At 52.5% G+C, this 57,671-nt stretch carries 43 protein-coding genes and 1 riboswitch (1 of these 44 running past the window's edge); of the genes, 28 read left to right on the forward strand and 15 right to left on the reverse strand.

The features are described 5' to 3' along the window. Window positions 1-404 precede the first annotated feature (404 nt). Window positions 405-1,286, reverse strand: a complete 882-nt coding sequence (locus tag PsAD46_RS09250) for a LysR family transcriptional regulator (RefSeq protein WP_063292241.1) — start codon at window positions 1,284-1,286, stop codon at window positions 405-407. A 105-nt stretch (window positions 1,287-1,391) separates the two neighbouring features. On the opposite strand from PsAD46_RS09250, the gene PsAD46_RS09255 reads away from it, so the two are divergent. From PsAD46_RS09255 to PsAD46_RS09280, 6 genes are all read left to right on the forward strand, one after another. Further along, window positions 1,392-2,843, forward strand: coding sequence for an aldehyde dehydrogenase family protein (locus PsAD46_RS09255; RefSeq protein WP_063292240.1), 1,452 nt, complete (start codon window positions 1,392-1,394; stop codon window positions 2,841-2,843). Then, on the forward strand, window positions 2,843-3,874 hold the full coding sequence (locus PsAD46_RS09260; RefSeq protein WP_063292239.1) for a membrane dipeptidase: 1,032 nt from the start codon (window positions 2,843-2,845) through the stop codon (window positions 3,872-3,874). Before PsAD46_RS09255 ends, PsAD46_RS09260 begins: the two co-directional genes overlap by 1 nt. A 37-nt stretch (window positions 3,875-3,911) precedes the next feature. After that, the gene (locus PsAD46_RS09265) at window positions 3,912-5,456 is read left to right on the forward strand and encodes a BCCT family transporter (protein WP_063292238.1); all 1,545 of its coding nucleotides are present in this window, start codon (window positions 3,912-3,914) and stop codon (window positions 5,454-5,456) included. A 76-nt stretch (window positions 5,457-5,532) separates the two neighbouring features. Further along, window positions 5,533-7,227: a hypothetical protein gene (locus PsAD46_RS09270; RefSeq protein WP_244273189.1), complete on the forward strand. Its 1,695-nt coding sequence runs from the start codon at window positions 5,533-5,535 to the stop codon at window positions 7,225-7,227. Continuing rightward, window positions 7,228-7,875 (forward strand): DUF3726 domain-containing protein, encoded by a 648-nt coding sequence (locus tag PsAD46_RS09275; RefSeq protein WP_063306661.1) that lies wholly within the window; start codon window positions 7,228-7,230, stop codon window positions 7,873-7,875. Window positions 7,876-7,968: 93 nt separating this feature from the next. After that, on the forward strand, window positions 7,969-8,325 hold the full coding sequence (locus tag PsAD46_RS09280) for a RidA family protein (RefSeq protein ID WP_063306662.1): 357 nt from the start codon (window positions 7,969-7,971) through the stop codon (window positions 8,323-8,325). Between the two features lie 46 nt (window positions 8,326-8,371). On the opposite strand, the gene dpaL is transcribed toward PsAD46_RS09280, so the two are convergent. The 3 genes from dpaL to PsAD46_RS09295 form a co-directional block, all read right to left on the reverse strand. Further along, window positions 8,372-9,553, reverse strand: coding sequence for a diaminopropionate ammonia-lyase (dpaL, locus tag PsAD46_RS09285; protein ID WP_063306820.1), 1,182 nt, complete (start codon window positions 9,551-9,553; stop codon window positions 8,372-8,374). A 98-nt stretch (window positions 9,554-9,651) separates the two neighbouring features. Continuing rightward, window positions 9,652-10,035 carry a RidA family protein gene (locus PsAD46_RS09290; RefSeq protein WP_057464574.1) on the reverse strand — a complete coding sequence of 128 codons (384 nt, stop codon included), beginning with the start codon at window positions 10,033-10,035 and terminating at the stop codon, window positions 9,652-9,654. Window positions 10,036-10,040: 5 nt separating this feature from the next. Next, window positions 10,041-10,739 (reverse strand): PAS domain-containing protein, encoded by a 699-nt coding sequence (locus tag PsAD46_RS09295; protein WP_014283993.1) that lies wholly within the window; start codon window positions 10,737-10,739, stop codon window positions 10,041-10,043. Between the two features lie 323 nt (window positions 10,740-11,062). Here PsAD46_RS09295 and PsAD46_RS09300 point away from each other — a divergent pair, with 323 nt between their 5' ends. From PsAD46_RS09300 to PsAD46_RS09310, 3 genes are all read left to right on the forward strand, one after another. Then, window positions 11,063-12,229: a Xaa-Pro peptidase family protein gene (locus PsAD46_RS09300; protein WP_063306663.1), complete on the forward strand. Its 1,167-nt coding sequence runs from the start codon at window positions 11,063-11,065 to the stop codon at window positions 12,227-12,229. 115 nt (window positions 12,230-12,344) lie between these two features. Then, window positions 12,345-13,907: a BCCT family transporter gene (locus PsAD46_RS09305; protein ID WP_208981750.1), complete on the forward strand. Its 1,563-nt coding sequence runs from the start codon at window positions 12,345-12,347 to the stop codon at window positions 13,905-13,907. A gap of 76 nt (window positions 13,908-13,983) precedes the next feature. Beyond that, window positions 13,984-15,147, forward strand: coding sequence for a M20 aminoacylase family protein (locus PsAD46_RS09310; protein ID WP_057464580.1), 1,164 nt, complete (start codon window positions 13,984-13,986; stop codon window positions 15,145-15,147). A gap of 689 nt (window positions 15,148-15,836) precedes the next feature. Here PsAD46_RS09310 and ptsG read toward each other — a convergent pair. From ptsG to PsAD46_RS09340, 6 genes are all read right to left on the reverse strand, one after another. Next, entirely contained in the window at window positions 15,837-17,546 is a 1,710-nt protein-coding gene (gene ptsG / locus PsAD46_RS09315; protein WP_057464597.1) for a PTS glucose transporter subunit IIBC, read from the reverse strand. A gap of 100 nt (window positions 17,547-17,646) precedes the next feature. Beyond that, entirely contained in the window at window positions 17,647-20,199 is a 2,553-nt protein-coding gene (gene ptsP / locus PsAD46_RS09320) for a phosphoenolpyruvate--protein phosphotransferase (protein ID WP_063292232.1), read from the reverse strand. 580 nt (window positions 20,200-20,779) lie between these two features. Beyond that, complete coding sequence (locus tag PsAD46_RS09325; protein ID WP_063292231.1) at window positions 20,780-21,820, reverse strand: oxidoreductase; 1,041 nt, start codon at window positions 21,818-21,820, stop codon at window positions 20,780-20,782. Window position 21,821: 1 nt separating this feature from the next. Beyond that, entirely contained in the window at window positions 21,822-22,718 is an 897-nt protein-coding gene (locus tag PsAD46_RS09330) for a sugar kinase (protein ID WP_063306664.1), read from the reverse strand. 215 nt (window positions 22,719-22,933) lie between these two features. Then, complete coding sequence (locus tag PsAD46_RS09335; protein ID WP_063306665.1) at window positions 22,934-24,346, reverse strand: HAMP domain-containing sensor histidine kinase; 1,413 nt, start codon at window positions 24,344-24,346, stop codon at window positions 22,934-22,936. A gap of 27 nt (window positions 24,347-24,373) precedes the next feature. Beyond that, the gene (locus tag PsAD46_RS09340) at window positions 24,374-25,093 is read right to left on the reverse strand and encodes a response regulator (RefSeq protein WP_063306666.1); all 720 of its coding nucleotides are present in this window, start codon (window positions 25,091-25,093) and stop codon (window positions 24,374-24,376) included. A 201-nt stretch (window positions 25,094-25,294) separates the two neighbouring features. Between PsAD46_RS09340 and PsAD46_RS09345 the strand changes: the two genes are divergently transcribed. From PsAD46_RS09345 to PsAD46_RS09360, 4 genes are all read left to right on the forward strand, one after another. Beyond that, window positions 25,295-26,542: an ABC transporter substrate-binding protein gene (locus tag PsAD46_RS09345; RefSeq protein ID WP_063306667.1), complete on the forward strand. Its 1,248-nt coding sequence runs from the start codon at window positions 25,295-25,297 to the stop codon at window positions 26,540-26,542. A gap of 72 nt (window positions 26,543-26,614) precedes the next feature. Beyond that, entirely contained in the window at window positions 26,615-27,526 is a 912-nt protein-coding gene (locus PsAD46_RS09350) for a sugar ABC transporter permease (RefSeq protein ID WP_063292227.1), read from the forward strand. Then, on the forward strand, window positions 27,519-28,406 hold the full coding sequence (locus PsAD46_RS09355; protein WP_063292226.1) for a carbohydrate ABC transporter permease: 888 nt from the start codon (window positions 27,519-27,521) through the stop codon (window positions 28,404-28,406). The genes PsAD46_RS09350 and PsAD46_RS09355 overlap by 8 nt, the downstream gene beginning before the upstream one ends. Before the next feature lie 10 nt (window positions 28,407-28,416). Next, window positions 28,417-29,529 (forward strand): ABC transporter ATP-binding protein, encoded by a 1,113-nt coding sequence (locus tag PsAD46_RS09360; RefSeq protein ID WP_063306668.1) that lies wholly within the window; start codon window positions 28,417-28,419, stop codon window positions 29,527-29,529. A gap of 60 nt (window positions 29,530-29,589) precedes the next feature. Here the strand turns inward: PsAD46_RS09360 and PsAD46_RS09365 are convergent, their stop codons facing one another. Together PsAD46_RS09365 and PsAD46_RS09370 are read right to left on the reverse strand one after the other, a co-directional pair. Further along, entirely contained in the window at window positions 29,590-34,899 is a 5,310-nt protein-coding gene (locus tag PsAD46_RS09365) for an autotransporter domain-containing protein (protein WP_063306669.1), read from the reverse strand. A 341-nt stretch (window positions 34,900-35,240) separates the two neighbouring features. Beyond that, entirely contained in the window at window positions 35,241-35,687 is a 447-nt protein-coding gene (locus PsAD46_RS09370) for an Rrf2 family transcriptional regulator (RefSeq protein WP_084404379.1), read from the reverse strand. A 353-nt stretch (window positions 35,688-36,040) separates the two neighbouring features. Between PsAD46_RS09370 and PsAD46_RS09375 the strand changes: the two genes are divergently transcribed. Beyond that, on the forward strand, window positions 36,041-36,262 hold the full coding sequence (locus tag PsAD46_RS09375; RefSeq protein WP_063306670.1) for a hypothetical protein: 222 nt from the start codon (window positions 36,041-36,043) through the stop codon (window positions 36,260-36,262). Window positions 36,263-36,713: 451 nt separating this feature from the next. On the opposite strand, the gene PsAD46_RS09380 is transcribed toward PsAD46_RS09375, so the two are convergent. Continuing rightward, a complete protein-coding gene (locus PsAD46_RS09380) occupies window positions 36,714-38,273 on the reverse strand; it encodes an L-serine ammonia-lyase, iron-sulfur-dependent, subunit alpha (protein WP_063306671.1) in 1,560 nt (519 codons plus the stop codon). Between the two features lie 326 nt (window positions 38,274-38,599). Here PsAD46_RS09380 and katG point away from each other — a divergent pair, with 326 nt between their 5' ends. The 4 genes from katG (at window position 38,600) to PsAD46_RS09400 (ending at window position 44,216) form a co-directional block, all read left to right on the forward strand. Next, window positions 38,600-40,777, forward strand: coding sequence for a catalase/peroxidase HPI (gene katG / locus PsAD46_RS09385; RefSeq protein ID WP_063306672.1), 2,178 nt, complete (start codon window positions 38,600-38,602; stop codon window positions 40,775-40,777). Window positions 40,778-40,893: 116 nt separating this feature from the next. Then, window positions 40,894-41,000, forward strand: a riboswitch (TPP riboswitch). Window positions 41,001-41,033: 33 nt separating this feature from the next. Beyond that, a complete protein-coding gene (thiB, locus tag PsAD46_RS09390) occupies window positions 41,034-42,014 on the forward strand; it encodes a thiamine ABC transporter substrate binding subunit (RefSeq protein ID WP_063306823.1) in 981 nt (326 codons plus the stop codon). Further along, a complete protein-coding gene (locus tag PsAD46_RS09395) occupies window positions 41,990-43,537 on the forward strand; it encodes an ABC transporter permease subunit (protein ID WP_063306673.1) in 1,548 nt (515 codons plus the stop codon). The genes thiB and PsAD46_RS09395 overlap by 25 nt, the downstream gene beginning before the upstream one ends. Next, window positions 43,524-44,216, forward strand: a complete 693-nt coding sequence (locus tag PsAD46_RS09400; RefSeq protein ID WP_063306674.1) for an ATP-binding cassette domain-containing protein — start codon at window positions 43,524-43,526, stop codon at window positions 44,214-44,216. The genes PsAD46_RS09395 and PsAD46_RS09400 overlap by 14 nt, the downstream gene beginning before the upstream one ends. Window positions 44,217-44,222: 6 nt before the next feature. On the opposite strand, the gene PsAD46_RS09405 is transcribed toward PsAD46_RS09400, so the two are convergent. Both PsAD46_RS09405 and PsAD46_RS09410 read right to left on the reverse strand, forming a co-directional pair. After that, window positions 44,223-44,513 carry a DUF1330 domain-containing protein gene (locus PsAD46_RS09405; RefSeq protein WP_063306675.1) on the reverse strand — a complete coding sequence of 97 codons (291 nt, stop codon included), beginning with the start codon at window positions 44,511-44,513 and terminating at the stop codon, window positions 44,223-44,225. Next, window positions 44,513-45,211 (reverse strand): GntR family transcriptional regulator, encoded by a 699-nt coding sequence (locus PsAD46_RS09410; protein ID WP_057464606.1) that lies wholly within the window; start codon window positions 45,209-45,211, stop codon window positions 44,513-44,515. The genes PsAD46_RS09405 and PsAD46_RS09410 overlap by 1 nt, the downstream gene beginning before the upstream one ends. Before the next feature lie 111 nt (window positions 45,212-45,322). Here PsAD46_RS09410 and PsAD46_RS09415 point away from each other — a divergent pair, with 111 nt between their 5' ends. From PsAD46_RS09415 to PsAD46_RS09460, 10 genes are all read left to right on the forward strand, one after another. Further along, complete coding sequence (locus PsAD46_RS09415) at window positions 45,323-45,931, forward strand: amino acid synthesis family protein (protein ID WP_057464621.1); 609 nt, start codon at window positions 45,323-45,325, stop codon at window positions 45,929-45,931. Then, the gene (locus PsAD46_RS09420) at window positions 45,897-46,703 is read left to right on the forward strand and encodes an alpha/beta hydrolase (protein WP_063306676.1); all 807 of its coding nucleotides are present in this window, start codon (window positions 45,897-45,899) and stop codon (window positions 46,701-46,703) included. Before PsAD46_RS09415 ends, PsAD46_RS09420 begins: the two co-directional genes overlap by 35 nt. A gap of 17 nt (window positions 46,704-46,720) precedes the next feature. After that, entirely contained in the window at window positions 46,721-47,638 is a 918-nt protein-coding gene (locus PsAD46_RS09425; protein WP_063306677.1) for a flavin reductase, read from the forward strand. A gap of 3 nt (window positions 47,639-47,641) precedes the next feature. Beyond that, on the forward strand, window positions 47,642-48,688 hold the full coding sequence (locus PsAD46_RS09430; protein WP_063306678.1) for an LLM class flavin-dependent oxidoreductase: 1,047 nt from the start codon (window positions 47,642-47,644) through the stop codon (window positions 48,686-48,688). Further along, window positions 48,688-50,154, forward strand: coding sequence for an aldehyde dehydrogenase (locus PsAD46_RS09435; protein WP_063306679.1), 1,467 nt, complete (start codon window positions 48,688-48,690; stop codon window positions 50,152-50,154). Before PsAD46_RS09430 ends, PsAD46_RS09435 begins: the two co-directional genes overlap by 1 nt. 110 nt (window positions 50,155-50,264) lie before the next feature. Further along, complete coding sequence (locus PsAD46_RS09440; protein ID WP_057464610.1) at window positions 50,265-51,938, forward strand: BCCT family transporter; 1,674 nt, start codon at window positions 50,265-50,267, stop codon at window positions 51,936-51,938. A 108-nt stretch (window positions 51,939-52,046) separates the two neighbouring features. Further along, the gene (locus tag PsAD46_RS09445; RefSeq protein WP_063292215.1) at window positions 52,047-53,498 is read left to right on the forward strand and encodes an NAD-dependent succinate-semialdehyde dehydrogenase; all 1,452 of its coding nucleotides are present in this window, start codon (window positions 52,047-52,049) and stop codon (window positions 53,496-53,498) included. Window positions 53,499-53,512: 14 nt separating this feature from the next. After that, window positions 53,513-53,890, forward strand: coding sequence for a carboxymuconolactone decarboxylase family protein (locus tag PsAD46_RS09450; RefSeq protein ID WP_063292214.1), 378 nt, complete (start codon window positions 53,513-53,515; stop codon window positions 53,888-53,890). 277 nt (window positions 53,891-54,167) lie between these two features. Then, entirely contained in the window at window positions 54,168-55,676 is a 1,509-nt protein-coding gene (locus tag PsAD46_RS09455) for an efflux RND transporter periplasmic adaptor subunit (RefSeq protein WP_063306680.1), read from the forward strand. Next, on the forward strand, window positions 55,673-57,671 hold the 5' portion of the coding sequence (locus tag PsAD46_RS09460; protein ID WP_063306681.1) for an efflux RND transporter permease subunit. Its footprint extends 1,181 nt past the window's final position; the window shows 1,999 of its 3,180 coding nt (coding positions 1-1,999); it begins with the start codon at window positions 55,673-55,675; its stop codon lies off the right edge, out of view. The genes PsAD46_RS09455 and PsAD46_RS09460 overlap by 4 nt, the downstream gene beginning before the upstream one ends.

The following is a 57,671-nucleotide window of genomic DNA, read 5'->3' on the forward strand; positions in this document are numbered from 1 at the left end:
AACGCAGAACTATTCAAAACCGACGCTTGCGCTACCACGCACAAGCCGCTTAACATCAACACGCAATTGGGCCAGACACTCCACTAATCGAAAGCCAATTTTGTCCAACTATCTTTGACGACGGACAGTCTGAAGGCTCTTCAGTGATGGGGAAATGCTTGGGTACACTCTGACCATTGCATTCCTTTTGTAACTCTTCCTTCAAGAGCCAACGGTTGTCTCTCACTCATGTTTTGAGAGCAAGATCTTATACTGAGATGAACTTGGATGTTTGCTTGAGTATCTGCAGTGCAGCTCCCGGCACACGAGTCTCAAAGCCGAAGTTTAAGCTTTTGCAGTGTGTTGCGGCTGCTAATGAGCGAACTTGGATAATTTGAGCGATGAACTCTAATTACCAAGATCAGTCATCCTCTTTCCTTCACAAACATCAAAATCGCCCGCTCCAGTTCTTGTGCTGCCGGAGATGGTGGGGTGTCGGATTTTCGGATGAGTTGGATCTCGCGTTGGATGTTGGTTTCGGGAAGGGGGATGAAGCTGATTTCTTCTGAGTTGGGCATTTGTACGGTGGTTTCGGGGAGGATCGTGATGCCGACTTTATTGCGGATCATAGCCATCAAAGATGTGATGTTGTGTACTTTTAGGCCCGCGTTTGCGTGGAGTTGTTGGCAGTCGGGGATATGGATAGATTGAGAGAGATTGTTGGCAATCAGACGTTCGTGTTGAAGGTCAGCCCAACGCAGCTTGTCTCCTAACTTTAAGAGCTTACTCGACTTGTGGCAAAGAATACCAAAGCGATCTGAGAAGAGAGTTTGAGTGTGGAATGAAGTGGCGTGCCCCTGTGTAGAGGCAATGCCCAAATCAATCCGGTCTTTTGCCAGCTCGCGCAGGATGGACGCAGAATCCATGTCTCGGAGCTCGATGTGAACGTCTGGGCGCGCAGAGAGATATTGGGCGATGACTTCAGGCATGATTGTGTTTGCAACGGATGGCACAGCAGCCAATCGCACTTTTCCGCTTTTTGCTTTTGCGAAGTTCACAATATCCTGCACCATGCCGTCAAATTGATAAAGCTCCCGCTCTGCCTGCTCCAGAACGAAAGATCCAAGCGCTGAGAGCCGGTTCTTACGATCGGTCTCAAACAAAGATTGTCCTAGATTTTCTTCCAGTTGTTTCAGCATCATGGAGAGCGCTGAAGGTGTGCGCCCAAGAACCTCGGCTGCATCACTAAGGTTGCCGGTTCGCGCAACTGCAACGAAGCAACGAAGCATCTCAATCTTGATCTGCATTTCAATTTTCCTGAAACAAATTACAGAAGTTTGATTTTGACTGAAATTGCATCATGTGTCCATAGTCTGCTCAGTAATTCTACGGGCGAATAGGCAGCAGATCACATGGTCGACACACAACTGAATCTCATTGCAGGAAACTGGACCGCTGGCACAAGCGAAGTTGAGAACCGGAACCCATCGGATCTGAGTGATCTTGTTGGTCTGTTTGCGCAGGCATCCGCTGGTCAGCTGGAAGCGACCTTGGACCAGGCACGCATTGCTCAGGCGGAATGGGCTGCTTATGGCATTGAGCGCAAATACAACGTGCTGAATGCGATTGGGACTGAGATGATGGCGCGTGCGGAGGAACTCGGTACGCTGCTTTCTCGTGAAGAGGGCAAACCTTTCGCGGAGGGTAAAGGAGAGGTTTACCGAGCGGGTCAGTTCTTCACCTACTATGCAGCTGAAACATTACGTCAGATTGGCGAAAACGCAGATTCTGTGCGGGACCGAATTGAGGTTGATGTTCGCCGAGAAGCGGTCGGTGTTGTTGCAGTTATCTCTCCGTGGAACTTCCCAACAGCAACAGCGTCCTGGAAGATTGCACCAGCGCTCGCATTTGGAAACGCAGTTGTCTGGAAACCAGCAAACCTGACACCAGCCTCTGCGGTTGCACTGACAGAGATTATTGAGCGACAAGACATACCCAAAGGCCTCTTCTCATTGGTTATGGGATCTGGCCGTGACATCGGCCAACGTTTGGTTGAGAGCCCGAAAGTTGATGCAATTTCCTTCACAGGGTCTGTTCCGGTAGGCCGGGGCATTGCATCTGCTGCTGTTCAGAACTTCACGCGAGTTCAGATGGAAATGGGCTCCAAAAACGCTCTTGCTGTTATGGATGATGCTGACCTTGATCTGGCTGCAACTTTAGCAATCGGTGGTGCGTTTGGCGGAACTGGTCAGAAGTGTACAGCGTCTTCCCGTCTGGTTGTCCACGAAGCCATTCATGACGCGTTTGTTGAGAAGTTCATTGCTGGCACAAAAGCCATGAAGGTTGGTCATGCATTGCAGGCGGGTACTCAGATTGGTCCGGTTGTCTCTGAGCAGCAGCTCAACGAAAATCTGGCCTATGTGGAGCTTGGTAAATCCGAAGGTGCAGAGCTCGCATGTGGTGGACAACGTCTGGAGATGCCAACACAGGGCTTCTATATGTCTCCCGGTGTCTTCCTGAACTCGACCAACTCCATGAAAATCAACCGTGAAGAGATGTTTGCTCCATTGGCGGCAGTCATTAAGGTTGGCAGTTATGATGAAGCTCTCGCGATAGTCAATGACACCAACTTCGGACTGACTTCGGGCATCGTGACGCAAAACCTCGCAAGGGCAACCCATTTCCGTAGAAACGCGCGTACTGGGTGTGTGATGGTTAATCTACCGACAGCTGGCACCGACTATCACGTTCCATTTGGTGGTCGTGGAGACAGCTCATACGGCCCACGAGAGCAGGGCTCCCACGCGAAGGACTTCTACACCATCGTCAAAACCTCCTACATCTCATCCGGAGTTCCTGTGTGATGTGGATCGACAATCTTCAATATGCCAACTGGTCTGAGAAAATCTTTCGGCAAATGCGGGCGGGGGGATTAGACGCTGTTCATGTAACGATCGCGTATCATGAGAATTTTCGCGAGACAGTGCTCAATTTTGAGCAGTGGAACCGCTGGTTTGAGCAATACTCTGACCTCATTATGCCCGCTTATGTGGCCGCTGATATTGATGTTGCACGCGAAACCAATCGCACAGCAATCCTCTTTGGGTTCCAGAACCCAAGCCCGATTGAAGACGATATCGGCCTCGTTGAGATTGTGCACCGCCTTGGTGCACGGTTCATGCAGCTGACATACAACAACCAGTCGTTGCTTGCCACAGGTTGCTATGAAGCTGAAGATACCGGCCTCACCCGGATGGGCAAACAGGTTGTCAGGGAGATGAACCGGGTCGGGCTTGTTGTGGATATGAGCCATTCTGCCGATCGGTCAACGATTGAGGCTGCGGATTACTCTGAAAGGCCAATCGCAATCACGCATGCCAATCCGTTTGATTGGGCGCCTGCGCTGCGCAACAAAAAAGATGATGTCATTCGGGCTGTCGTAGAAAATGGCGGAATGCTGGGCTTCTCGCTTTATCCGCATCACCTCAAAGACAAATCGGCGTGCACGCTTGAAAGCTTCTGCACGATGATTGCGCGGACCGCAGAAAAGTTTGGTGCGCAGCATTTGGGAGTAGGCTCTGACCTTTGCCAGGACCAGCCAGATAGCATCGTGGAATGGATGCGCATGGGGCGTTGGACAAAAGAGACGGACTATGGCGAGGGCTCGGCGAGTGCACCGGGTTTCCCGCCAATGCCTAAATGGTTCGAGAACAACAAAGATTTTGGCAACCTTGAAAGAGGTTTGCGAACTGTCGGTTTCAATGAGGAGGAAACTGCAGGGATCATGGGCCGAAATTGGTACTGCTTTTACGAAAGCAGTTTTCACGCAGCACCAGCCGAAAAGAGGCTGCTTAACTCACCCCCATTGGAGTTGAAGAAGAACTGTTCAGCTTAACTGAACATGCTGCATTGCCGTCACCAGGGAGGGAAACATGACGGACATTACCAAGCAATCTGTAGAGGATACGAACGATACCAATATGCCGCTGCTTGCGATTACAGGTGGCTTTATCGTGCTCTTCTGCTTAGTCGCACTCATCAATCTCGATGTATTATCGGCATTTGTTGATTGGGGCTTCAATATTTCAGCAACATACTTCGGCTTGTTTTGGCAGGTACTGCTTCTGTCAACGTTTCTTCTGGGCTTGATCCTTTGTGTATTGCCGGGCGGTAAGGCGATCATGGGCAACCTTGCAAAGCCCGAGTTTACTGTCTTCCAGTGGGGCGCAATGATCATGTGCACCCTGTTGGCAGGTGGTGGCGTCTTTTGGGCTGCGGGTGAGCCAATGGCACACTTCCTGTCATCGCCTCCACTGTTTGGCGCAGAAGCCGGCACGGATGCTGCCGTGGATGCAGCCATGGCACAAAGCTTTATGCATTGGGGCTTTTTGGCCTGGGCGATCCTTGGCTCATTGAGCACCGTCATGCTGATGCATTATCACTATGAAAAGGGATTACCACTCGCCCCGCGGACATTGCTTTACCCGGTATTCGGTGACAAAGCGATCAACGGTCCAATTGGCCTCATAGCAGATGCGTCAAGTATCATTGCTGTGGTTGCTGGAACCGTGGGTCCGATTGGCTTCCTAGGGTTGCAAGTCAGTTACGGTCTGAGTGATCTGTTTGGCATTCCAGATGGGTTTACAACACAAGCTGTTGTGATTGCTGGCCTGGTCGCGCTCTATACGATTTCAGCCATCTCCGGTCTTTCCAGAGGTATCCAGCTTCTGAGCCGCCTGAATGTCATTCTGGCTGCCGGTCTGCTGCTTTTCGTCTTGCTCGCTGGCCCAACAGCCTTCATCTTCAACAGCTTCTTCTCAGGCTTTGCAACATATCTTGGCAACTTCTTCGGCATGGCGCTTTACCGCGGTGAAGCTGGTGTCTTTGGTGAGCCGGGTTGGCTTGGCTGGTGGACTGTGTTCTTCTGGGGCTGGTTCATGGGATATGGCCCGTTGATGGCAATGTTCATCGCGCGTGTATCTCGTGGTAGATCCATTCGCTCTATCGTGATCATGCTGTCCATTGTCGCGCCAATTGTCACAAACTTCTGGTTCACCATTGTTGGTGGTTCTGGGATTGCATTTGAACTTCAGCAGGCTGGCTCTATTGCGACTGCTTTTGAAGGTTTCAACCTTCCAGCTGCACTCTTGGCGATTACACAGCAGCTGCCGCTCGGCTTCTTTGTCTCTCTCCTCTTCTTGGTTTTGACAACGATTTTCGTAGCGACAACAGGTGACTCTATGACCTACGTCATCTCTGTCACCATGTCCAAGAGCGGAACACCATCTATGGCAGTTCGTGTGTTCTGGGGCATTGCAATGGGCATGATGGCAATAATCCTGATTTCAGTAGGGTCTGGCGGCGTCTCAAAGTTGCAAAGCTTTATCGTCATCACCGCAGTACCAGTATCCTTGCTACTCATTCCGTCACTTTGGGATGCATTGCGCATCACAATAGCGAAAGGAAGAGACAGCTAAGCATATTGCCCGAGCACATATATCCAATATGGCTCGGGCAATTTAAGCTTCGGATTGTCCAGAGGATGAGATGATTATGAGTGTTTGCGAAACCGATGCAATCCAACTGCGTTCACCTGATAAGGTGATGAAGTTGAGCCGGCTCGGTTCAATCCATCAATCGCGCCTATCCTTCATGCGTATTCTTCTAAGACGCATGCAGAATGAAAATTGGCGATTTGACCGACCTGTCTTTGAAATGGATGAATGCGGTGTTAGGCACGCTGTCTATTGCGCTCATGGTCCGGACCGAACCTACTCTCTTGTTGCCTTCTCGCATGATCTTCCAGCTGAGAAACGGTCAGATCGTGTGATTGCCGATGCCTGGGACGCTACGTTCACTCTTTTTGACGGTATTCCAACCTCTGAGGATATTGAACGTCTTTCTCGCAACGTACCTTTGCAAGAGGCTGGGCGCATTTGTGAGACAGAACTATCACTGTCACGCGCCAACCGTTCGGCGCGATTGTGGGAGCACATTGTAACGGCTCTGGCAAAGGGAGAGCAGCCGGATCTCCAAAAGATCGAAGCCGTCGGCTATCTCATGCGCACCACCGCTGTTTATGGGTCAGGCAAGTTTGGGGCGGCGGATCGCGAAATGATCGCGGACCGTCCTGAGTTTCAAAGTCCGTTCCAGGTGGAGATGCTTTCCGTCTTTCTGACACGCGCTTTTGTGCGCGACCTTGTCGAGTATATGGCGCGAATGAAGGGGGGAGAAAAAGCTGTAAAGTTGGATCCTGCTATCGCCCGTTCTATGGGCATTGGGAATTCAACTGGCCTCGGAATGGCGCCATTTCTGCTCAATCACCCTGTACTGTTTAACAACTGGATTGCTGCGCGGGAACAAGCGGCTGCACGCGTACGTGCACTCCCTCGGGCAAGTGAACAAGAGATTGAACTCTTTCGTGAGTTGTTGGCGCGCAGCATTTTATTGACTGCGTCCTGGACAACGGACCATCAGATCCAATCTGAAAAGACTGAAGGGCTCAAGCGTGACCTTGTATCGTTGCAGCAGCAGGCCGAAAACATCTCTGATGCAAGTGATCACCCTTGGAAACAGCTAAATACCTGGGCAGAAAAGGAACTATCTCTGGAAGGGCAGGAGTGCCTGACTTCCTTGATGCTGGAGCCTTATGGGGCACTTGTTGATGATCTTGCAAACACCATGGCCGCTGACAACACGCCAACATTCCGCATTGCTGGAGCGATGACACTGCAGGATCTGCGAGAAGTTCTTGAACGGGTCTATGGTTGGGCATTGGAAATTGATTGGAGTGATCAGCAGAACAAAGCAAAGGCCTGGTATGTCTCAGAGGAGAAGCTGGAGCCACGTCTGGGTGAACGCTTTGAAGAGCCGATTGAAGAATACGAGCAACCTTTAGCGCCCGGACGAGATGCAGCTGCGCTTTATCATGCTCTGGGCCACTGGCCAGAAGACAAAAACATCGCTCAGTTTCTGCTGAGGCATCCTGAATACCGTCACATCGTTCGCCGCGCTCAGATTGTCAATCAGGCACCCTATGCTGAAATCCGCGACAATACGATTGCAAGCGATGTTCTGCCGATCGATATGCTGAGATGTAAACTCGCCTTTTTCGGCGCAGTGCAATTCGATCCGCGCTCTGATCGTTGGGTACGCATCAACATGTATGCAAACGCGCCTTATCCGGAGGAGTTGGCGTCACAATCTGATGATTTCTGGGTCTATCCAGCACTGAGCAGAGGCAACTAGATGAGTTATTCTCTCAATGAAATCGAAGCGATGTGCAAGCGTGCTTCTCGCGGTGCAGGGTTGCCATGGGGCTTATGTGAGGAGGCCGCCAAAGGAACGCGCTGGCTCGCGTCCTTTGGATTTCCTGGACCGGATTTGCTGGTCTCACTCTTAGATTTGAATGACAGGCTGCCAGCGGTTGATCTGTCTCCAGTGGCACTTCAAGGCATCTGGCGTGCTCCAGCGGGCAGGCTAAGCCCACTCATTGCAGGCGCAGCGATGAGTGACTGTGCGATCAAAATGGAGCTGGGCAATATCATAACAATGCTGGAAGTTGACTACCCGTTGCTGGTTGTTCCTTTCGCGTCCGGTGCAGCCCTTCGTCTTGGTCAGCCAGTTGCTGTGGAGTGGGAAGGTACGCGCATGGTTACCAACGGCAAGGAACTCTGCGTTCAGGGCAATTCTGAGGCAATTTTATCTTCTCACGCCAAACGAGTTGAATGCTCAGCGCCAGCACAAATGCTCTCGCAAAGCAAACCTATCCATAGAGCGGTTGTTGGGGATGCATGTTGGATGCGGCTTGGAGCATTTGCACAGCGAACCTTTGCTCCGGCGACAGAAGCATCCCGCCTACGTGGAGCTGGAGCTGGTTTGACAGACAACGACTAACCAGCCGTTGCTCCTAAATCTCAAAATCACGAAATCCAATGCAAGAGATCAGGTGTTTGATGAACACGCTGACTGATAAAAACTGGAGTAAAAATGAGCTCAGAACTCAAAAAACTAGGCGGTTCAAAGCGCTTTTCTGCAATCGCAATTCACAATGATGTCGTTCACTTGGCAGGTCAGGTGTCTCAGCTGGTTGAAGGTGACATCGCCGAACAGTCAAAAGACGTTTTCGCAAAAGTCGACAGCTTGCTTGCTGAGGCAGGGACAACTCGTGAAAACGTATTTTCCGTCCAGATCTGGCTGGCAGACATGCGTGAATATGATGGGATGAATAACGTCTGGGATGAGTGGGTCGCTGATCTCAACGCAGCCCCAACACGAGTTTGCGTCGAAGCCCGTATGGCGAAACCTCACTACAAAATCGAGGTTCTGGTGCTCGCGGCGCTTTAAGGGAAGACCCAAACAGAGCAACGGCCCTGTTTGGGTTCATAAGCGGTTAAAGAGGTAAGGCGCCTTCCCAGACGATTTTTCTGTAACGTTCAGGATTGGTGTCGCCCTCGGTGTTGAAGATCAACACAACACTCTCTTCGTTGATACCAGCTTTTTGTGCCAGTTCGGCGTACTCTGCTTTTGACTTCATCGCGTAAAGCAGGCCGATGTTCAAAGCACCGGACTCGCCGCCTGTGATCGCAGGGTCCCCTTTGAGTGGGTTACCAAGAATGCGCATGCCGGTGGCGGCAATGTTATCTGTGGCTGAGATGAAGTGATCGCCGCAGTCTCTTAGGATTAGCCATGTGATCGGATTTGGTTCGCCGCAGGCAAGACCAGCCATAATGGAAGTCAGGTCACCCTCAACCGCAGTCATCTCACCATTTTCGCTGGAAACAGATTGATAAAGGCAATCTGCAGCGCGCGGCTCGCTGATCACAGACGTGAAGTTCTCAGGTCCGTACGCATCAGCAAGATAGCCCAGAACACCGCCTGCCATAGCTCCGACACCAGCCTGAAGCATAACGTGAGTTGGTTGAGCATCGTCCAGCTTGGCGAGTTGGTCAGCTGCTTCTCCAGCCATCGTCATGTAACCCTGGGAGATCCAGGTTGGTATCTCTTCGTAGCCATCCCAGGCAGTGTCCTGAACAAGCTCCCAGCCGTTCTCTTCCGCTGTTTTATTCGCTAGTCGAACGGTGTCATCGTAGTTCACATCGGTCACAATGCAGTCTGCACCCAAACCCCGGATGCGCTCGACAGCTGACTGAGGTGAACCTTTGGGCATGTAAACAACAGCCTTTTGTCCCATAGCGCGCGCAGCCCATGCGACACCGGTCCCATGGTTGCCAGCAGTTGCTGTTGTAAAGACCATAGGGCGCTCAAACTTTTGAGAAACAGTCTGTAGGTCGATTTCCGAAATATCGAGATCAAGCTTCTTCGCAAGCAAGCGACCAAGGGCATAGGAGCCACCAAGCACCTTAAAGGCATTTAGTCCGAAACGATGAGACTCATCCTTCACGTAAATCGCCTTGACGCCCAGCACCTTTGCTAAGGCGGGAAGGCTGGTGAGGGGAGTTGGTTCATAACCTTGGATCTGACTATGAAACTCACGCGTTTTCTCTGCAACTTCAGTCGTGAACAGTGGACTGGTTTCACCTGTGCGGAAACGATTGCTGCGTATCTTAAGCATCTTGGTCTCTTCAACAGCTTGGGCAAGGGGAGGAGAGCTGCGCTCGAAGAGAGTGGGGAACTCTATCTCAGAGCGCAGCAACAGGAGTGTCGTGCAGCTTACTTGACGTACGCGATTGCTTCGACTTCAACCAGCGCGTCTTTCGGCAGGCGGCCTGCCTGGATGCAAGAGCGCGCAGGTGCACCTTCAGTGCCAAAGACTTCCGTGTAAACTTCGTTGAACGCTGCAAAGTCTTCCATTTTAGCGAGGAAACATGTGGTTTTCACCACGCTGTCGATACCAGCACCAGCCTCTTCCAACACAGCCTTCAAGTTGGCCAGTGACATTCTGGCCTGCTCGGTGATGCCACCTTCAGGGAATGCCATTGTTTTTGGATCAAGCGGCAATTGGCCAGAGGTGAAAACGAGGTTCTCTAAAACAGTTCCCTGAGAATACGGTCCGATTGCAGCTGGAGCGTTTTCTGTAGCAACTAACTTTTTCATTTTACTTACTCTTTGCTAGTGATCTGAGTTTTTGATTCTCGGATGTACTTGTAGATGGCATGTCGCGTGATCCCGAGTTTTTCCGCCACAAGCACGGTTGCTTCTTTGAACTCGAAAATGTCGCGTTCAAGAAGCAGTTTGGTGACAGCCTTGTTGCTGGCTTTTTGTGTCACCGATGGGTCTGCCTCCACATCTCTGATCGCCTGTTCCAAGGCACCCAAAATGACCTCAGTTGAGTTGGTGCTGAAGCGCTCTGGTGTTGTTTTCTCTGCAACCTCAGCAGCATCTGGAGTGAACGTGCTGATGATCTCTGAGAAGGGCAGGGATAGATTGATGTTCAGGCAGAACAAACCAATCGGTTTGCCTGAAGCGCCAAGGATAATCGTCGTTGCTGATTTTAGCAGCTGTCCCTCAGCATTATGCGTGAAGTAGGCTTTCGGTGTCAGATTGCCTGTCTCCTGATAAACCCGCAGCATCTTCAAACCGAGGTCTGTTATGGGAGACCCGATCGTCCGACCCGTCATGTGTCCGTTGACGATCTTGGCAACAGATGTTTCCAGGTTTTTGAGAGAATGCACCACAACCTCACAGTGTGGCCCGATCAAATCCGCGACTGTTTCTGCAATGCGAAAGTAGTTTGCAAGACGATCATCATCATCTTCAAAGAGACATTCTACATTTGTGAAGTCATTGAGGTTGATCATAGCTGTTTTCTCAAAGCTCGCCTGAATACGTAATAGGTTCCTTGTGTTGGTAACCACGTTTCCCGGTGTTTGCAATGAAAAGTTCACTTCATTTAACTGTAAATGCTAATTTTGAGCCGAAATGCGTAATGGTACTGATATTTTATCCACTAAAGAGGACGGAAATCTAGAAATATATATGTATGAATGCCTATTACAGTCTAATATTGTTGACTGAAATGATATTGTATTAAATATGTAACTCAAAGGTTGGTTGAACCCATTTGCGTTCACAAATTTGCAATTTCGGGTCCGGCCACTCTGTCATAAAACGGGAGCACATCATGTCAGAGTTTTCTTTGAGGGGCTTTGAAGTTTCAGAATTTGAAAGCCGGACAGCACGCCTGCAAAAGGTGATGCATGAGCAAAAAGTGGACGCTGTCCTTTTCACGACAGAACCCAATGTCCGCTACTTCTCTGGTTTCTTCACTCAGTTTTGGCACAGTCCAACACGTCCATGGTTTCTGATTGTGCCTCTTGAAGGCAAGCCAATCGCGGTTATTCCAGAGATTGGCGCCACTGGAATGGCGGCAACATGGATCGATGATATCCGTACCTGGGCATCACCATGCCCTGAGGACGATGGCATTTCTCTGGTTGCCAAGGCCATGAATGACCTGCCTAAAAAGTACGGTCGTGTGGGTGCAACGCTTGGGATTGAATCCTACCTGCGTATGCCAACAAACAACTTCCTGGAACTACGTGACAAGGTTGAATCAGAATTTGTTGACGTTGCGCTTGCAATTCACAATCTTCGCCAGATCAAATCCGCAGCTGAAATCAGCAAGACCCGCCAAATCTGCCGTATCACCAATCAAGCCTTCGACCTCATTCCAAACTACGCAAAAACTGGAATGACCGAGCGGGAAATCTGCAAACAGTTCAGAATTGATATGCTGAGTGCAGGTGCGGATGAATGTCCTTACATTATCGCAGGGTCCGGCCCTGATGGATATGACAGCATCATCATGGGCCCAACTGACCGCGCATTGAATGACGGTGATGTTCTCATCATTGACACAGGCGCAGTCAGAGATGGCTACTTCTCAGACTTTGACCGCAACTGGGCGTTTGGCTCTGCAAGTGAAGAGACACTTGCTGCCTATCGCGCAACATGGGAAGCAACGACCAAGGGCTTTGAAGCTGCCAAGCCGGGCAACACGACTACAGACATCTACAATGCAATGTGGAGTGTCCTGGAAGCTGCCGGTGCTCTTGGCAATGATGTAGGCCGCATTGGCCACGGCCTTGGCATGGAGCTGACAGAGCGCCCATCTCACACAGCAACCGACAATACTTTGCTAGTGCCAGGTATGGTTCTGACTTTGGAACCGGGCATGAACTACGCGCCAGGTAAGCAGATGGTTCATGAAGAAAACATCGTCATCACAGAAGACGGTGCAGAGTGGCTCACTGAGCGCGCAGCACCGGAAATGATCATCATTAAATAACAAGCATGAGCCGTCCCCTCGGGGCAGGGAGACGGCTTCCCTCCTATGCAGTCAGGATAAATTGCTTCGGCATTGTTTATCCTTAGCGCTGTAGCGGTTAACTCAGGGGAGAGTTATGAGTAACCAAGCTGTACAACAACTAAAACAAGGTAAGATGCTCTTTGCCAGCACGATGACATTCATTGTTGTCGTGGTTTTGTCAGGCATCCTGTTCCCGGATCAACTGTTTAATGTCGGTGTAAGCACCATGAACTATCTGACCGATAAATTCGGTTGGATCTACATGGCGGGCTCCTTTGCCTATGTCATGGTGATGTTCTTCTTCGCCTTCAGTAAATACGGTAACATCCGCTTTGGGTCGGATGACTCCAGACCAGAATTCAGCACCTTCTCATGGATTGCGATGCTGTTCTCCGCTGGTATGGGTACCGTAATGCTCTATTGGGGTGTTGCAGAGCCAGTTTACCACTACATGAACCCGTTAGAGACAACCGGTATTGCTGCACAAACACCTGCAGCAGCTGAGTTTGCGATGAAGCAGAGCTTCATTCACCAGGGCATTCAGGCCTGGGCTGCATTCTCCGTGGTTGGTCTGATCCTCGGTTATCTGATGTACCGTAAAGGCGAAAGCGGCCTGATCAGTAACATTTTGCTCCCATGGGGCCGTGATAAAGCAAATGGTGGCTGGGGCAAACTGATCAATCTGGTTTGTGTGTTTGGCGCCATCGCAGGTATCTCTACCTCTCTTGGTCAAACTGGCCTTTCCCTGTCCATCAGCTCCTCTTACCTGATCGGCACGCCGGACGGCCCGCTGACAAAAATCATCCTTGTTGCTGCGATCACAGTAATCACCATTCTGTGCACCACCACAGGCCTTGAAAAAGGCATCAAGATCCTTTCCGATTACAACGCCTACCTTCTTGTTGGTTTGATTGTACTCGTCGGAGCGCTTGGCCCAACCACCCAGATGATCAATGTTTACTTTGATACAATGGGTAACTACATGAACGACTTCTTTACTGATGCGTTAATGTTGCCAACCTTCGCTGCGGATAAAGAAACCTCGTGGATCGGTGGCTGGCCAATTTACTACTATGCATGGGCAATCGCCTGGGCACCGTTTGTTGGTCCGTTTATCGCGCGTGTCTCCAAAGGCCGCACAGTCCGTGAGTTCATCCTTGGATCCATGATCCTGCCATGCCTCGGTATCTTCCTCTGGGTTGCGTTCTTCGGCACAATCGGCCTTGAAGCGTCTCCGGAAGCATTGGAAGCTGCAGCAGCGTCTTCTAAAGCTGCAACCTTCATCGTGCTGGAAGACTTCCCGCTCGGTACCGTCATCTCCATTGGTGTTGTGATTGCTCTGTTCACCTGCTTCATCACATCCATGAACAGCTCAACCTTCACACTCAGCTCCATGAGTGAAGATGGCTCCCTGAACCCAAGCAATAAGCAGAAGGTTATGTGGACCATTGCACAGGGCGCTATGGCTTTGACACTGATGCTGGCAACAAAATCTGGTATCGATTTGTTGCAGTCCATCAGCTTGATTTTCGCTCTGCCATTGATGTTTGTGCTCTTCGTGGCAATGATTAGTACATTCAAGATGTTCCGCGCAGAATTTGCTGATGAAAAGCAAGCGGAAGAAGACGTGCCAGCAATCAAACAAGCTGCCGAATAAAAACAAATAAAGCGAAGAGGCAGCCGCTCCAGGGCTGCCTCCTTGTAAGTTTCTTAAAGGAGGTAAGGGAACTTCAATGAGCAAAATCGAAGAACAAGTCATTGCGTGGCGCCAGCACTTGCATCAAATGCCAGAATTTGGCTTTGAAGAAGTGAAAACATCCGAGTTCATCGCCCAGAAGCTGGAAGAATTCGGCATTGAAGTTCACCGCAATATCGGTCGCACCGGCTTGGTTGGCGTGCTTAAATGTGGTGATAGCGATCGCACAATTGGCCTGCGTGCAGACATGGACGCCCTCAAAATCACCGAGGAAAATGACTTCGCCTATAAATCCCAAAACGATGGGATGATGCATGCGTGTGGTCATGACGGACACACCACCATGCTATTGGGTGCAGCTCATGAGCTTGCCAGGCATAAGAATTTCGATGGCACGGTCTATTTCATCTTTCAGCCGGGTGAAGAGCACGGCGTCGGCGCAAAAGCAATGATCGAAGATGGCCTGTTTGACCGCTTCAAGATGGATGCCATCTACGCCATGCATAACTTGCCGGGCGTTCCGGAAGGCCATTTTGTAACCAATCCGGGCTCGATCATGGCATCGGAAAGTGGCTTTGAAATCGAGATCCTCGCGACAGGCGGTCACGCTGCAATGCCTCACATGGGCACTGACCCAATCGTGGTTGGCGCGCAGATCATATTGGCCCTGCAAACGGTCACCAGCCGTAATTTGAGTTCAATTCATGAACCTGCCGTGATCTCGGTGACGGAGTTCACCACCAACGGCACAACCAACGTTATTCCATCGTCCGCAACTATCAAAGGCGACACCCGCTGCTTTACTGATGAAGCGCTGGCAAAGATTGAAGCTGCCATCGAAAGAGTGGCTGCTGGTCAGTGTGTTTCAGCCGGCGTTGAATACAAATATAAGTTCACCAACACATTCCTCTCCACGATCAACACGCCAAAGGAAACAGCCGTTGCCGTTCGGGTTGCCAAAGCAATCGCCGGAGAAGAAAACGTAGACGGCGAAGCTCCTCCCTTCACCATCTCAGAGGATTTTTCGTACATGCAACGCAAAGTCCCAAGTTGCTACATTCTCGTCGGCAATGGAAAAGTAGGCGAAAAAGGCGGCACAGCCCTCCACAAACCCTTCTACGACTTCAACGACAACATCCTCATGACCGGCGCCCGCTTCTGGACCGAACTCGTAAAAGACCAACTCCCAGCTAACGCCTAACTATCAGCCACAACCAGTTCCCACCCAACCTCCCTGTTTCCTTCCTCCAGAATGAGAAGCAGGGAGGCGATCGACTGATGAAATGAATGTATTCCGGCGTGCAATGGACATACTCGCAATATTATCCAGGTGCATCTGTGTTAATTAATGCGTTAGTTTTGCCATGTGAGGTCAGGGTTGTCCGGATTCAATCCATCGAACTAAAACGGTTCTCGCTGTGGCTACCGCTGGCTTTCCTTGAAGACACTCAGACCATGCGATCTTGGATGTAGTGTTCGGAGAATTTTGGTAGGGGCTGGCAATCCTAGGGATAATGTCCGCCCTAGTGAAGCGCTTCAAATCAACTCATCAAGTGTGTCCTGACGATGAGGGATATCTTGCATTTCATACTACTGACAGCTGTTCTGGGGGCGGATTGTGGCTCTTGAGGTTCGAGTTCCTTCCTGCGACTTTATTGCGTGCTTTCTCAAATAAAAGGTTGTTTCGTCTCATCTATTCCGATTGATGAATTACTGAAAGAGTTATGTCTAATCATCTCTCCTACCGCCTGATTATCAAAGAAGATTAGAAAAGATCGGCAATGTAAAAAAGCAGCACTCGCCGGGCGGGGAGTGCTGCTTTTGGTGGTGGGTGCCCCTGAAGGTTCGGGAGGAGGGTAAACCTTCAAAGGCACCTTATGTCTCTGTCAGTTAAATCTGAGCAGAGAGATCCTTGGCGAGTTTGGTGTACTTGTCGCCAACGATGAGGTGGAGCGCTTTGTCTCCCGCTTTCATGACCTGAATACCAGCCTGTGACAGCTCTGGCATGGACACGCCGGCGATATCGCGCAGTTCCACGCGTACGCGGGTATTTGCAACAGCTTCAACAGCTACCACGTTATCCTTGCCGCCAAGCTGACCAAAGATGGCTGCAGCATCGAGACTTTGCTCGGCAGCAGGTTGCGCAGAGGCACCGCCACCTTGCAGGTAGATCTCCATATCGGTCTTCAGGTTCTCAGAAGCCGTTCCGAAGATGGCCTGAGCACCATTACCAACGCGGATCACACCGCGCGCGCCGAGGGCTTTCAACGCAGCATCATCAACCTTGGAGACATCAGCGGTGCTGACACGCAGACGGGTGATACATGCATCCAGATTGGTGATGTTGTCTGCACCGCCGAAGGCTTTCACAAGCGCTGCGGACATTGCATCTTCATCGCCGCTGGCAACAGCTGCGGAGGCTTCAGTTGCAGCTTCGCGGCCTGGAGTTTTCAGGTTCAGGGCTACAATGAGAACACGGAATACAGCGTAGTACAGAGCTGCGTAACCCAGACCAAACACGACCAACATCCAGCCGTTGGAAGACAGTGGGTAAAGCAGAACGTAATCGATGAAACCGTGTGAGAAGGTCATGCCGTGCTTGATGCCGAGCATGATCATCAGGGAGTAGCCAACACCTGCCAGAATGGCGTGTGCGATGTAAAGAACTGGCGCAACGAACAGGAACGCAAATTCAATTGGCTCGGTGATACCGGTCAGGAAAGAGGTCAGCGCTGCGGAGATCATGATACCGCCAACCATAGTGCGGTTTTCAGGCTTCGCGCAGTGCCAGATTGCCAGAGCAGCAGCAGGCAGACCCCACATTTTGAAGAGGTAGCCACCAGCCATGTTACCAGCAGTCGGGTCACCAGCAAGGTAGCGCTGGATTTCACCAGTCACAGCCTGACCAGTTGCCGGATCAATGTAGGAACCAGCTTCAAAGAAGAATGGAACGTTCCAGATGTGGTGCAGGCCAAATGGGATCAGCGCACGCTCAATCACACCGTAGATGAAGAACGCAACTTCTGGGTTTTCTTCTGCTGCCCAACGGGAGAACGCGTTGATGGCACCACCGATTGGAGGCCACACGAACGACAGGATAACACCGAGGAAAATACAGGCAAACGCGGTGATGATCGGCACAAAGCGCTTACCCGCGAAGAAACCGAGATAATCCGGTAACTTGATGCGGTAGAACTTGTTGAACATGAACGCAGCCAGCGCGCCCACGAGGATGCCACCGAACACGCCGGTATCAATGGAGGTGATCCCGAGGATCGGCTTGGTTTCGATCGCAAGTGTCTCAGCAACAACGCCCATTGTTGCAAGAAGAACACCGTAACCAACCACGGCTGCAAGGCCGGCAACACCATCGTTTTTGGCGAAGCCGAGTGCAACGGCAACTGCGAAGATGATTGGCAGGTTACCGAAGATCGAGCCACCAGCCTGAGCCATCAGGTGGTTGATGAATTCCGGAATGAACGGCAGGTCAGCTGCGCCGACGCCGAGAAGGATACCAGCAGCTGGAAGAACCGATACTGGCAGCATCAGGGACTTACCAACCTTCTGTAAGGCTCCAAATGCGTTTGAGAATGTACTCATTGTTTTTCCCCCAGAGTTGCATGGTGTGCGAGCACGCCATGCCCCCTGATTTTGTTAGGTATTCCCGACTGGAACACCAACTCCCACATTTACTCCTGCATCACTGCTGTGATTTGAGGAGATCTTTCACGTCACTGGTATCCGCGCAGTCCAAAGCTGCTTGCGCGAGCTTGCGGGACTCCTCCATGGATACAGTGCGAACTGTATGTTTCACTTCCGGCAGAGCAGGTACGCTGACGGAGAGTTCTTTGATGCCGAGGCCAATAAGGATCGGCACGGCTTCAATCTGACTGGCAAGACCACCGCAAACGCCAACCCATTTGCCTGCATCTTCTACAGCGCGAACGGTGAGTTCGATCATGCGCAGAACGGCTGGGTGCAGCGCATCCGCACGGGATGCGAGGCCCGGATGGCCGCGATCGATCGCCATGACGTACTGGGTGAGGTCATTGGTGCCGATGGAGAAGAAATCCACTTCGGGTGCAAGCTTGTCGGCCATAAGAGCAGCGGACGGCACCTCGATCATGATGCCGACTTCAACGTGCTCAACACCAAGGTTCTTCTGCTCTTCACGCACCAGCGCGTTGACAGCACGCAGCTCGTCTAATGCACTGATCATTGGGTACATGATGCGTGCATGGCCTTTGTGCGCCTGAGAGAGAATGGCGCGGACCTGACGGCGCAGGATGCTTGGACGCTCGATGCCGATGCGCACACCGCGAACGCCGAGGAATGGGTTTTCTTCATGCGGCATAGGCATGTAAGGCAAAGGCTTGTCGCCGCCGACATCCAGTGTGCGGATGATGACAGGGCGTTCCTTGCCCATAACCTCAAGAATTGCGCCAACTTTTTCGGCTTGCTCTTCTTCGGTTGGCTCACTGAGGCGCTCCATGTAGAGGAACTCGGACCGCAGCAGACCAACAGCTTCAGCACCAGCTGCAACAGCCTTTTCAGCATCTTCTACGCTGCCGATGTTGGCTGCAATTTCCACCCGAAAACCGTCTTTGGTGATGGCTGGTTTATGAGCATCGCGCTGGTATTCTTCGGCTTGTTTGGCTGCGTTTTCGATCTTCTTGGTGAAGGCAGCTTGCTCGGCGTCAGTCGGAGAAACTTTGATTTTGCCGCGCTTTGCATCCAGAAGAAGGACAGTGCCGTCTTCCAGATCCTTCATGGCGTCTTCAACATTGACGAGGTAAGGCAAGTCGTTAGAGCGAGCGATGATGGCCGCGTGAGAAGAAGATCCGCCATGGGTGGTACACAGACCGACGATCCTGGTGAGGTCCAGAGCAACGATCTCGGAAGGTGTGACGTCTTCCTGAAGAAGGATGGTGCCTTCCTCTAAAATCTCACCGCCGTCATCAACGCCAAGCAGCTTTTTCAGTACGCGCAGGCCGATGTCGCGGACGTCAACGGCGCGGCCAGCGAGCAGCGGGTCGTCCATTTTGGCGAGGGTTTCAGCCTGTGCTTCGTAAGCCAGCTTCCAGCTCCAGGCTGCGCCTTGGCCCTTGGCGATATCTGCCAGTGGCTTTTCGGAGAGTTCCGGATCGGAGAGCAGCTCGATGTGGGCGTTGAAGACCTCGGCCAGTTCTTCCTGACTGTTGTTGTTCAGGCGGTCGATGATGCTTTGCAGGTCTGCGATGGAGGATTTGACGGAGGCTTTGAACGCGGCACGCTCTTCAGCAGGGCCGATGCTTTCGCGAGTGACCTCTGGTAGAGCCTTGTTGTGCTTGACCAATTTACCGATAGCGCGGCCCGGAGAGGCGGTGAAGCCGATAAGAACACCATCTTCGCCGGATTTGACCTGAAGCAGAGGCGCTTCCTCGATCACGTCTTCCTGCGGAGCCTCGGAGAAGCTGGTGATTTCTTCGCCAAGACCAGCTTTCACAGCAGCGATAACATCTGCCACAACTTGCTGTGCGTCTGGACCAACAGCTTCAATCTCCAGCTCGTCACCCAGCTTTGTTTTCAAAGACATAATGCCGGTTACGGAAGAGCCGCTGCAGGTTTTGCCGTTGACGGTAAAGGTGACTTTCGCATCCGCTTTGCGCACTTCAACAGCCAAACGGGCGGCTGGACGGGCGTGGAGGCCGGTGGCGTTGGGGATCTTGATGGAGCCGGTGATGGCTGGGCCGGTTGGCTCAGTGGCGGTTTCCTGCGCCGGAGCGGTGGTACCTTGAGGATCATTGCTGCTTGGGACAGTGAAGACGACCTGATTGAGGTCTGTCTGAACGGTGCCGAGAGGAGCGAGGGTCGTGATTTCCTGACCGCTGGTGATGACGATTGCGGATTGAACGGAAACACATTCGCGGGCGATGAGGTCGACGTCGAAGGTGATAAGGGGTTGACCTTGCTCGACCTGATCTCCCTCAGCGACGTGCAATTCGAAGCCGCGGCCTTTCAGGGCGACGGTGTCGAGGCCGATATGCATCAACAGTTCAACGTCGCCTTGTTGTAGCGTAACTGCATGATGTGAATTATGAATTTGAGTTATCTTGCCAGCGAATGGGGCGTAAAGAACATTGTCTGTCGGGTCGATGGAAACACCATCACCCATCATCTTTTCGGCAAACACCGGATCGGGCAGGTCGGTGACAGCCTGAACAATGCCCTTCAAAGGCAAATTGATGGAAAATTTGTTTTTTGGATCCTTCACCGTTTTATCTCCCGATTATATTAGGTGAATGCGCGCCTTCTTAAGCTTCGGCTAAGTCTTGAAGAGACAAGAGGCGATTTTTACGCGAGGATCATTTGCGTAAGGCCGCACAACAATACGTAAAAAGACTAGTGTTACGGGGTGTTACGAATTGTTACAAAGGGAAATGTTTCTCATTACATAGAGAATGACTTACTGATGGAAATCAGTGCTAATCGACTTGATGTATAGATAAGATTAACTCGAATTATATACTAATATACATCATGCAATTACATGCAGTCGGCGGCACCCTCCCATACATTTGCAACAATGCTGTAACAACAGCTTGATACATTACAGAACCGCCAATCCGGGCTGTTTCACCTGTAATGACGATCTGCACACGCTCTCGCCCCCCGAAATCCCAAAAGCACCCATGCCTGAAGAGAGCGGGGGACCGGATTTCAGCCTTGCGTTTTTATTTGCGTCGTTTTGTGAATTTTGCGTTCAAAGCGTGTTTTGGTGCGCGCTTATGTGCTGAGCTGCGGATAGAGGAACCTGCGCCAGCAAAGAGCCGCCGCAGGTCTAATTTTGATCTTCAGAGCAAGACAGTTCTGGTTTCTTTTTCGCTCAGATAAGCAGCCTCAATAATCCGGATGGTCTGCATCGCGTCACGTGGGGAGACTGGGACTGCGGTGTCATTGCGAATGGCGTCCCGCATACCAGCGTAGAACCGTTCGTATCCACCTTTCTGGCTTGGTACCGGCGTACCTTCACCCGTCTCGTCATAAAGCGTGCCCCAGTCGTCTTCAGCTTCAATACCCCAGGTTGGGCTTGCAGGTCCGTCGCCAGCCTTCAGCATGTCCTCTTGCGGGTCCATGCCATAGGTGATGTAGGTGGCTTTATCTCCGCTCACCTGAAAGCGTGGACCTTGCTCTGTGCTGAGGCAGTTGCCGTGCAGGATGACATCACAGTCGTCATAGCCGAGTACGAGGTGGAAGTGATCCACCGCTGCCGCTTCTTTACGCTGAACGCGAAGTTTTGCCTGAACGGATTTTGGCGTACCAAACAAACTCAGCGCCTGATCGATGCCGTGGGCACCCAGATCATACAGGATGCCCGCACCGGGGATATCCTGTTCCCGCCAGCGGCCTTTGATGTCCGGGCGATAGCGATTGTAGTTGCACAGGTACGAGTGCACTTTGCCGAGACGACCTGTTTCCATCAGGTCCTGAACCGTCAGGAAATCACAGTCGAACCGTCGGTTGTGATAGACGGAAAGTTTCAGGTCTTTCTGCTCTGCAATGTCGATCAGCTCTTCCGCTTCCGCACTGGTGATGGTGAAGGGCTTTTCAACCACCACATGCTTGCCAGCTTGCAGAGCCTTTTTAGCGTGATCGTAATGCAGCGTGTTGGGCAGGCTGAGAACGACCAGCTCGATGTCCGTCTGTGCCAACACATCTTCAAAGGAAGTGTATGGCGTGCAGTCGGGCAACTTGCTTTTGACAAGGTCCGGCTTGCTGGAAACCACCGCGGCAAGGTCAATGCCTTCAACAAAGGTCAGCAGAGGTGCGTGGAAGCTTTGGCCAGAAACACCAAAGCCCACAAGAGCCGTTTTAACAGGCTGAACAGAATTCATATTACGCATCACTCGCTGGAAAATTCTTCTGCACGTTGTCGAGGTCAAGAACGGTCGGCAGGGAGGCCTCGTTGCCGAGGAATTGAATGGCGTGGGCAGAAGCCGCGCGCGCTGTTTTGAAGTGATCTTCCCAAGAACCTTTTGGGTCTGCCAGATATGCATAGACATAGGCACCGTGGAAAGTATCACCTGCACCGTTGGTGTCGATGACCCGTTCTTTTGGCACCTTCAAAGCGGCTTGGCGCTTGATCGGGCACTTGTCTTCGTACCACAGCAGGCCTTTTTCACCCTGAGTGACACCACCGACCTTCACGCCTTTAGCACGCAAATATTCCAGTGTGTCTTCCGGTGATTTGCCAAGCTGCTCACAAAACAACTCAGAAACGATCGCCACATCAATGTAGTCGAGCAGTTCCTCGGTGTTCTCACGAACGGCACCACCATCCAGAGATGTCAGGATGCCGTGTTTGCGGCAAAGTTTGGCGTAGTGCAAAGCGGCATGAGGAATGTGACCGTCTACGTGCAGCGCCTGACAACCTGCCAGGTTGAGTTCAGGAACCGGATGCAGGAAGTCATTGTCGCGGCAGCGCACGATGGCGCGTTTGCCGTCTTTTGGCATGATGAAGGAGAGAGAACTTTCCTTCACTTTGCAGCTGTGGATCGGAATGGAGTATTTCGCGGCCATATCGCGGAACATGCGAGATAGCCAATCGTCTGCCATGGAGCACAGCAGGTCAGGTGAAATGCCCAGCTTTGCGCAGACGAAAGCCGCGGTGACAGCGTTGCCACCAAAACTAACAGCGTAATCCTGTGCAATTGCCTTCTCATCACCCTCTGGCATGATCTCTGACAAAAAGGTCACGTCAATATAAGACTGACCAATGAATAACGCTTTCATCCTGTACTCCATTAAAGTCCGGGTCACACTGCCAAGTGCAGCGATGGTACCTTCCGCTTTTAACGACGGATTTCTAAATGATGTCCTAGGGAAATCATGAAAGTGCCTTGCTCGCAAACCTGATGTATCAACTTGTTACATTACAGGTTGTTTTTGCGGGTCTTTCCCCAAAATGGCAGGTGGTATGAGGAAAACTACGCAGAGCGCGGCTGCGCCTACAACTCACGCGGCAGTTTCACAAAAATACAAAACTTGCCTTCTGGCGTTTCGCCAAGGCTGATCTCGCCGCCATGGGCGTTGATGATCTGTTTGACGATGGACAGGCCAAGGCCCACGCTGGAAGAGCGGGTGCGTTCTACACTGTCATTGCGGAAGAAGGGTTCAAACACTTTCTCATGCAGATGGTCGGGAATGCCGGGGCCGGGATCGCTGATGGAAACAAGCAGCTGATCATTCTCAAGATTTTGCATCTCCACAGTGGCTGCGCCACCATATTTGAGCGCATTATCAATGAGATTGCTAAAGGCTCGGCGAAGGGCCGTCGGTTGGCCATTCATGACAGCGCGGCCTTCAACTTCCAGCTCAACTTCACCGCCACCACCAAAGATATTGCGGCTTTGGTCCGTCAGCTTATGGCGTTGAGGCACGAACACAACATCATTGCCCGTGTCCATGTAGTCATCACAAAGAGACTGAAGCAGCGCTGCAAGGGAGAGGTGTTGAGGCTCTTCCAGCAAGGCGTTGAAGCGGAGGAAATCAAGGGAGGCTGCGATGAGGCGGGTCATCTCTTCCACATCATGCAGCATGCGATTGCGCAGGGTCGTGGATTCGATCTGCTCCAGCCGCAGGCGTAGACGGGTGGCAGGTGTACGCAGATCATGACTGATGGAGGCTAGCATCCGCTTTTGCTCTTCCAGCAATTGCGCGCGGGCTTCCTGTTCTCGCACCAGCGTATCCTGCAGGGCAACGGCTTCCTCGGTGTCCCAAGGTTTCAGCTCGGCACGCTCATACTTTGCCAGGGACCGGAACGGAGCGGCGGTGTAGTGAATGAGGCTGCGGGCCAGCACAAACACCAGAGTGATGCAAAGCGCGGCGATGATGAAGAGCACCGGCTCTGTCATCCGGTCCTGCCACAGTTTCGGGAACGTGATCAGACGATTGCCTTGCTGGTTTGGAAGCGTCAGATAGAGCCGAGCAGATTTATCCTGCCGTGTTACAGCCAGAGCGAAGGCACCAAGATTATCAACCTGATAAATCGGGTTTCGTTGATCCCGGGTGATCAGATCAACCCGAGGCAATGCACCTTCAAACACCAGAGTTGCGGTTAGGGATGAGCCTTCATCACCAATACGGATCGGAAGGGTCGAGACACCGTCTGATGGTATTGACGGGGCAGCTTCAACAACCTGCAGAAACTTGCCCGCAAAAGGAGCAGGTGCAGTGCCCCGAATGTATTGGCTCAGTTCCGCACCGGCCTCAAAAGAGTTCGCCAGTGCCAATTCGCGCGTGTTGTAGGCGTTGAGCGTTAGCCCTAAAACCACGAAGACCGAGAGCACGGCGGTGATGAGAACCACAACCATACGGCGTTCAAGGGATCTGGGCAGAAGGCTCAGGATCAGTCCTGACATGGCCACGCTCTTTTCAGTGCCATGGACCTACACCCGCGTTACGCTTTGAGAAAACAGATAGCCCTGATGGCGCACTGTTGTGATGAAGTCCGTGCTTGGGTCCGTCTGTGCCAGCTTTTTGCGCAGGCGGCTGATCAGAATATCGATGCTGCGATCGTGAGAATCCACCTTAGCCCCGCGCAGTACACGCCCCAACGTGTCACGAGAGATCGGCTTTTGCGGCGCCTTCACAAAGGTCAGCAGAGCGTCAAACTCGGAAGAGCTCAAATGCACCAGCACACCATCTGGTGCTGTTAAATGACGCGTTGCTTCATCCAGTTTCCAACCGGCGAATTCAAAGCGCTGCGCCTTGGGCGCGGCTGCTGTTTCAACATCCTCTGTACGGCGGAAAATGGCGAAGATACGGGCTTGTAACTCTCTCGGATTGAACGGCTTTTCCAGATAATCATCAGCGCCCAGTTCCAGCCCGACAATGCGTTCTGTATCACCCGTAATAGCGGATATGATGATGATCGGCATCTTGGAGGTCTGGCGCACGCGCTGGCATAACGTCAGCCCGTTTTCTCCCGGCAGCATGATGTCCAGAACCATCAGATCAATGTGGTTGGTGTCCAGAAGCTCAATCGCTTCCTCCGCAGAGTTGGCGGTGAACACGGTGTACCCACGATCTTTCAGGAAGTCTGCCGTCAGGCTGGCGATTTCCTCATCATCGTCAACAATCAGCAGTGTTTTATTCGAGAGCATCATACCTCGGTGTACCCATTTCAGTCCCAACCAGCTCACTCTGGCCCAGTGCTGTATAACAAAACATTTGGCCGTCGCGAGAGGAATGTGTATGCGTCAGGTTGTCTTGCACGTGCAAGTTCATTGGATTGTGTGTTTATACGCGATAAATTGAAGAAAGAGTTTGCTAGAAGCGTCCTTGAGAATACCCATCGGGAGAATGTAATGGGCAGCCCGCGTCTCAGCTTGGTCGCACTTGCTGTTTTATTCGGTAGCATAACGGCACAAGCCGCACCAACCGCTGAAGTTCTGCATTTCTGGACATCAGGCGGAGAAGCACGTGCAGCCCTTTCGCTCAAGCAAGCGTTTGAGGCCCGTGGCGGTGTGTGGGATGATGCGCCCGTTGCTGGCGGAGGCGGAGACGCCATGGCAGCCGTCTTGCGTGCCCGCGCACTGGCCAGAGTGCCGCCTTCCGTTGCCCAGATCAAAGGCCAGAACATTCAGGAATGGGCCGAAGTGGGCGCGCTTGAAGGGCTTGATGCTATTGCACAGCAGCAAAATTGGGATGAGCTGCTGCCAGACCTTTTGAAAGAAACCGTCCAGTATCAGGGTAAATATGTTGCCGTGCCTTTGAACATCCACCGTGTGGATTGGATCTGGGCCAATCCGAAAGTGCTGGATCAGGTCGGCGTCACACCTCCGCAAACATGGGAAGAGTTCAACGAGGTCGCAGAAAAGATCAAGGCCGCTGGCATTATCCCACTCGCCCATGGTGGACAGCCCTGGCAGGACGTTACCCTGTTTGAAGTGGTGTTGCTGGGGATCGGCGGCGCGGATTTTTACAAGAAGGTCTATCTGGATCTGGATCAGGAGGCCTTGCACTCCGACACCATGATCAAGGTGTTCGACCAGATGCGCAAGCTCAGCACCTATGTGGACCCCGGCGCTCCGGGCCGCGAATGGAACCTTGCCACCGCCATGGTGATGCGCGGTGAGGCGGCCATGCAGATCATGGGCGATTGGGCCAAGGCCGAATTTCTGACAGCAGGTCTTAAGTACGGTGAAGACTTCATCTGCGTCTCGTCCCCCTCCAAGGGTGGTTACATCATCAACTCCGACAGCTTCGCCATGTTCAAAGTCTCAGACCCAGATCAGAAAGCCGGACAGCAGCTGATGGCCTCTACGCTACTGGATGAACAGGTGCAGAAGGACTTCAACCTGCTGAAAGGCTCCATTCCTGCCCGACTAGGCGTGAGCCTTGATGGCTTTGATGAATGCGCCATGAAATCCAGCGAAGACCTTCTTCTCAATGAGGCCCGGGGCACCGTGGTTGGCTCCATCGCTCACGAGCTTGTACAGTCCGGCGCCGTGCGTGGGGCTTTTCTGGATGTGGTCACAGAGCATTTCAATACGGATATGTCTTCGCAAGAGGCTGTCAATCAACTTGCCGAGACCGTAATCCTAGCAGATTGATTTCCCTAGGGCAGTCAGAGTAAAGCGTAGATCCTGATAAGACCGCAGCACCCAGTGAGCAAAGAGAACCTTATGTCCAACCCCCAGCAGCGCAAGCAGCAGATGTCTGTTTTAGACAGATTGCAGCGATATTTGCCGCAACTGGTGGTCGCTCCGCCGTTCCTCCTCCTCGTGTTTTTTGTGTACGGCTTCATCGCGTGGACGGGCATCATCTCGCTCACCAACTCTCGCATGCTGCCCACTTTTGATGTTCAGGGCATCCAGCAATATGTGCGCTTGCTGGCTATGGATCGCTGGAATGTGGCTTTCGATAACCTGCTGATTTTCGGCAGTCTTTACATCCTGTTCTCAATCACCATTGGCTGCGTGCTGGCCGTTCTGCTGGACCAGCGTATCCGCGCAGAAGGGGCGCTGCGCACGATCTATCTGTACCCCATGGCGATCAGCTTCATCGTGACGGGCACAGCGTGGAAATGGATCCTGAACCCGTCCCTCGGCATTGAAAGCTACATGCAAAAACTGGGGTGGGAGAGTTTCCAGTTCGACTGGATCGTCAACCGCGACATGGCAATTTATGTAGTGGTCCTCGCCGCGGTCTGGCAGGCATCAGGCTTTGTGATGGCCCTGTTCCTCTCCGCCCTACGCACTGTCGATGAGGATATCATCCGCGCCGCTCATCTGGACGGGGCCAGCACCACACGCATCTACTTCGGCATCATCCTGCCCTCGCTGAGACCTGTGTTCCTCTCCGCCTTCGTCATTCTCGCGCACCTATCCATCAAGAGCTTCGACCTTGTGGTGGCGCTGACAAACGGCGGCCCGGGCTATTCTTCCACTTTGCCTGCCAATTTCATGTATGAGATGGCCTTCCGCCGTAACCAGATCGGCCTTGGTGCCGCCTCCGCCATGATGATGCTGGCCACCGTTGCCGCAATCATCGTGCCCTATCTTTATTCAGAGTTAAGGGCAAAGCGACATGGCTGAGCCCAAAACACTCCCCGGAGCCAACGGCAAACGCCACCTGCTTGGCCGCATCTTCATCTGGACCTTGCTGCTCTCCGCCGCCGTGCTCTATCTGGGCCCAATCTACGTGGTGCTCTCTACATCGCTGAAGGATCTAGCCGAGATCCGCGCCGGAGCCCTGCTGGATTTGCCACACGAGCTCAACTTCACCGCCTGGCGCGAGGCATGGTCCAGCGCCTGCATCGGCGTACGCTGCGAGGGCCTGCGCCCGTACTTCCTAAACTCAGTGATCATGTCCGTGCCATCGGTGGTGATCTCAACCCTGATCGGCGCCTTAAGCGGCTACGCGCTGTCGCTCTTCCGCTTCCGCGGAGCCAACATCATCTTCGCCCTGATGCTGTTCGGCTGTTTCATCCCGTTCCAGATCGTCATTCTGCCCATGGCCCAAACCCTTGGCTATCTGGGCATCGCCAACTCCATCACTGGCTTGATCGTCGTGCACACCATCTACGGCATCAGCTTCACCACACTATTCTTCCGCAATTACTACGTCTCTGTTCCGCAAGAGCTGGTGCGGGCAGCCACAATGGACGGGGCAGGGTTCTTCCGCATCTTCTGGCACATCATGCTGCCGCTCTCTGTTCCCATCATCGTGGTCTCGGTCATCTGGCAGTTCACGCAGGTGTGGAACGAGTTCCTCTTTGGCGCCAGCTTCACCTCAGGCGGGTCTCAGCCGGTAACAGTAGCGCTCAACAATCTCATCAACTCCACCACCAGCGTAAAACAGTACAATGTGGACATGGCAGCCGCGCTCATAGCCGCCGCGCCAACCCTCGTTGTCTACATCATCGCAGGCAGGTTCTTCGTACGCGGGCTCACCGCCGGCGCAGTCAAAGGCTAAAGGCTCATTTATGGCGACCATATCCATCGAACATGCCTCAAAATCCTTTGGCTCAACCGAAGTTTTGAAGGACATTTCGCTTGATGTAAAAGATGGCGAATTCCTCGTCCTGCTCGGCGCCTCCGGCTGCGGAAAATCAACGCTGCTCAACATCATTGCGGGACTGGAACCCATCGCAGATGGCACCATCCGGCTGGATGGGGAAGTGGTCAACGATGTCCATCCCAAGAACCGCGATATCGCCATGGTATTCCAGAGCTACGCGCTCTACCCAAACATGACGGTGGAGCGCAACATCGCGTTTGGGTTGGAAATGCGAAGGATCAGCAAGGAAGAGCGCAAAGCCACCGTCCGCGAAGTCGCCAGCATGCTGCAAATTGAGCACCTGCTTGCCCGCAAACCAGCGCAACTCTCCGGCGGACAGCGCCAGCGACAGGCCATGGGTCGTGCCCTCGTGCGTCGCCCCAAGATCTTTCTGTTCGACGAGCCGCTCTCCAATCTGGACGCCAAACTGCGCGGCGAAATGCGCACAGAGATCAAGAAGCTCCACCAGTCTCTCAAGGCCACCATGGTTTATGTGACCCATGACCAGATCGAGGCCATGACGCTGGCAGACCGCATCGCCATCATGAAAGACGGCGTGATCCAGCAAATCGGCACTCCGCAAGAGATCTACAGCAAACCGGCAAACATGTACGTCGCCGGCTTCGTCGGCGCACCACCAATGAACTTTGTGGAAGTGGATCTGGTGAAGCAAGAAGACCAGTTCGGCGTCATCCTGCCAGCCGTTCTGAAGGGCGAGCCAAAAAACTACTTCCTCCCGCTGCCAAACTCAAAACAACTCGAAACACGCGAGAACACAAAAATCATCCTCGGCCTGCGCCCCGAAATGATCACCCACAACGCTTTCGTAGGCTCCACAAACCCGGAAATCGAATGCGACGTCGACCTCCTGGAACCCACTGGCGCCGACACTCTCTGCCTCATCCGCCTAGCCAACCACCCCGCCAAAGCCCGGGTCTCCCCCTTATTTGCGTGTGACCCGGGAGAGAGCATGACCTTCTCTGTAGACATGGGAAGGGTGTGTTTATTTGACGGGGAGAGTGAGGAGTTGATTGGGTAATACGTTCATACATGGACCTGAATTTTTTGCTTACTCAGGTCCATGTCACTACTGCTTCCCTCAATACTGCACGAATAGTCTTGCGTTGGCACCGTGGTCTAGGGTTTGGTCGGCGAGGAGGCCGTAGTAGTTGATGTTGAGTTGGATGTGCTCGGCCAGTCGGGATTCAAGGCCGGTTTCGATCAGGGCCACGTTGCGGGCGATTGGGACGCTGGCGACGGTGAAGGGGTTGCCGCTGTCGATGAAGCTTTGGGTGTAGTCGAGCGTATCGGCGGAAGAGTATTGCCAGGCTGCCAAGCCAACAAAGCTTGTGTCCCCATAAAGGTAGTTGGAAAGGTCAAACTCGCCGCGTGTTCCCAGTGTCAGGAAGGTGAGGGAGTTGGATTGTCCATCTGCTTTGAGTGCTGCTGCACCGCCGGTTTCATTGAAGCCGGGACCGGAGAGATAAGCATAGGCAACTCCTGCGAAAGGCTCCAGATTACCGTAGGTGCTTTCCAGCGTATATCCAAGCTCACCAAACACTTGCACAGAACCGGCGAACTGGTCAGATGACAGCGTTTCTTCCGGGAAGAGGCTTACATCGCGATCAGTTGCAATGTTGTACCATGTACCGGCAACACCTCCGCGCAGCTTGACGTTGTCAATTGGATTGGCGCTGGCGTAGCCGCCGACACTGTAGCTGTCACTGTCAGATGAGGCGTCGATGGAGCTGATGTCGATGGATGTTCTGCCGAAGCCTGCAACCACACCCAGCTGCACCATGTCAAAGTAAGTCGCATCAACACCAACCAGAACGCCGCCAACGCTTCTGCCTGTGGTGCGGGCATTGCCATCGGAGAAGAATTGACCCCAGCTGCCGTAGACCTGTCCCCACATCGCAAAGTTGCTGACCGTGCGGGAAACGGTGTTGTCATCCACGTCTGCAGCAAAAGCGCTGTGGGCCTTGTAAAGGCGGTCATTCACCGCTTGTCTCAGGAAGCGGCTGTCGGCGAGAAGGATTGCACGGGTTGAAGCGTTGATTTCACCGGCGAGGGGATCGAGAAGAGCTTTAATTTGAGCGTTGTTCATGGGAGCAAGCTGTGTGAAGAGATCGCCGCTTTCATTGATAGTATCAAGCGCCAGAGTGACTGAATGTTCGTTGCGTGTATCTGCCAGGCCATTGAAATTGTTGGAGCTTCGGATGAACTGGATCGCGACATCGTTACCGTCTCCGGGAATACCGTAGAGCACGTTTACATCTAACATGAACATATCGTGGCTGACTGAACTGAACGTGCCTGTCGGTGGCTCTGACCCCGGTGCGGAGAGATTGTCGATAATGACGAACTCATCGCCGATTTTGACCGGTGTTGGACCCATAACGTTGACGAGATCAAGCGCAACGTCGTTCAGGTCCACGCTACCACCTGCGAGGATCTGGATCTGATCCGCGTTTGCCATTCCAGAAACCGGATCAGAGCCGATTTCCATTTCCAGCGTGCCACCAGTGCCCGTCGCATCCAGACTGCCGAGCGTAATTGTACCGAAGGACGCTCCGGGTGCGATGATGCCCCCGTTAAGTGTCACACTGCCGCTGGCTGTGCCGTACCCCTCGAGCCGACCATCGGCGTTCACGGTCAGATCACCTGAAAGAGTAGAACTATCCGTTAAGGACGTACCAATCCGCATGGTGCCGCCGTTAATGGTGGAGCTGACCAGAGATTTGGTGCCGTCTGATAGGATAAGCGTACCTGCACCGTTCTTTAGGAAGGTACCTCCACCGGGAGTGGCATCTCCGGTCCAGGTGAGGGTTGCACCTGCGTTTGCCATGTCGATGGTATTATCATTGCTGTTCACTTGCAGCTTGGTCGTATCAACAGTTTCGCTGCCTGTGCCCAGATAGAAAAGAGTTCCACCATTTACGATCACGTTGCCAGACCCAATGGCCGAGGTAGAAAAGCCTTCCAGACCAAGCGTGCCGGTGTCGATTTCAATATCTGCTGTGTAACCTGAGTTGTCGCCAAGCAGATTGACTTCACCCGGGCCGGTGAAGGTAACCTGATCCGAACCGGTCAGCCCGGACATGATGTTGATCTGGCCAACGATGTCGGTCGTTCCAACCACGTTCCCGGCGCCGGAAAACGCCAGTTCATTGATGGTGACCGTGCTGCCGCCGGTGTAGGTCAGAGTTGAGGAGTTCAGCGTGATGCCGACATTGCCGTTGCCGATGTTGGTGCCGTCACTGAAGATCAACTCGGTATCGGTTATGCCAAGATCACCAGTCCATGAGCTGTTGGTGCCGGTTAGGGTGGTTGTTTGGCCACCATCGATGGACAAGCTGCCAGAGCCGGAAAGGTTGGAGGAGATTTCCAGATTGACCGTATTGTCATCAATATCGATTGTGTTGCTTGTGCCACTGGCGATAGCAATCCTTGAGAGATTGACGTCTGTAGTACCCTGATAGAGCAGGTTACCATTGTTGAGGGTGGTTGTGCCAAGCCCAAGGCGGTCTGGGTCGGTAAACTCGACGGAACTGTTTTCCTGAACAATGAGGCCACCGGAAAAACTGTTGTCGCCCTGCAGGTTGACCGTACCGCCAGACCCAATGGTGAGAGACCCCGGTGTGCCGCCGCCATCTGTGATGTCACCAGTCAGTGTCAGGGTGCGTCCGGATTGCACATCAAGCGTACCGTCATCGTGCATCTTGAAATCGTTGGCGATGGTCGCATCTGCACCAGAAATATAACTCAGATCACCACCGTAAAAGAGAACGTCACCTGTGCCGATGTTGGCTGCTGCTCCAAACTCCACAGTACCGGCTGCCAGATCCAAACCGCCGCTGAAGCTGCTGCCCGCTCCACCCAGCACCAGCGTTCCTGCCCCGAGTTTTTTCAGCACCCCAGTACCACTGATGTCATTGCTTGCAGTGAGGGTATCACCAGAGCCCACTGTCACGGATGATGTTCCATCCAGATCAATCAGATTGGCAATCGTCGTGGTTGTTCCGGTGAAATTGAGGTTACCGCTGTCGAGTTCAATCGCGCCTGTGCCCAGATCATCGGAGTCTGCAAAGCCAACTGTGCTGTTTTCCTGAACGATCAGACCGCCTGAGAACGTGTTGGTTCCTCGCAGATTGGCTGTGCCGCCGGAGCCGATGGTGAAGGAGCCCGGTGTGCCATCACCGTCAACGATGTTGCCTGTGATTGTCAGAGTACGCCCGGATTGCAGGTCAAGACTACTATCATCATACAGTTCAATCGTATTTGCGATTGTTGCGGAGGTTCCGGTGAAGTTGAGGTTACCGTTGTCGAGTCCAACTGTGCCAGTGCCCAGATCATTGGAATCTGAGAAACCGACAGTGCTGTTTTCCTGAATGACAAGGCCTGCCGAGAATGTGTTGGTCCCTTGCAGATTGACTGTCCCACCGGAACCGATGGTCAGCGTGCCGGGTGAGCCGCCGCCGTCAACGATGTTGCCGGTGATTGAGAGGGTGCGGCCTGATTGCACGTCAAGGGTACCGTCATTGTGCATTTCAAACGTATTTGAGACGGTTGCATCCGAGCCGGACACGTAGCTCAGATCACCACCGTAATAGATGATGTTTCCGCTGCCGATGTTGGCAGCTGCTCCAAACTGCACAGTTCCATCTGCCAGATCCAGCCCACCACTGAAGTTGCTGCCCACTCCACCAAGAACCAGCGTTCCATCACCAAACTTTTTCAGCCGCCCAGACCCGCTGATATCATTGCTGACGGTGAGCGTGTCACCGGACCCGACTGTCATGGATGATGTGCCGTCCAGATCAATCAGGTTGGTAATTGTTGCAGTGGTTCCGTTAAAGGTGAGGTTGCCGTTGTCGAGCTCAACAGTGCCACTGCCAAGATCGTCAGAGTCAGAGAAGCCAACTGTGCTGTTTTCGTGAACGACCAGACCGGCTGAGAATGTGTTGGTGCCTTGCAGGTCAACTGTGCCGCCGGAGCCGATGGTCAGTTTGCCGGGTGAACCGCCGCCATCAACGATGTCACCTGTAATCGTCAGAGTACGTCCGGATTGCACGTCAAGATTGCCGTCATTATGCATCTCAAACGTGTTTGATATGGTTGCATCCGAGCCAGAAATATAGCTTAGATCACCACCGTAATAGATGATGTTTCCGCTGCCGATGTTGGCAGCTGCTCCAAACTCTACGGTGCCGTCTGCCAGATCCAGCCCACCACTGAAGTTGCTACCCGCTCCATCAAGAACGAGCTTTCCGTTGCCCAGTTTCTTTAAGCGACCAGACCCGCTGATATCATTGCTGACAGTGAGGGTGTCGTTCGTGCCAACCTCAATTGAGGAGGTTCCATCCAGATCGATGAGGTTGTTGATTGTTGCTGTAGAGCCGGTAAATGTGAGGTGGCCGCTGTTCAGTTCAATCGCGCTGTTGCCCAGATTGGACGCGTTTGAAAACTGAACTTCTGTGCCATTAATGTCCGTTCCGCCGGTCCAGGAATTGTTGCCCGACAGAATGGTTACGCCATTGCCTTCAAACCTGACTTTGCCGTTACCAAACATATCTCCTGCAAGGGTGAGGTTGCCTGACGAGGTTGCAAAGGTTGCATCGTTTGTAGCGCCCACATTGGTGACTTCAATGTCGCCTTCTACGGTTAGGCTGCTATTTGAAACAAAAGTGCCGCCGACAAAGTCGAGCTGTGCATTTCCAACTGCATTGGTGCTTGTGAACGTGACGGTTGCACCTTCATCAAAGAACATTTTTCCTGAAAACTGGCTGTTGTTTCCAATCAGGCGAGTGGAGCCATTTTCAAAAAGGACTTCGCCAGCGCCCGAAGTGACTGAGGTTAGATCTGCGACTAGATGATCGCCTCCCGTGCTCGTGGTGTTGATCACAATTTTTGAGCCGTTCAGCATGTAAAGGTCATCGACTTCCAGAAAGCCGGTGGCAAGAGCACCAGCGCCTTCCTGTCCACCTATATTGATGGTGCCTTTACCTTCTAAAACCATGTCAGATGTGGGAGCAAAAATTTGGCCGTTATTGTAAAGGTTTATGGTGCCCTCGTTGACGCCGTTTGCAACCTCTATGAACGCGAACGAGCCTGATTGGAAAACCACCGCACTATCAAAAACATTCAATGTGCCGTTCGCGTTCACAACGCCAATCTCTACAAGTTGCCCGATGGGGACTGTGGTTCCAGCGAATACATTCAATGTTCCATCAGAACCGTTTTGGCCAATGCGTAAACCATTTGAGCCATTGATTGTGAAGGGAGGGTTGTTAATGGTACCGGTAATAACCGTCTGTGCATCTGCCCGTTCCACCTGAAGGCTGAACAGACAGGCAAACGCGAGGCCTGCAAGTGCAGTTGTTCCCAGAAGACGCTCACTATACCACATTTCAACCCTCACACATTTGCCAGTTACAGCAGTTCTGAGACAGTTGTTCAGTCGAGCACAGCCGTTACCGAAGGCTGCGCAGAGCAAAACGCAGCTTCAGTGTGAGTAATCACATTAGTAATCCGTTAAGATTTCTTCGCGCTACACAATTATGCTGTATTCGACTGAGGAGCTATGAAGTGATACGCAATACTATTCTCATGAGCTATAGATTAACTGAATCGAATATAGTCATTAATAGAGTTTTTATTTGTTAAATTAGATTTAATTGTGAACTCAATATAGAATTGGTCAAAAATACATATGAGAAGATCAATAGAGTTTCAGAAGTATTCTTCCTGCTAGCTTTCTTGTGCTGCCAAAGCCGCTGGTACGGGCAAATCGATAACTGCACTCTCAATTGTCATTTCATCGAGCACGCTCAGGAAGGCGCTGGATGCTCTTTGCATCAACGGTTTGAGGCGACAAGAGGGGAGGAAGCAGCATTGGATTTCTCCACATTCGCTCTGTCGCAGGCACTCGACCACGGCAAAATCATTCTCTACCGCGCGAACAACATCTCCAACGCTGATGTCTTGTGCGAGACGGCCCAGTTTAAACCCTCCACCACGACCACGCATGGTCTCAAGAATACCGGCACGGGAGAGTTGGTTGACGAGTTTCATTACATGGCCCCGTGAGAAACCTTGCTGCAAAACGACCTGATCGATGCGTTGAAGAATGTCTGGTTGCATGGCGCACTGCATAACGAGCCGCAAAGCAAAATCGCTTGCCTGATTTAAACGCATAGTGATGCTCCAAAGATATATCGTGCATATATCATAAAATCAGAGAGTGCTGAACACCGAAAACGATGTGGTGCTGTGTATATTTTAAGTGTATGAAATAAAACATTATTTAGTGTCAATTCTGCTCTTTCTAAGAAAAGATGCAAAATTATATATGTCTTTTGTCGTGTGCGATGATAAAGATATATATGAAATAGATATTATGAATCGAAAAGTTGTCACGATAGAGGGCAGGGGCTGTCTCACCAGTGTTTGGCATTGAATTAAGCTGTCAATTTCTTCCTCGTAAAGAACTCTGATTGCATTGATGTGCCACCGCCTGCTCTGAAACTTTTAAACTACGGAGACCTGTAATGTTGCCCGCCATCGTCTTGATCGCAGAAGGATTGGTTGCTCTCTGGTTCCTACTGTTTTTGACCATGATCACAAACATCTACCTGGATGGCAGAGGATATGGCTCCGGTGTGAAACCCAAGGCAGAGCTAGCCTTCTTCAAACACATTCGTGTCTTCGTAACACTCGGCATATCAGTCGCCTGCGTTGTGACCCTGGCAGAAGCATTTGAATTGATCTGACAGAAATCGGAAGAGCCCCATGAAAGTCTACGAGTACCTCCCCGCCATCTTCATCTGGGCCATAGTCCCAGCCCCCCTCTGGATCTGGCTTGGCCTGATCTGGTTTGTTTGAGAGGGGTGAGAGGAGCTCCCTCTTCACCTCAAAATCCGATCTATGAATGTCCTTCTCACCCGACTTACAGGCGAAGAGGGGAGCCCTGAGTAGGCTGGGAGGCAGGCGCTGGTGATGTAGAGGGTGTCCAGCTTCTTGCTATCGAAGGTGGCACGGTTGAGCGTGGAGCTGGCAGGTCAATGACGCGGATTAACGCGCCGTCCGGCAGATGGTGGTTGATGCGCTAGCCGCCTCAGATTGTAACCCAGACACCTCCGAGATGATAAAGCTCCTGAACAGCTGTAAGGAGACGATTGTAGGGAATATGGCGGTTAAGGCATTGAGATCTATGGGGCGACCTCATCCGCACATTGCACAGGCAGTCGGTGTTGCCGCACATCCACCGCGAGCGGTACAGCGCAAGTCAGAGTGCATCTGTTTGCCTACTTTTTGTGTGCTGATGACCATCTCATCAAATGGCAAAACAGCGTCAAAACCAGAAAGGCTAGCAACCGCAGACGATTGCGCATGCGCGATCCCAGCGATATTGCGGGCATGACAGGGAATTTCCACTTCCCCACCAACTGGGTCGCAAACCAAACCAAGCGTATTCATCAGACAAAGTGATGCCGCATTAAAGGCTTGTAGTGCTGTTCCTCCAAATAGATGGACCAATCCAGCTGAGACCATCGCGGCTGAGGCACCAGTCTCCACTGAGCATCCTCCAGTTTCAGCGGCAAAACTTCCATGCTCAGCAAAGACGGCTCCCACAAGTGCTGTGACTTGAAGGGCGTCGATAATCTTTTCACGATCAATACCTTGTTGTTTCAAGGAATATAGCGTGCCCGGTACGATGCCAGAACTTCCAGCTGTTGGAGCAGCAACAACCACTCCCCGATTTGCGTTTGCATCCATAACTGCAAGAGAAGCGCTAAGCGCATCCTGCAAGAATGGTGAGCCGATAATCTCCACGGGATTTGCTGCACCAACCTGCTTTGCGCTCGGTTTCAGGAACTTCATAGTGGATGATTGTTTGGTAAGCGCTAGGCCTGCCTGAACTGCGTCCATCATCACATCATACCGGTCTGCAAAGGCTTTTCGTGTTTGGGGTTCAGTCAAGCCTAACCGTTTGGCTTCCAGAGACAAAGCAAGATCTGCAAGACCGTGTCCTCTGCTGGTTTGTTGGACCAAAGCCTTTGGGCTGGCAAAAAGAGGGGCCTCGTCGTGGACAGAGAATTGGACAGGTGTGCAGGACCTGACCTTCCAGCTCTGTTCGATCATGTCTTTCAACTCTGGTTGTTGAGGTGATAGTGGCGAACTGGATTTGATCTCAATAAGTTGGTGGCTATTCTTTGAACTTGCACAGACACGAGCTTGTACCTTTGCATTTGAGGGAAGCTGCTGAAGAGATGAATTGTCTCCACTTTCCAGCAGAATTATAAAATCGCTCCCAGTCACATCAATTGCGAAAGAGTTAAAGCTATCGAGCTTGAACATCCCGCCGCCTATTGAAAGGCCTTTGAAGTGATCTTCCCGAAGTGCGCCTTCGCTGTCTTCAACCGTGACTGCAATTTCCACTCGGTTTGGATGATCGTTGGTGTCTAAATTTCTAATGTTGATCTCTAGCGTAAATGGCTTGCCGTTCATCAGATCAAATAGAGCTTGTCGATACTTAGGCGAGGTGACCTCTTCTCCCATCAAGCCTGCTGCAAAGCCTTCGTCACTGCCTTGGTTGGTATAGACTTGGGCAAACGAGCCCTCTGGATCGAACGCAATTTCAACATTCACAATTTTATCGCCATCACAAAGGGAAAGTTGGCGGACAGTCTTTCCTATGAAGTATGGCGCTGCAGAGTGAGAGCTCGAGGGTCCTCTCATCACCGGACCAATTATGGAATTGAGAAGACTGATAGTGCTCATGCAAATTTCTCCGCGAAAATCAATGTGATATTTTACACGAATTGCTACTGCATTGAAGGGCAGAACTGATGCTTTCCTCACCTCGCGAAAAGCATCTCCGTGTGTGATGAGGAGAGCTCAGAGGAGCAATCTAAGCACCTTCGTTTACCTTCAAATTTATACGATAAGAAAAACTTATCGATATGCGCAGAAGATGCAATTTCACTTAATGTGTTTGGCGACCTATATTCAGTCTAGAATTTGCTGGATGCATCGTTTCGTCTCACCGCTTAAGGTAAACGCTACGTCAAAACCAGCAAGAGCCAAATGAGATAGTGGAGACAGCAATGCACGGTAACGATGTCAAGACAGCCGGTGTTTGTCCGGTGGTACATGGCGCGAATACATCGATGGATAAGCCGGTTACCCGATGGTGGCCTGATGCTTTGAATCTCGACATCCTCCATCAACATGGTGCGCGTACCAACCCGATGGACCCAGGATTCAAATATCATGATGCTGTCAAATCACTCGACTTTGAAGCGGTGAAGGCAGACGTTCATGCGCTCATGACCGACAGTCAGGACTGGTGGCCAGCGGATTGGGGTCATTATGGTGGCCTGATGATCCGCCTTTCGTGGCACACAGCTGGCTCTTATCGTCTGGCAGATGGTCGCGGTGGCGGCGGTTCCGGCAACATTCGTTTCGCTCCGCTTAACTCCTGGCCTGATAACGCAAGCCTAGATAAAGCCCGCCGTTTGCTTTGGCCTATCAAGAAAAAGTACGGCAACGCTCTCTCCTGGGCTGATCTGATTATTCTAGCAGGTACTATTGCCTATGACTCCATGGGCTTGAAAACCTTTGGCTTCGGGTTTGGCCGTGAGGATATCTGGGGTCCGGAGATCGACACCTATTGGGGATCTGAGAAAGAATGGCTTGCGCGCAGTGAAGAGCGCTATGACGATCTGGATGACCCTTCAACGCTCGAAAACCCGCTTGCAGCAACCCATATGGGTTTGATCTACGTGAACCCGGAAGGCGTGAATGGCGTTCCCGGTCCGCAAAAAACAGCTGATCAGATCCGCGAAACCTTTGCTCGTATGGCAATGAATGACGAGGAAACTGCTGCGCTGACGTGCGGTGGTCACACCGTTGGTAAAACCCATGGACGCGGTGCCGTCGATAACATCGGTGTCGCACCGGAAGCCGCTGGTCTTGAAGAGCAGGGCTTTGGCTGGTCTAACCCCGGACAGGATGGCAAGGCAACGAATGCCTTCACCTCTGGCATCGAGGGGGCGTGGACCACACACCCAACCACGTTCGATATGGGCTTTTTCGATATGCTGTTCGGCCATGAATGGGAGCAGGTAAAATCTCCCGCTGGCGCGTGGCAATGGGAACCCGTCTCCATCAAGGAAGAAGACAAGCCTATCGATCCAACCGACCCGTCCGTTCGTCATAATCCAATCATGACTGATGCGGATATGGCAATGAAGGTTGATCCGATCTACAACGAATACTGTCAGAAGTTCATCGCAGATCCTGAATATTTCAGAGATACCTTTGCACGTGCGTGGTTCAAGTTGACCCACCGCGACATGGGACCGAAGGCAAACTATCTTGGCCCGGATGTACCGAAAGAAGAGCTCATCTGGCAGGATCCTGTTCCAGCAGGCAGCACCAACTATGATGTTGCTGCTGTGAAAGCAAAAATCTCAGCAAGTGGTTTGAGCAATGAAGATCTGATCAAAACCGCCTGGGACAGCGCACGTACCTATCGCGGTTCTGATATGCGCGGTGGTGCCAACGGTGCTCGCATCCGCCTTGCTCCCCAAAAGGATTGGGTTGGCAATGAGCCAGACCGGCTTGCCAAAGTTCTGGCTGTGCTTGAACCAATTGCAGCGCAGACAGGAGCCTCAGTCGCAGATGTGATCGTGCTGGCAGGCAACGTTGGTGTAGAAAATGCCATCAAGGCAGCTGGTTTCAACGTGGAAGTTCCATTTGCTTCTGGTCGCGGTGATGCAACAGATGCGATGACAGACGCGACATCCTTCTCTGTATTGGAGCCTATTTCTGATGGCTTCCGTAACTGGCAGAAGCAAGAGTACGCTGTTAGCCCGGAAGAGATGATGCTGGATCGTGCTCAGCTCCTCCGTCTCACTGGCTGGGAAATGACTGCACTTGTTGGTGGCCTGCGCGTTCTTGGTGCCAATTATGGCGGTTCAAAGCATGGTGTCTTCACGGACCGCGAAGGTCAGCTGACAACGGACTTCTTCGTCAACCTGACCGATATGGACAACAGCTGGCATCCACTCAAAGATGGCACCTATGAGATCCGCGACCGCAAATCTGGCAAGCCTAAGTGGACTGCAACCAGTGCTGACCTTGTGTTTGGCTCCAATTCAGTCCTGCGCGCTTATGCTGAAGTGTATGCTCAGGATGACAACCACGAAAAGTTCGTTCGCGACTTCGTGGCAACATGGACCAAGGTCATGAACGCCGACCGCTTCGACCTGACAGCCTAATAAATGCGACCAGTCCGGGCAGGGAACTGCCCGGGCTTCTTCTTGCAACTCCCTACAGGTGCCCTCTCCATCCCAGCTATATCCAGTTGCGCTTCTGTGTTTTTCCGGTTAAGAACCGCTTGACCTCGGGGTGCGCGTATTTGTCGTGCTGAGATGCTTTAGTGGCGAACCCGTTGAACCTGAACCGGCTAGAACCGGCGGAGGGAAGGGTACCGGTTTCACCCATCCTTGCCCTCTCGCCGCAATGGAGGATGACTTGAAACATCTGTTAATTGCTGCGGGATTACTCACTGCAACATCAGCGATGGCTGCTGAGAAGCCTCAACTGACAGTTTACACATACGACAGCTTCGTTTCTGACTGGGGCCCAGGCCCAAAAGTGGAAGAAGCGTTTGAGGCTGTATGTGACTGTGACCTAAAACTTGTTGGCGTCGAAGATGGCGCAGCACTGCTTTCCCGCATTCGTCTTGAAGGTAAAAACTCAGATGCCGATGTGGTGCTGGGTCTGGACACCAATCTGGTAGAGACCGCCAAGAAAACTGGCTTGTTTGCACCACACGCTGTTGAAGCCCAATATACACTGCCAGTGGAGTGGGCTGACGAAACCTTTGTGCCGTACGATTGGGGCTACTTTGCCTTCGTACACAAGGCTGGCGAAACCGTACCAACCAACTTCCGCGAGCTTGCGAAGAGTGATGCCAAGATCCTTATTCAGGATCCACGCTCCTCTACCCCCGGCCTCGGGCTGTTGCTTTGGGTGAAAGCGGCTTACGGAGACGAAGCTGCTGATGTTTGGGCGGATCTTTCCGATAACATCGTGACGGTTACAAAAGGCTGGTCTGAAGCCTACGGTCTTTTCCTTGATGGGGAAGCGGACATGGTGCTCAGTTACACCACGTCTCCGGCTTACCACCTGATTGCCGAGGAAGATAACAGCAAGACCACTGCCGCGTTTGAAGAAGGCCATTACATGCAGGTTGAAGTAGCGGCAAAGCTTGCCGGGACTGATCAGCCAGAGTTGGCAGACAAGTTCCTGAACTTCATGGTTTCAGATGCTTTCCAGACAATCATTCCAACAACCAACTGGATGTATCCAGCTGTGACCCCAAAAGGTGGCTTGCCTGCGGGCTTTGACACACTGCAGGTGCCTGAAAAAGCTTTGTTCTTTAAGCCTGAAGAAGCTGCTGCTGCAAGACGTGAGGCTCTGCCGGAATGGCTAGAAGCGCTCAGCCAGTAAGTTCGCTTCCCGGTGTTGCCGCGGCATTTCTTGTCGCGGCACTCATACTTGGCACGTTGGCCGCGGTTGCTCTGCGAACCGAAGCGGGTCACGGCTTTTCCTCTTCCGATTGGGCCGCTCTCAAGTTTACGCTTACGCAGGCTGTGCTTTCTGCCGTGATCAGTGTTGCACTGGCTGTGCCGGTTGCGCGCGCGCTGGCGCGACGGCGGTTTCCGGGCCGCAGTTTGCTTATTGCCCTGCTTGGTGCCCCCTTCATTCTACCAGTTATCGTTGCCATTCTTGGGTTGCTACAGGTGTTTGGCCGTGCGGGCTGGATATCTGATGTGCTTGTTTATTTTGGTGCTTCACCCATTCGCATCTATGGCCTCCACGGTGTTGTGCTGGCTCATGTTTTCTTCAACCTTCCGCTGGCAACCCGATTGATCTTGCAGGGGTGGCAAGAGGTTCCCTCAGAGCGCTTTCGCCTTGCAGCGCAACTTGGGTGTGATGGAAAAGCCCTGTTTCGGCTGATTGAACTCCCCATGCTTGCGCGCATCTTGCCCGGTGCATTGGCTGTGATCTTTGCAATCTGCCTGACAAGCTTTGCTGTTGCTCTGACACTTGGTGGTGGGCCACGGGCGACAACTATTGAGCTGGCGATCTACCAGGCTTTTACATACGATTTTGATCTTGGCCGTGCCGCGCTGCTTTCTGCATTGCAACTCACGCTTACCGCTGCTGCTGCCTTTGCGGCACTGAAGCTTTCACGCGGTGAAGGGTTTGGTGCAGGACTGGACAGAGCGATCCAGCGCTGGGATGGCGGTGCACCTGTTGCAGACATCCTCTGGATTTCACTTGCAACACTGTTTTTGCTTTTGCCGCTCAGTGCCGTTGTTCTGTCAGGGCTAAGTGGTCTGTTTCTGGTACCGTTTATTGTGTTGAAGGCGGCACTCGTTTCTGTTGCTGTCGCCGTAGCCAGCACGGTAATCTTGTTGCTGTTCGCGTTGCCTATGGCAGCTGCAATCGCCGTTCGCCGGCATAGTGTGGTTGAACTTGCTGGAATTCTGGGATTAGCGGCATCCCCGCTGGTGATTGGAACGGGCATGTTTATCATTATACGTCCATGGGCAAACCCGTCAGACCTTGCTCTTCCTGTGACGGCACTCGTTAATGCGGCGATGGCATTGCCGTTTGCACTTCGCATTCTTGTGCCAGCTGCGCGAGATACGGTTTCACGTCATGGACGGTTGGCCTTGTCGCTGAATATGGAAGGCTGGGTGTTCTTCTCACGTGTCCTCATTCCACGTATGCGGCCACAGATTGGGTTTGCTGCGGGGCTTGCTGCGGCACTTTCCATGGGAGACCTTGGCGTGATTGCCTTGTTTGCAGATCCGGAAATTGCAACGCTGCCTTTACAGATTTACCGCTTGATGGGGGCATACAAAATGCAGGCAGCAGCCGGCGGAGCTCTTTTACTGCTTGTGCTTTCAATGGCACTGTTCTGGATTTTAGACCGGGGAGGTCGCTGGCATGCTGAAGCTTAGCTCTTGTCTCATTGCAAATGGCCGTTTCCAATTGCAGGCCAACTTGCATGTTGAAGCTGGCAGCAGCGTTGCCGTTATTGGCCCATCAGGCGCAGGAAAATCAACCCTGCTTGAGGCTATTGCCGGGTTCCGTGAATTATCGCAAGGACGCATTTTCTGGAAGGAACAAGAGCTCACCAGGCAGGCTCCGGGAAAACGCCCAATCGCCATGCTGTTTCAGGATGGTAATCTGTTTCCGCACTTAACCGCTACTCAAAACGCAGCCCTCGGTTTGCGGCCTGACGGAAAGCTCTCAATGGCAGAGCAAGAGCAAGTCAAAGCCGCTCTTTCACGAGTTGGACTGGCTGATATGGGAATGCGTAGGCCAGCTGAATTATCTGGTGGTCAACAAAGCCGCGTCGCCCTTGCTCGCGTTTTGGTTCAGCACCGTGATCTGTTGTTACTCGACGAACCCTTCGCCGCTCTTGGCCCTGCACTCAAGGTCGAGATGCTGGACCTGGTCGCAGACCTCGTTGCAGAAACTGGCACGACGCTTCTCATGGTCAGTCATGATCCACAAGATGCCCGCCGCATCACGAACAAAGCAATCCTCGTCGCCGACGGATCAGCGCACCCACCTGCTGAAACCCAACAACTGCTCAACAACCCACCGCAAGCATTGCGGCAGTATTTGGGGTAGGGGAGCTTACGCCATTCCCTCAACGATCATAATGTCTGCCAAGGCAGCGGTTTTGCGGTGGGTTTTGGCTTCTTGGTATTCTGGCGAGTGGTAGCAGGCCAGGGCTTGTTCCATGCTGTCGAATTCGATGACGACGTTACGGGGATGTGTCGTGCCTTCCAGGTGTTCGGTTTTTCCGCCGCGGGCGAGGAAGCGGGCGCCGTATTTTTGGAAGGCAGCTGGAGCGGCCTGGGTGTAGTTTGTATAGGCGTCAGCGTCCGTGACTGTGACGTGGGCAATCCAGTAGGCTTTAGGCATTATTTTTCGCTTTTGCTCAGCTCTGCAGTCAGAAGGGTCTTGGCAATATTTGCAGCTTCCGTCAGATGTAATTGAATGGCAGCTGCAGCGGCTTGTGGGTCGTTCGTTTCGATTGCGGAGTAGATTTTCTCGATCCGTTTGTAACCAGCATCATGGCGGTCACGAGTACCCAAAGTCATAGCACGCAGACGGCTGATGCGGCCGTTGAGTCGCTGTACCACTTCCCATGCAACGTTCTGGCCGCTGATATCAAAAATGCACTGATAGAATAATGTTGTTGCTTCAAACAGGTCGTTTGTTTCGCCGCTGCTGTAGGCCAATTTGAGCTGAGCGAGCGCTTTAGCAAGTTTTTTCTTATCCCCATCTTTGGCCAGTTCAGCACATTTTTGTGCGGCACTGGTCTCCAAAAGCATGCGGATTTCGTAGATCTGCTGCGCGTTTTCCCAATCCAGTTTGGCAACGATCGGGCCTTTGTTTGGCAGAATTTCAACAAGGCCTTCTGCTTCAAGGTATCGGATTGTTTCCCTTACAACTGAACGGCTTACGCCAAGCTGGTCGCAAAGTGGCCGCTCGACCAAACGATCTCCTGACTGGAAGTGCCCGGCAATGATAGCGGCTCTCATCTTCTCAAGAGCCATATCGCGAAGCGTCATGGTGGGACGCTCAATTTTCAAAGGATTATTTGCAGTAGAGATCATGGCAGCAATCTAGCTTGCGTTGACTTCATTCGCAAGAAGGTATTGACATTCAGTATTATGGTATACCATCTTATCACCATTGAATTTGACAGTGGAATGAACGGAAGACTAATGCCAGCAGAGATACGCAAGACACTTCTTCACGTGGAAGACACGCTGATTGAAGGTGGCAAAAAAGCAGAGACCCCATTGCGGATGATTGCGGCCGTTGCTGTGATCAAGAACCCATGGGCTGGGCAGGGCTTTGTTGAAGATCTGCGTCCGGGCATCCATGATGTTGCACCAGATGTTGGCAGTTTGCTGACGGATATGATCATCAACTTTGCAGGTTCTGGTGAAGCTGTTGAGGGTTACGGTAAAGCAGCTGTTGTTGGTGTGAACGGCGAAGTCGAGCATGCCTCTGCGCTCATTCACACGCTGCAATTTGGTAATTTTTACCGTGAAGCTGTTGGCGCTAAAACCTATCTGGCGTTCTGCAACACCCGCGCTGGTGCAAACGCTCCGATCATGATTCCGCTGATGGACAAGAATGATGGTGGGCGTCGTTCACACTATCTCACCATTCAGCTTGCTATTCCCGATGCTCCGGGCCCAGATGAAATCGTCATCGCACTGGGAGCTTCACTCTCAGGACGCCCGCACCACCGGATTGGTGATCGCTATCAAGACCTTAAGGAGCTGGGACATGACGTTGACAACCCTGCAGCTGTCACATCCTAAGGGCACTGTTTGCTACCGTGAGGTTGGCGAAGGTGAGCCGCTTATGCTGGTCCACGGGGTTGGCATGCAGGATGCTTCCTGGGAACCGCAAATCGAGCACTTTGCGAAAACGCATCGTGTTATCGCGGTAAACATGCCGGGGCATGGAGGAAGCACTGCGCTTCCTCAAGGCTCTCAGCTGGAAGACTATGTGGCGTGGCTGCATGCAGCGATCTCAGCACTTGGATTTGAGCAGGTGAATCTTGCCGGTCACTCCATGGGCGCGCTGATCAGCGGTGGTTACGCAGCAACGCACCCGGAACGCGTAAAACGCGTTGCTTTGTTGAACGGCGTTTACCGCAGATCTCCAGAAGCTCGCAGTGCTGTGGAGGCGCGGGCAAAGGAAATTGCAGAGGGTCACATCAACATCGACGGACCTTTGAGCCGTTGGTTCAGTGATAGCACTGCAGATCAGCAGGCAAAAGAAAAAGTCGGCAACTGGCTCCGGGAGGTTGATCCGGTTGGCTATGCGGTCACTTACAACGCATTTGCACATGGGGACGCGACTTATGCTGACAAATGGGAGGAGATCAGATGCCCGGCGCTTTTGCTGACGGGTGATGGTGATCCGAACTCCACCAAGGAAATGGCGGTGGATATGGCCAAGGCAGCGCAGGACGGCATGGTCTGCATCATTGAAGGCCATCGTCATATGGTCAATCTGACAGCGCCGGAACAAGTCAACGCCGCAATGGCAAGCTGGTTAAAACAGCCAATAAGAACAAACGGATAGAAAGGGAGATCTACCCGATGACAGCGATGGACCCACGTACATTGAGGAATGCATTTGGTACATTCCTTACCGGTGTTACGGTTGTGACAGCCCATGGGCAGGATGGTGAGCCGCTCGGCTTTACAGCAAATTCCTTTTCAAGCGTTTCCCTCGATCCGCCATTGTTGCTGGTGTGTCTTGCGAAAAGCTCCAGCAATTATGATGCGTTGACTGAGGCATCCGGTTTTGCCGTTAATATTCTGGCAGAAACCCAAAAGGATGTGTCCAACACCTTTGCAAGCCGTGTCGAAGACCGTTTTGCTACGGTTGACTGGAAAGTCGGTCCGAATGGCTCTCCGGTCCTTTCTGATGTAGCTGCGTGGTTTGATTGCTCAATGCACAATGTGGTGGACGCGGGTGACCATGCAATTCTGATCGGTGAAGTAAAGGCTTTTGAGACCGGTGTTGCCAACGGTCTGGGTTACGCGCGCGGTGCATATTTTACTGCCACACAAGAAGTCAGCTCCATTCAGGTAGATAGTGAAACCGTTGTTAGCGCTCTCCTGGAACGAGACAAAAAAGTGCTGTTTTTTGAAGATGATGCAGGCCAACTGCGATTGCCAACGCGCAATGTCAGCAAAGGCACACCAACCAAAGAACTTACAGCATTACTGGAAGAGGTCGGTGTCCCGTCTTCTGTCGGCTTCATTTACTCCGTCTACGAAGATGAAGAAGCGAATGCCCAGCATCTGGCTTTCCATTGCTCAGCCGGTGAAGGGGCCAGCCAGTCTGGAACCTTCCTCGCGCTGACAGATGATGTGCTGGCGCGCGTGCAGGATGCTGCCACACAGAAAATGCTGGGCCGGTTTGCGAAGGAGACGCAGAAGGGCAATTTCGGCATCTATTTTGGAAATCATGAAAACGGCGAAGTGCGCAAAATCGCACTGGGAGAGTAAGCCATGAAATTTTCACTTTTCATCCATCTTGAGCGCATTTCCGCTGATGAAAGCCAGCAAAAACTCTATGACGAGTTTCTGCAGCTCTGTGAGATTGCAGACAAAGGTGGCATGCATGCGATCTGGACTGGTGAACACCATGGCATGAACTTCACCATTGCGCCGAACCCTTTCATCAACCTTGTAGATCTGGCACGGCGGACCGAAAATGTACGTCTTGGAACAGGAACTGTCATCGCGCCTTTCTGGCATCCAATCAAGCTGGCTGGCGAAGCAGCTATGGCGGATATCATTATGGATGGCCGTCTTGAGCTGGGTATTGCTCGTGGTGCCTACAGTTTTGAATATGAGCGCATGATCCCGGGTCTTGACGCATGGGAAGCTGGCCAGCGCATGCGTGAGCTGGTGCCTGCCGTCAAGAAGCTTTGGGATGGTGATTATGCTCACGAAGGTGAGTATTGGCAGTTCCCGAAAACGACGTCTGCACCACAACCAATGCAGGATCCGCACCCGCCTGTCTGGGTTGCTGCACGTGATCCAAACTCCCATGATTTTGCGGTGGCGAACGGCTGTAATGTTCAAGTAACACCGCTCTGGAACGGGGATGATGAAGTTGAAAGCCTCATGGAGCGCTTCAACGATGCTTGTGAGAAAAGCCCATCCATTCCACGCCCGAAAATTATGTTGCTACGTCACACCTATGTTGGTGGTGATGAGGCAGATGTTCAGCAAGGCGCTGAAGAGGTCAACCGTTTCTACAATTACTTTGGTGCATGGTTCAAAAATGAACGCCCAATCAATCAAGGTCTTATTGAGCCGCTCAGCGACGAAGATATCGCGAACCATCCATTCTACAGCGCAGAGCAGATGCGCACCAACAATGTGATCGGAACGTCTGACAAAGTCATCGAGCGCCTGAAGCACTACGAAGACCTTGGTTACGATGAATACTCATTCTGGATTGATAGCGGCATGACGTTTGAGCGCAAGAAATCGTCTCTTGAACGCTTCATCAACGAAGTGATGCCTGCTTTCCAAAAGGATGCATAATGAAACGCTTCCAGCATTATATCGATGGTCGTTTTGAAGATGGCTCAGCACAATTTCAAAGTCTGGACCCGGCAACAGGCCAGCCTTGGGCAGAAATGCCCGAGGCGCGGACTGAGGATGTAAACCGTGCTGTTGCTGCAGCTGAACGGGCTTTCTTTGATCCTGCCTGGAGCAACCTAACCGCAACACAGCGCGGCAAGTTGCTTTACAAACTGGCAGATCTGGTTGAGGCGAATGCGCCAAAGCTGGCACAGTTGGAAACGCAGGACACCGGGAAAATCATCCGCGAAACATCTGCCCAGGTGGCGTATGTGGCGGATTACTATCGGTATTATGCTGGCTTGGCAGATAAGATTGAAGGGGCTCACCTTCCAATCGACAAGCCGGACATGGAAGTCTGGCTACGTCGTGAACCTGTTGGCGTGGTGGCTGCCATTGTTCCGTGGAACAACCAGCTGTTCCTGTCCGCTGTTAAGATCGGCCCTGCACTAGCTGCCGGCTGTACATTGATCGTGAAGGCATCAGAGGAAGGACCTTCGCCGCTTTTGGAGTTTGCCAAGCTGATTGAAGAAGCTGGCTTCCCTAAAGGTGTGGTCAACATCATCACCGGATTTGGTGCTGAATGTGGACAGGTGCTGACATCGCATCCATCAGTGGCTCACGTTGCCTTTACTGGTGGACCGGAAACAGCAAAGCACATCGTGCGCAATTCCGCGGAAAACCTTGCCAGTACCTCGCTTGAGCTGGGCGGTAAATCTCCATTTATCGTGTTTGAAGATGCAGATATCGACAGCGCCGTAAATGCGCAGATATCCGGCATTTTTGCAGCAACAGGGCAAAGCTGTGTCGCAGGTTCTCGCCTGATCATCGCAAAGAGCATCAAGGATGAGTTTCTTACCCGTTTGAAGGCCAAAGCTGAAGCCGTCGTCATCGGGCATCCGCAGGACATTGCAACAGAGGTCGGCCCGTTGTGCAGCCAGCGCCAGCGCGATCACATCAATGCAGTCATCAAAGCTTCTGTTGAGGCTGGTGCCAAGGTCCTGACAGGCGGCGTGGATTGCGACCGTGATGGTTTCTACTTCCCGCCAACCATTCTGGATTGCTCCGATGTGCCAAGTGCTCCTTGTGTGACAACCGAGCTGTTTGGCCCAGTCCTTTCTGTTCTTACCTTTGAGACAGAGGCTGAAGCCCTGCAGATGGCGAACGACACAAAATTTGGCCTGGCTTCCGGCATCTTCACACAAAGCCTGACGCGGGCACACCGCATGATAAAGGGCATTCGCTCCGGCATCGTGTGGGTGAACACCTACCGCGCAGTTTCCCCTGTTGCTCCGTTTGGCGGACAGGGACTTTCAGGCCATGGCCGCGAAGGCGGACTGCAGGCAGCCTTGGATTACACAACAGTCAAAACAGTTTGGTTGCGCACCTCTGACGATCCGATTCCGGATCCATTCGTTATGCGCTGAGAACAGGGAGAACCCCATCCGTAGCTCCTGTTCAGCAGGGGCTGGAGATAAGCCGGCGGTGAAACCCGGCACGGACATAATGTCCGATTAATTTAGCCTGGGAGGGAACTATGGCTATCGAAAAAGAGCACATTCAGAAAGATCTGAATGTTGCCGAAACGGGGCTCTTTAAGGGCCTGCACAACGGAATGTCTATCGCAGCCAAGGCTATGGTTGCGGCATTTGTTGTGTTCACGATTTTGAATGTTGATTATGCCGGTGAGCTGTACGGGGCGGTACGCAGCTGGGTCGAAACAGCGCTGAGCTGGTACTACATCTCCTCAGTCATGATCATCTTCTTCATTTGCATTGGCTTGATGGTCAGCCGGTTTGGCTCCATCCGTTTGGGCGATGATGATGCACGTCCGGAATTCAGTAACTTTGCATGGTTTGCAATGCTGTTTTCCGCAAGTGTATCCATTGGCATCATGTTCTTTGGTGTTGCTGAGCCGTTGTTCTACTTCGACAATTCCGCGGGCTGGGGTTATCCAAACAACCCGTTTGCGGATATGGCTGGCCACAATGAGATGAACATGGACCGTGCAGTTGATGCGGTGCGCGTGACCAATTTCCACTGGGGTCTGCATGGTTGGGCGATTTACACCATCACCGGACTTTGCCTTGCGTACTTCTCATTCCGCAAAAAACTGCCACTGACGTTCCGTAGTGCTCTTTACCCGATCCTCGGCGAGCGCATCTACGGTCCGGCAGGTCATGCGGTTGATCTGCTTGCCGTGTTTGGTACCGTGTTCGGCATCGCGACATCCATGGGGCTTGGCGTTAACCAGATGGCACAGGGCCTGAACGTGCTGTTTGGTGTTGATCCGGGCACTCTTACCCAGATTGCTCTGGTTATTGGTATTTCTATAATCGCGACACTGTCGGCTGTATCTGGCATTGGTAAGGGTATTCGTATTCTTTCCGAGTGGAACATCGCTCTCACACTGCTGTTAATCCTGTTCTTTGTCGTAGCAGGTCCATCTCAGTGGCTCGCAAGCTTCTTCCTCACATCCGTTGGCGATTACATGTCCAACTTCCTGTCCATGGGCTTCTGGACCGCAAGTGAACCGGGCGATGTGAAATGGCAGGGTGGCTGGACCATGTTCTACTGGGGCTGGTGGCTGTCCTGGGCACCATTCGTGGGCATGTTCATTGCACGCATCAGCCGTGGTCGTACCATTCGTGAATTCATGTTCGGCGCTATGCTGGTACCAACTGTGATGGCTTTCCTCTGGATCACCATTTTCGGCGGAAATGCACTGTTCATTGAAATGAATGCACCGGGCGGTGTTGGTACTGCAGGCCTGATTGACACCGTCAACAGCTGGAACCTTGGTGGCGCGCTCTATGGCACCATTGAGCAGATGACCTCTAATGGCACAATCAGCTGGTTGATTGCAGCACTCACCACCTTCTTGCTGGCGACATGGTTTATCACGTCATCCGACTCCGGCACTTTGGTTATCACGACCATCCTGTCTATGGGCAATGCACACCCACCTAAACAGCACCGTGTGATCTGGGGTGTTGCTCAAGGTGTTGTTGCTGCGGCGCTCTTGTTGGCTGGTGGACTATCCGCTCTGCAAACTGCTGCTATTGCGGCTGCCTTGCCGATCAGTGCTCTTGTGGTTCTCATGTCATGGGGAATTGTGAAATCGCTCATGCAAGATTCAAGTGCGGTGAGAGACCCTCATGAGGAAGTCGCTCCTGACGGAACGGCTCTGGATCGCGAACTGCGGGCGTAATCCGATTTAACGGAAAATGAACGGAATGGGGGCCACATCTGGTCCCCATTCTTTTCCGGCGTGATGACTATGCCGATGTGACAACAATGAAAGACAAAGGGTGTCGCCATGGACCTGAAGCTGAACAACCCAAGCCTGTTGCAATCCGGTGCATATATCGATGGTAGCTTTGTTTCGCGCCAGAAAACCTTTGCAGTCAACAACCCCTCTACAGGTGAACTGATTGCCAATGTTGCCGATTGCTCGCGCTCTGATGTGGTCGATGCCATCACCGCCGCGAAGACTGCGCAAAAAGCATGGGGCAAACGCACAGGCAAGGACCGTGCACAGGTTCTGAGACGCTGGTTCGACTTGCTGGTTGAAAATGCAGATGATCTTGCAACCATACTGACCGCAGAAATGGGAAAACCGGTTGCAGAAGCAAAAGGTGAGATCCTTTACGGTGCCAGCTTCATTGAATGGTTTTCGGAAGAGGCAAAGCGTGTTTACGGCGACACTATTCCGGGCCATCAGGAAGACAAACGCATCATGGTGATCAAGCAGCCAGTCGGAGTTGTTGGAGCGATTACACCATGGAATTTTCCAAATGCGATGATCACCCGCAAAGCTGCGCCTGCACTGGCTGCTGGCTGTGCGATGATTGTAAAACCTGCTGCTGAAACACCTCTCTCCGCGCTTGCTTTGGCATTGCTGGCAGAGCAGGCAGGCATTCCGAAAGGCGTGCTGAGCATCCTTCCATCAACGGATGCCGTTGCAGTCGGTGAAGAGCTGTGCACCAACGACATTGTCCAAAAGATCAGCTTTACAGGTTCCACCAATGTTGGCCGCATTCTCATGCGCCAAAGTGCTGACCAGATTAAGAAGCTCTCCCTGGAATTGGGTGGGAATGCACCATTTATTGTGTTCAATGATGCAGATCTGGACAAGGCCGTTGAAGGTGCACTGATTTCCAAGTTCCGCAATGCCGGCCAAACCTGCGTTTGCTCCAACCGTATCTATGTACAGGATGGTGTTTACGACGCCTTCGCCAAAAAACTTGCGGATGCTGTTCGTAACCTGAGTGTTGGTGATGGCTTCCAATCCGGCGTGACTATCGGACCGCTCATCACAGAAGCTGCCGTTCAAAAGGTGGAATTTCACATCAAGAATGCACTTGAGAACGGCGCTAGTATTGTGTGCGGTGGTGAGCGCAGCGACAAAGGCGGCACCTTTTTTGAGCCAACCGTTCTTGCCAATGTGACCGGTGAGATGGACGTGGCAAGAGAAGAAACGTTCGGTCCGCTTGCTCCACTGTTCCGCTTCAAGGAAGTTGACGAAGCCATTGCAGCAGCGAACGATACCGAGTTCGGCTTGGCCTCTTACTTCTACAGCAATGATCTCTCCACGGTCTACAAAGTGGCGGAAGAGTTGGAGTACGGCATGGTAGGCGTCAACACCGGTCTGATCTCCACTGAAGTTGCACCATTTGGAGGCGTCAAACAATCCGGACTTGGCCGTGAAGGCTCCAAGTACGGCATCGAAGATTATGTTGAGATGAAATACATCTGCATCAGCGTTTAAGAGAGAAAATGATAATGTCTGACCGGTTTGAAATAGGCCTGAAACAGCGTAAATCCACCCTTGGCGCTGAGTACGTCGAGGCCAACCTGGCAAAGGCGGATGACTTCAATCGTCCGTTTCAGGAAGCCATGACCGAATGGTGCTGGGGTTTCGGCTGGGGCGATGACGCTATCGATGCACCAACTCGCAGTCTGATGAACCTGGCCATGATCGGCGCACTCGGCAAAATGCACGAATGGGAACTGCACTGCAAAGGCGCACTGCGCAACGGCGTCACGAAAGAACAAATCCGCGCCGCCTGCCACATCGTCGCCATCTACGCCGGCGTCCCCGCCGGAGTAGAATGCTTCCGCAGCGCAAGAAAAGTGCTGGAAGAGGCGGGGGAGTTGTAGAGCCTCTGTTACTAAGAAGTCTTTTTTGGAGCCCTGCTGATGATATCGGCAGGGCTTTTTTTGATTACGGCAAGTACTGGGCTTCAGTATCACCCTTGACCTTCCAGTCACTGGAAGGATTAGAATGTTGGATACTAAGTTGGGCAGTGCCAGAAGGAATAAAGAAAAGTGGTGCTGTTTTGTGAGCTTGGAGGGATTTGGTTGGGATGGTGAGTATCCCGGCGGTAGCAAAGCACCTTCAGGTCTGAATAGTGTTTTGTAAATCAGGACAGGACCGATGCGTCGTGGATACGCGGTTGTGGCTGGGCTTGCGATTGTAGCAAGTGTTTCGGCTGGGCTAGGGATCTTTATTGGAAGTTCGATGGACTGGACTTCTGACAGGGCAGGCAGTGCTGAAAGTGAAGTTCTATACTGGGTTGCACCAATGGACCCGAGTTTCCGGCGCGATGCACCTGGAAAGTCTCCTATGGGGATGGATCTTGTTCCTGTTTATGCAGGACAGGATGCTGAGCAATCTGGGAGTTCTGTTGTGTTGTCTCCAAATGTGATTAACAGCATCGGTGTACGCACGGCCACCGCCAGCGTTGAGCCTATCTCAGAGAAAATCGAAAGTGTTGGTTTTGTTGGCTATGACGAGCATCGTTCCAGCCAGGTTCACTTACGTACGGAAGGGTGGATCAAGAAGCTCAACATCCGTGCAATTGGTGATCCCGTTGAGAAGGGAGATTTGCTTTTCACTGTCTATGCGCCAGAGGTGACAGTTGCGAGTGCTGATCTGATCCGGGCTGTGCGCCGGAATGATAAGCAAACCGAGCAGAACATCCGGATCCAACTTCAGAATTACGGTATTGATGACGCCCAGATTGATGAGATGGCTCGGGCGAATACTCCGGCCAGGGTCTTCAAGGTGTACGCTCCTCAATCCGGCGTGGTGACCACATTGGAAGCGGCGGATGGCATGTATCTACAGCCGGATTCCATAGCACTTACTTTGTCTGATATGTCCTCTGTGTGGTTGATGGTGGATGTGTTTGAACAGGACATTGCCCGTCTGAGCAAAAACAGCGATGTGCTTGCGAGCTTTGAGCACCTGCCCGGGCAAGTGCTTGAGGGCCGCATGGATTATATCTACCCGGAATTGGATGCGGTGACGCGCACCCTGCCGGTCCGGCTGCATTTTGACAACTCAGAGGGTGTTTTACGTCCGAACATGTTTGGCCGTGTAACCATCATCCCATCAGAAACGCGACGTGCATTGACAATTCCAGCCAGCGCGCTGATCCGCACAGGTTCATCTGATCGGGTTATCCTGCAAACTGAGGAGGGCACGTTTCAGCCACGCATGGTGACGCCGGGCCTGACGGGGCGTTTTGGAGGAGGAAGCAGGACCGAGATCTTACAGGGGCTTGAAGCAGGGGAAGAAGTTGTAACCTCCGCTCAGTTTCTGATTGATAGTGAGAGTTCTCTTTCGGCGGGCATGGCCCGCATGTCTTCTGCGCAAGACGGCCCCATCTGGGTTAATGGCACAGTGATCAACTTTGATGCAGAGACAAACTCCGTCACCATTCGACATGATGCCATTGAGGAGTTGCAGTGGCCAGCGATGGAAACGACGTTTGCGGTCCGTGCAAACCTGAAGAACCACGCATTCCAATATGATAGGTCTATTGAGTTTGCTATCTCAAAGGGGGCTGACCAGCGCTTCAGCCTTGTCGATCTGCGAGATGTAAAAGATCAAGCGTCAAAAACAGCACCTGCTGATACGGTGGGGGCCGATGAAAAATGATTGGCTCCATCATACGTGCATCCATCAAGAACCGGGTGATCGTGCTTATGGCGGCTGTGATGCTGACGCTTGGCGGCATCTGGGCGCTGAAAGAAACTCCGGTTGATGCGATTCCAGACTTGTCTGATGTACAGGTCATTATCAAAACGCCATACGACGGACAGGCCCCTCAGGTCATTGAGGATCAGGTAACCTATCCTATCGCCACGGCCATGTTGTCGGTGCCAGACGTGATCGACGTGCGCGGGTTCTCGTTTTATGGCGATTCCTATGTTTACGTGGTTTTTAAGGACGGTACGGACCTTTACTGGGCCAGAAGCCGGGTGCTGGAATACCTTGCACAGGTTGGAGCCAAACTGCCTGAAGGCGTTACGCCAGAACTGGGGCCAGATGCGACAGGGGTTGGCTGGATTTTTCAGTACGCTTTGATTGACCGAAGCGGCCAACATGATCTGGCGCAGTTGCGCTCTTTACAGGACTGGTGGCTGAAGTACGAACTTCAAACTGTCAGCGGCGTATCGGAAGTGGCAACTATCGGCGGTATGGTTAAGCAGTATCAGGTGGTCGTCGACCCGAACAAACTGCGGGCCTATGGGGTGACCTTGCCCGCACTCATGAGCACGATCCAGAACGCAAACCGTGAGACCAGCGGCAGTGTGATTGAGATGGCTGAAGCGGAGTACATGGTCCGTGCGACGGGCTATATCCAATCTATTGAGGATCTGGAGCAAATCCCGCTCAAGGTGAATGAGCGTGGTGCAGCTCTCACCCTGAGCGATGTGGCAGACATCCGCCTTGGTCCGCAAATGCGCCGTGGTGTGGCTGACCTGAACGGCGAAGGCGACTCCGTTGGGGCCGTTGTCATTATGCGCTGGGGTGAAAACCCGCTGAGAACACTTGAGGGTGTGCATGCCAAGCTGGAGGAGCTGAAACCGAACCTGCCTGAAGGCGTGGAGATTGTGACCACCTATGACCGGGCTGGGGTGATTGAGCGAGCAATTGATAACCTAACCACCAAACTCTCAGAGGAGTTTCTGGTCGTGGTTCTGGTGTGTGCAGTGTTTCTCCTGCATCTCAGATCTTCATTGGTCATTTTGATTTCGCTTCCTCTTGGCATTTTGACGGCACTGCTGGTGATGCGTCTGCAAGGGGTGAATGCGAACATCATGTCCCTTGGCGGGATCGCTATCGCTATTGGAGCGATGGTTGATGCGGCCATTGTGATGATTGAGGCCATGCATCGACGGCTTGAGAAGGAACCGAAACCCGATAAGAACCGCTGGAAGATTGTCGCCGAATGCTGTTCCGAGGTTGGACCAGCTCTGTTCTATTCACTGGCGATTATCACCATCAGCTTTCTGCCGGTGTTTGTGCTGGAAGCGCAGGAAGGTCGTCTGTTCAAGCCGCTTGCGTTCACTAAAACCTATGCCATGGCGGCTGCGTCCATTCTCAGCATCACGCTTGTACCGGTACTGATGGGATATTTTGTGCGAGGACGCATTCATCCTGAGGCGAAGAACCCGGTCAATCGGTTGTGCATCGCCTTGTACCGGCCCGCACTTGCAGGCGTGATTGCCTGGCCCAAAACAACGATCATCTTTGCGCTGGTTCTGGTTGCGTCCATTCTTGTGCCGCTGAACCGGATTGGGTCTGAGTTCATGCCGGAGTTGAAGGAAGGTGACTTTCTTTACATGCCGTCACTGTACACCGGTGTTTCTATTGGTAAGGCGCGTGAGGTACTTCAGCAGACGGACCGTATGATCATGCAGGTGCCTGAGGTAAAGACCGTTCACGGCAAACTTGGACGCGCTGAAACAGCAACAGATCCAGCTCCACTGACCATGTTTGAGACCACCATTCAGCTCAGACCGCAAGATCAGTGGCGTGAAGGGATGACGCTTGAAAAGATCCGTCAGGAGCTGGACAAGTCAGTTCAGGTTCCGGGCCTTACAAACGTCTGGATCCAACCGATCAAGAACCGCATTGATATGCTTG

Origin of the sequence: Pseudovibrio sp. Ad46 (assembly GCF_001623065.1) — a bacterium.
Taxonomy (GTDB): domain Bacteria; phylum Pseudomonadota; class Alphaproteobacteria; order Rhizobiales; family Stappiaceae; genus Pseudovibrio.

Excerpts from the sequence above, each read along its gene's own strand:
- PsAD46_RS09250 (WP_063292241.1), bottom strand. The coding sequence starts at position 1,286 with ATGCAGATCAAGATTGAGATGCTTCGTTGCTTCGTTGCAGTTGCGCGA.
- PsAD46_RS09255 (WP_063292240.1), top strand. The coding sequence starts at position 1,392 with ATGGTCGACACACAACTGAATCTCATTGCAGGAAACTGGACCGCTGGC.
- PsAD46_RS09260 (WP_063292239.1), top strand. The coding sequence starts at position 2,843 with ATGTGGATCGACAATCTTCAATATGCCAACTGGTCTGAGAAAATCTTT.
- PsAD46_RS09265 (WP_063292238.1), top strand. The coding sequence starts at position 3,912 with ATGACGGACATTACCAAGCAATCTGTAGAGGATACGAACGATACCAAT.
- PsAD46_RS09270 (WP_244273189.1), top strand. The coding sequence starts at position 5,533 with ATGAGTGTTTGCGAAACCGATGCAATCCAACTGCGTTCACCTGATAAG.
- PsAD46_RS09275 (WP_063306661.1), top strand. The coding sequence starts at position 7,228 with ATGAGTTATTCTCTCAATGAAATCGAAGCGATGTGCAAGCGTGCTTCT.
- PsAD46_RS09280 (WP_063306662.1), top strand. The coding sequence starts at position 7,969 with ATGAGCTCAGAACTCAAAAAACTAGGCGGTTCAAAGCGCTTTTCTGCA.
- dpaL (WP_063306820.1), bottom strand. The coding sequence starts at position 9,553 with ATGCTTAAGATACGCAGCAATCGTTTCCGCACAGGTGAAACCAGTCCA.
- PsAD46_RS09290 (WP_057464574.1), bottom strand. The coding sequence starts at position 10,035 with ATGAAAAAGTTAGTTGCTACAGAAAACGCTCCAGCTGCAATCGGACCG.
- PsAD46_RS09295 (WP_014283993.1), bottom strand. The coding sequence starts at position 10,739 with ATGATCAACCTCAATGACTTCACAAATGTAGAATGTCTCTTTGAAGAT.
- PsAD46_RS09300 (WP_063306663.1), top strand. The coding sequence starts at position 11,063 with ATGTCAGAGTTTTCTTTGAGGGGCTTTGAAGTTTCAGAATTTGAAAGC.
- PsAD46_RS09305 (WP_208981750.1), top strand. The coding sequence starts at position 12,345 with ATGAGTAACCAAGCTGTACAACAACTAAAACAAGGTAAGATGCTCTTT.
- PsAD46_RS09310 (WP_057464580.1), top strand. The coding sequence starts at position 13,984 with ATGAGCAAAATCGAAGAACAAGTCATTGCGTGGCGCCAGCACTTGCAT.
- ptsG (WP_057464597.1), bottom strand. The coding sequence starts at position 17,546 with ATGAGTACATTCTCAAACGCATTTGGAGCCTTACAGAAGGTTGGTAAG.
- PsAD46_RS09325 (WP_063292231.1), bottom strand. The coding sequence starts at position 21,820 with ATGAATTCTGTTCAGCCTGTTAAAACGGCTCTTGTGGGCTTTGGTGTT.
- PsAD46_RS09330 (WP_063306664.1), bottom strand. The coding sequence starts at position 22,718 with ATGAAAGCGTTATTCATTGGTCAGTCTTATATTGACGTGACCTTTTTG.
- PsAD46_RS09335 (WP_063306665.1), bottom strand. The coding sequence starts at position 24,346 with ATGTCAGGACTGATCCTGAGCCTTCTGCCCAGATCCCTTGAACGCCGT.
- PsAD46_RS09340 (WP_063306666.1), bottom strand. The coding sequence starts at position 25,093 with ATGATGCTCTCGAATAAAACACTGCTGATTGTTGACGATGATGAGGAA.
- PsAD46_RS09345 (WP_063306667.1), top strand. The coding sequence starts at position 25,295 with ATGGGCAGCCCGCGTCTCAGCTTGGTCGCACTTGCTGTTTTATTCGGT.
- PsAD46_RS09350 (WP_063292227.1), top strand. The coding sequence starts at position 26,615 with ATGTCCAACCCCCAGCAGCGCAAGCAGCAGATGTCTGTTTTAGACAGA.
- PsAD46_RS09355 (WP_063292226.1), top strand. The coding sequence starts at position 27,519 with ATGGCTGAGCCCAAAACACTCCCCGGAGCCAACGGCAAACGCCACCTG.
- PsAD46_RS09360 (WP_063306668.1), top strand. The coding sequence starts at position 28,417 with ATGGCGACCATATCCATCGAACATGCCTCAAAATCCTTTGGCTCAACC.
- PsAD46_RS09365 (WP_063306669.1), bottom strand. The coding sequence starts at position 34,899 with ATGTGGTATAGTGAGCGTCTTCTGGGAACAACTGCACTTGCAGGCCTC.
- PsAD46_RS09370 (WP_084404379.1), bottom strand. The coding sequence starts at position 35,687 with ATGCGTTTAAATCAGGCAAGCGATTTTGCTTTGCGGCTCGTTATGCAG.
- PsAD46_RS09375 (WP_063306670.1), top strand. The coding sequence starts at position 36,041 with ATGTTGCCCGCCATCGTCTTGATCGCAGAAGGATTGGTTGCTCTCTGG.
- PsAD46_RS09380 (WP_063306671.1), bottom strand. The coding sequence starts at position 38,273 with ATGAGCACTATCAGTCTTCTCAATTCCATAATTGGTCCGGTGATGAGA.
- katG (WP_063306672.1), top strand. The coding sequence starts at position 38,600 with ATGCACGGTAACGATGTCAAGACAGCCGGTGTTTGTCCGGTGGTACAT.
- PsAD46_RS09395 (WP_063306673.1), top strand. The coding sequence starts at position 41,990 with ATGGCTAGAAGCGCTCAGCCAGTAAGTTCGCTTCCCGGTGTTGCCGCG.
- PsAD46_RS09400 (WP_063306674.1), top strand. The coding sequence starts at position 43,524 with ATGCTGAAGCTTAGCTCTTGTCTCATTGCAAATGGCCGTTTCCAATTG.
- PsAD46_RS09405 (WP_063306675.1), bottom strand. The coding sequence starts at position 44,513 with ATGCCTAAAGCCTACTGGATTGCCCACGTCACAGTCACGGACGCTGAC.
- PsAD46_RS09410 (WP_057464606.1), bottom strand. The coding sequence starts at position 45,211 with ATGATCTCTACTGCAAATAATCCTTTGAAAATTGAGCGTCCCACCATG.
- PsAD46_RS09415 (WP_057464621.1), top strand. The coding sequence starts at position 45,323 with ATGCCAGCAGAGATACGCAAGACACTTCTTCACGTGGAAGACACGCTG.
- PsAD46_RS09420 (WP_063306676.1), top strand. The coding sequence starts at position 45,897 with ATGACGTTGACAACCCTGCAGCTGTCACATCCTAAGGGCACTGTTTGC.
- PsAD46_RS09425 (WP_063306677.1), top strand. The coding sequence starts at position 46,721 with ATGACAGCGATGGACCCACGTACATTGAGGAATGCATTTGGTACATTC.
- PsAD46_RS09430 (WP_063306678.1), top strand. The coding sequence starts at position 47,642 with ATGAAATTTTCACTTTTCATCCATCTTGAGCGCATTTCCGCTGATGAA.
- PsAD46_RS09435 (WP_063306679.1), top strand. The coding sequence starts at position 48,688 with ATGAAACGCTTCCAGCATTATATCGATGGTCGTTTTGAAGATGGCTCA.
- PsAD46_RS09440 (WP_057464610.1), top strand. The coding sequence starts at position 50,265 with ATGGCTATCGAAAAAGAGCACATTCAGAAAGATCTGAATGTTGCCGAA.
- PsAD46_RS09445 (WP_063292215.1), top strand. The coding sequence starts at position 52,047 with ATGGACCTGAAGCTGAACAACCCAAGCCTGTTGCAATCCGGTGCATAT.
- PsAD46_RS09450 (WP_063292214.1), top strand. The coding sequence starts at position 53,513 with ATGTCTGACCGGTTTGAAATAGGCCTGAAACAGCGTAAATCCACCCTT.
- PsAD46_RS09455 (WP_063306680.1), top strand. The coding sequence starts at position 54,168 with ATGCGTCGTGGATACGCGGTTGTGGCTGGGCTTGCGATTGTAGCAAGT.